We start from the raw sequence: 57,671 nt of genomic DNA on the forward strand, positions 1-57,671 counted from the left end.
AGAAAGCGCCGAAGGTGAAGGAGCTGCGCTTAACCCCGCATATTGAGGATCATGACCTGGATACGAAGTGTCAGCAAGCGAGACGCATCCTGCAAGCCGGCGATGCCGTCATGCTGGTCGTGAAAATTAGCGGCAAAGAAGGGTCTCAAGCGAAGGCGCTGCTGGAGCAGATCATCCGGGAAATGGCACCGTTTGGCACCAAGCGGACAGGCATTCAGCTTAGCGGCAAGCAGGCAGCAGTCCAATTGGACCCTTTGTAGCTGACTCTTAGCAAGCTTTGGTTAATTGGCAACCGTAATCGCTTGTGAGCCCATAGCTTCCCAGACAGTTTTGAAGCTCCAAAGATTATAGGCTTCCTGCCCGCCAGTCATCGGATCATTCAAATATGCGTTGTCATCGTCCCAACCGGTCAGCAGCAGGGCGTGCTCCGGATCGTACCAGTCGACTAGGTTGCCAACTGGATCGACCCATTCATCCTTTAACTCGGGGGGATCCATATGCTCCGTAGCCCAGACCAGGACGGGCCTGCCTGACTTCACTGTATCCAACAGCTTGTCCAGCGGCGAGCCTGTCAGGTCTATAATTCGTCCGGGCAAATAACGCTCTAAGAGCTCTGCGACCGGCTTATGATAAATCCCGTATCCCACATCGAATGGATCTCCGACGAAAACATCCTGTGGATTCGCCCCTTCCCAGGATCCGTCTTCTTGTATGCTGGGTAGAGGGCCCTTGGGAAGCCCATTGGCGATTTCTTCCTTGGATACGTCGACACCGGCCCAGTTCAGCAGCATAGTCGCCGCAACCGCTTCACAGCCGTTGGGCAGCTCCGGCAGCTGTGACAGAGCGATCGTATGAGAGACTTGATAGTAGTGTTTCTCTTCATCAGGAGAGTCGGATAGTGGCAGGGATAGCGCTTGTGCCGGTACAGCTGATGTGCAGATAACGGTTAGGAATAGAGCTATTGTATATTTTATGTTCAAGATCCGTACCTCCTCACAATCTTATTATATCAGTTGACGTTTTTTTATTAAGCGTGATATAAATGGTTTGGGTAAGAAGGCCTATATATAGCTGAATTTGGAAGCAGGTTTTACAATCATTTCATACAACCTCGAGGTGCAGCATTATGCTTACATTCGTAGCGTCCCTGCTTCTTTACATCATTCCGGTATTTTTGTTATTTCACATGGCCTTTGAAGTGTATCACCGGAATCGCGGCTATGCGTTAAACCGTATTGCGTTCATTCTCTTGCTGTTATTAGGGTTCCTCTTTGCGGGAAACTATCTAGTGCGAGTAACACCGGAAGCGTATACAAGTGTCGTTACCCGCTTATTTTACTATTTCCCGGCAATCGTGACATTGAGCGTGTCTCTTCATTTCTACTTGCGGATGACAGGGAGATTTCAGTCCATTGCCAAATGGAAGCTGCTCGCTGTATGTTACGGACAGTTGCTGCCGGCGCTCGCGCTCTTTTTGCCTATGTCATGGTTCGAGATCGGCGTTGTCGACGGAGGCTTGTGGAATGTTGACATTCCAGGCCTCGGAATTAAATTGCTCCTGCTAGGTTGCAACTGCTATTCATTTCTCGTCAGTCTTATTCTGGTTGTGGCCGGCTTAAGCTATGTGAAAAAGTATGATCTAAACTTAAAAATAAAGCAATTTCGCACTATACTTCTAGGGCTTATCGTTGGAGGAACATGGGGGATTGTTTTTTTACTGCACAAACGCCTTCCGGTTATTCCACATAGCTTGAATTGCCCGGACTTAGGCTTATTTTCGATATTATGGTTTGCGCTCTTTTTGAGAACGGCTATGCTCAAATTTGACTTTTTGCCGGCGATCGACCGCAATTATCAGAAATTGTACGACTTGGCACCACTCGCCATTCTTGTGGTGAATGCACGTGGTATTATTCGCGATTTAAACCCGCAGGCGGCTCAGCTGCTGGAGCGCGCTCCCGAGGACTTGCTCTACCAGCATGTCGATCAGATTCTGCTCTCAGCAGCTAATCGAATCAAGGGAGCAGCCGTAGATTTCTGCGTCGTCACACGCAACGGTGTGGCCAAAACTGTCCAAGTTGATAGTTACGATATGGAGTCGCAGGGTGAGCTTCTGCGTTATATTGCCTTGGCTGACGTGGAGCAGCGCAGAAGCGCAGAGGAGCAGATCGATTATTTGGCTTATCATGATCCCGTAACGGGATTAGCGAACCGCACACAGTTCCAGCGCCAAATGGATATGCATCTCGGGAGTCAGCCGTCGAGGCCTATAGGGGTTCTGCTTATCAGGCTGGCTGGCGAGTCCGATCAAGTTTTTGCGGCCGATCTGCTGAGGCAAATTGTGCCGGAACGCGCGCTGATTGCCAGATTGGATCATGAGCAATTTGCCCTATTGATTACGGATGACTTGGAGCTGGATCAACTCCTTGCCTTAGGGAACCATGTAGTGACAGAGGGGCAGGCGCACGATTTAAACGCAAATGTCGGGATTGGCTTGTATCCTGACCATGGTCTGACGTTTGACGAACTTATGCAAGCGGCCGAGTCAGCGGTTCACCAAGCTAACAAGATGGGCTTGCAAGCAGCCATTCATGGAATTGTGCAGCGGAACTTAAAGGCTCAGGATCAGCAGATAGGCGCACAGAGAGCGTTTGACGCAGGCGAATTTATTTATTATTACCAACCGCTGCTCGATGTTCGTTCGGGCCGGATCATCGGGACAGAAGCGCTGCTTCGCTGGGTACGCCCAGGCGTCGGTCTTGTACCTTTTCAAGATTTCTTAATGTCTGTTGACAAAGAAGATCTCAGGGATGAAATCAGTTACTGGGTGCTGGAGAACATTTGCCATCAGCAGCGGCAATGGACGGAGCAGGGATTGCCGCAGGTGCAGATGTCTGTGAACTGCACACCGCAGTTTCTGCTGCATCCACAATTTCCGACACGGTTAATAGAGACGCTGAGCCGATCGGGGATCCAACCGGAGATGCTCAGTCTGGTTGTGAAGGAAGACAGCATGACAGATAGCGTTGAAGCTTTGCTAAAAAGAGGGAACGAACTTCTGGAACTTGGTATTAAGCTTACACTTGATGTATGCGGAATCGGTTCCGGTTCGCTCCATGTCATTAAGCAGTTAGATGTGCACGCGATTATGGTGGATTGCTCCCGCCAGGTTAATCTGCAGGCGGAGCCCGATCAAGTCCGCTTGCATACGCTGATCGCGATGTCCTACAGCTCAGGCAAGCGAGTCATCGCTAAAGGCGTAGAGACCTTTGAGCAATGGGAGCTTCTCTCTGCCTTAGGGTGTGACCAGATGCAGGGTCAATTTGTCAGCAAGCCGTTAGAAGCGCATGATTTTGTCCGATATATGCATCAAAAAAAGCTCGGGGCATGACCTTATGCCGTCAACGTTCATATAATAGGATACAATAAGTGTATAAACCTGTTTGTGGATTTGAGGGTGAGCGGATGAACCGACACGAGATGGAGAAAAAAGCGCTGGAGCAAACGGCGATCGATCTTTTCCTGGAAGTATATAACCGCAATCATGAATCCTCGCTGAGCCTAGTCAGGCAGCAAGAAAAGCCTGATTCCGTACTTGAAGACCAGATGCATCACCAGGTTGGATTAGAGGTTACGCATCTTTTTTATGACTCGGAAGAGGCGCGCCTGATGATGGCCCGCTCAGAGTTTCTAAAGCCTGGGGCGGAAGAACTGGAGTCATTTATTAAGGTCATTAATGATCGGGTGCGCAGCAAGGAAGATAAGCTCAAAGATTACTCGCATGAGTACCCGTGCATGCTATTAATCCGCAATCTGTCCCTGTTATTCGGCATGTCCGATGTGCTTGGCAGAAAAGATGTTCTCCAGCTCCCCGGGGGGCAATTCACCCACGTATGGCTGCTTTCCAGAGATTTTACGCCGGATTGGCTGCTGATTGATTTATATGACATCGTGCGCCTTGCATAGCGAGATATTTATGGATATATTTACCTTGTTAAGCATATAAAAAACTTAGGCTTGGCTTTGCAATGCAATGGATGAGACAAGCTTAGGAGGCGCAGGATGAAGCGATTGTATATTTTGCTAGTTGTCATATTTGGCGTGTATGCCGTGCTGATGAGTGTGTATTTACTGCATGGCAATCTATTCGCAATCCCCAAAGAATTGATAGGGACGGATGTCGATCCTCACTTATTTATGACCGTGGATGAGATTACGAAAGCTGAAGCGTTGTCACGTATCCATTCGCTAGCCTTTTTCCTTACCTCTCCTCTGCAAATAGGATTGATTCTCCTTCTACTTGGTGTCAGTGTTAAGTTTCGCTTGCTTGCGGAGCGGTTGTTGAAGCGGCCGTTTTGGCAAATGATCGTTTTTGTGCTGTTGTTCAGCATGCTGCTCGATATTTTATTTCTCCCCGTGGATTACTATTTGTTTCGGGTGGACCGGAGCTATGGGATATCGAATGAAACGATCGGCATGTTTTGGAGCGACCAAGCGAAAGACTTCGCTGTCAACAGCATCGGCACGATTGTGCTCGTCTGGATGTTCAGATGGCTGTTGAAGCTTAGCCCTGGCCGTTGGTGGCTGTGGTTCTGGCTTGCTTCGATCCCGCTGATTTTGTTCATTACCTTTATTCAGCCTGTGGTGCTGGATCCGCTGTACAACGACTTTTATCCGCTGCAAAATCAAGAACTGAAGAAGCAAATCTTATCGCTGGCAGCGCAGTCGCACATTCCGGCGGACCAGGTGTATGAAGTGAATATGTCCGAACGTACGAATGCCATTAACGCTTACGTGAACGGTATTGGCGGGAACGCACGGATTGTTCTATGGGATACGATCCTGCAAAAACTGCAGTCCAAAGAGATTTTGACCGTGATGGCTCACGAGATGGGACACTATGTGGAAGGGCATATTTATTGGGGGATCCTGTACGGGGTTGTGCTTAGCTTTTTCGGGTTTTGGCTCGCTTTTCACGCCTATCGCACATTTGTTCGGCGCTGGGGTCCGCTTTGGGGCATCCGCGGGGAAACCGATCTGGCAGCCCTTCCGGCGCTGCTCCTGATCGTGACCGTGATGAATTTTGCATCGGCTCCGGCCCAAAATGCATTCTCGCGCGTCATCGAGCATCGAGCTGACGTTTATTCCATGAAGCTGACAGGCGATGGGAACTCGGCGATACACGCCTTCCAGAAGATTGCCAAGGAAAATCTGAGCCCCGTTACCCAGCCGAAACTCGTGCAATGGTTCCGCGGCTCGCACCCGACGATTCTGGAGCGGATTGAGTACTTCAAGCAATTTAGCCAGTAAAATAAAAAGAACGCTGCCGCCAACTCCAATGAGAGGTGGTGCAGCGTTCTTTTATATTGTTAATCGTTTCTACGCGTCATTTGCTGCCAGACGGAGCCTTCTGCGGCATGACCGCCTTCGATGCGCTCCAGCGCAATCTTGACCTGCATGCGGACTTCAAATTCGGCGTCGTCGACAGCGTCGCGCAAGGAGTCTACGACGGATTTGTCGCCGACCTCATACAGGAAGCGAGCCGCGCGCCAACGCACGAGCTTATTGCGGTCCCGCAGCGCCTTGGCCATGGCCGGCATCGCTGCGGGATCGCCAATGTCGGACAGCGTGTCACCGGCTGTCCGGCGAACGACAGGTGAATCGTCCTCGAGGGCACGATACAGATAGGGCAGTACCTCGGGCTCCTTGATATCGCCGAGGTAAACCGTTGCCAGTCGTCGAACCGACGTGTTCTCGTCCTGCAGGGCTAGGACGAGAAGCGGGAGCGTCTCTAGCGACGGCTGGATCTTCTGAAGCGCGGCGTAGCGCAGCTTCCAGTCGGATTGGCGCAGCTGCTCCGCCACTGCGCCGGAGTCGATCTCGCCTGAAGGGCCGTCTTCGGCCTCAGGCGTACCCGGTGTCTCCTGCATCGCAAGGGAGACCAAATGTTCGATGCGGGCGTCATCATAGGAAGCGTCCAGTTCCTGGACGACCTCGCCCGCAATGTCTTTGAGCTCGCCGTAGCGCACGCCGAGCTCTTCGAGCTTCCGCTCCTTGATCAGGTTCGGCGATGCCGTACCTGCGCGGACCGCGGCCTGCGTGAAGCGCTCCGGCATGGCGGCGCGAACTTCCTCGCTGCCGGCGCGCACGCGCACCTGAAGCGGAATGCCGCGGAACGTCTGCAGCAGCACCTGCGCCTCGCCGAACGCCACCTCAGGGGCGGCTTGCTCGGTCAACAGTTCGCTGCCTGCAGTCGGCTGTGCTTCGCCAAAAATCTCACGGGCTTTGGCCAGAATGAACTGCCAGTCACCCTTAGGGTTGCGGTCCACAGCTATAAAATCGGCGGTATGGAACAAGCTGGTGACGCCTTGGACAGCCAGCAGTTCGCGAATAGCTTCCGGGGCACCGGTGCTGTTCGCTTTGGTATAAGTCATCCGCACGCCGGCAGGGAGGGATTCGTCCATATTTAGTTTCATCGAGTTGGGACTTGGTGTCGGTTCGATTGAAATGATTTTCATGGGGCTTAGGCATCTCCTTCAACTAACAAAATGAAAGGCCTGGACGCCACTGTCTCTGTCGTCCAGGCCTGATATAGGCAGTAGCTGCCGCTTAATCGAGATCCAATAAGTTACGATTCAAGTATTGATCTAACGTTTTGCTCAGATCAAACACGGTATGCGCCAAGTCCACATTCTCAAAAACGTGGTCGCATTGATCGCGATACGCTATTTCTTCCTCATAATGCGAAAGATAGCTGGCAATCACTTCCGGGGAGTCGCCGCTTTCGCGCATCCGCTCAGCGAGGGTTTCTTTGTCGGCGTAGATGAGTACCTGCACGACATGCTCGTTGTACAGCTGCTTGAGCGTCTGTGCTCCGGAACGGTTCAAAATCAAGTAGATGCTGCCGCTCGATTTGAACATTTGCTCGATATCCGAGCTCTTGATCCCGTACAGGTGATCGTTGACTGTACTAACCTCGATGAATTCGTTCGCCGCTTGCGCAGCCACGAATTGCGCCGGGGAGATGAAGTGATAATCTTGACCATCGACTTCAGTCGCTTTCGGAGGTCTTGTCGTATAAGAGATCACTTGTTTCATGCCCAAGGTCGAGCCGGACATTTCCGCAACAGTTTTGCGGCCAGCTCCATGCGGACCCGTAAATACAAAAATCATTTCTCTTTCCTTTAATGCGTACATGGAACATACCTCCTTTATTTTGTGAATAGGTGTGGTAAATCCTACGTGCGTGCTCCGGTTTGAAACGATTTTTGTTGGGGTAAGTCATCCTGCGAAGCTACCCCCGGAAAATAGGGAATATCTATATTTTACATCTTTCGCTGCGAGTGGTAAAGCTCTGATGCAAACGCTTTTAGCGTAGGTTCGCGCGTTATGCCGTGTTAGACGGCTGTTAGCGCCGTCCGCGGCCACGGCCATCGGTGTTGCCGCGCCTTGCGTCCTGGCCACCACGCGGCGCACCGCTTCTGGCGCCGCCTTGCGAGCCTCGGCCCTGAGATGAGGTACGCGCTCTGTCGGCGCCCGCACCGCGCCCGCCGCCGAAGGTGCGCTCCGCACCGCCACGCTCGCGCCCGCCGCCGAAGGTGCGCTCCGCGCCACCACGCTCACGCCCGCCGCCGAAGCTGCGCTCCGCGCCACCACGCTCGCGCCCGCCGCCGAAGGTGCGCTCCGCACCGCCACGCTCGCGCCCGCCGCCGAAGGTGCGCTCCGCACCGCCACGCTCGCGCCCGCCGCCGAAGGTGCGCTCCGCGCCACCACGCTCGCGCCCGCCGCCGAGGCTGCGCTCCGTACCGCCACGCTCACGCCCGCCGCCGAAGGTGCGCTCCGCGCCACCACGCTCACGCCCGCCGGCTCCGCTCCGCTCCGTACCGCCACGCTCACGCCCGCCGCCGAGGCTCCGCTCCGTACCGCCACGCTCACGCCCGCCGCCGAGGCTGCGCTCCGTACCGCCACGCTCACGCCCGCCGCCGAAGCTGCGCTCTGCGCCACCGCGCTCGCGCCCGCCGCCGAAGGTGCGCTCCGGGCCACCACGCTCACGCCCGCCGCCGAGGCTGCGCTCCGTACCGCCACGCTCACGCCCGCCGCCGAAGCTACGCTCCGCGCCACCGCGCTCACGCCCGCCGCCGAAGCTACGCTCTTCACTACCACGCCCAGCGCCCGCACCGCGTCCGCGCGCGCCTTGCCCACGCGTCCTGCTGGCGTCACCTCGGTCGCTGCCGCGTCCGCCGCCTTTGCGTGCAGACCCGCGGCCTTCGCTTACATAATCTTCCTCGACCGCTGCACGTACGCGACGAGGCTGATCTTTCTGGCGCAGCGACATCTTTATACCTTTTTCGATCAACTCAATGTTGTACATATCACGCTGTGAAGCAAAGGTGACGGCTACGCCAGTCTGCCCAGCCCGGCCTGTTCGGCCGATGCGATGGATATAGCTTTCGGCATCGAGCGGCACGTCATAATTGAATACATGCGTGACACCCTCAACATCCAGGCCCCGCGCAGCGATGTCCGTAGCGACCAGCAGCTCGATTTTACCGTCCCGAAATTTCTTCATCACTTGTTCGCGCTTGGCTTGAGATAGATCGCCATGAAGCTCATCGGACATCAAGCCCATATCCTGCAGGGCTTCATTTAAAGCCGAAGCTCTGCGCTTGGTCCGGCAAAAGATCATAGCCAAATAAGGCTTATACTGTTTGATGGCTTCCACCAGCGCGTCCTGCTTGCCGCGATCCGTCGTCTGCACAAGCACTTGTTCAATCTCCGACAACGTAATTTGCTTGCTGGCGATTTGAATCTCTGCAGCCTCACGCATATAGGCTTTAGCCAAATTACGAACTTGTTGCGGCATCGTAGCTGAGAACAGAAGCGTTTGTCGGTGAGAAGAAGTCTGGACGATGATATCCTGGACTTCATTCAAAAAGCCCATGTGCAGCATTTGATCCGCTTCATCCAAAACCAGCATCTTCAGCTTGTAGAAGTTAAGCGATTCCCGGCGCAGGTGATCCAGCAGTCTGCCGGGGGTTCCTACTACTATATGTATGTTGCCTTGGAGCTTTCTAAGCTGTCTTTCCACGTCTTGCCCGCCGTAAGCGGCCAAAACTTTTGCTCCCGTAATAGGCGCGAGCTTTTGCAGCTCGCTCGTAATTTGAATGGCGAGTTCACGGGTAGGAGTTAGGATTAGCCCCTGAATTTCCGGTTTCTCGACATTGATAGTTTCCAGCATCGGCAGTACGAAGGCAAGCGTTTTGCCTGTGCCCGTCTGGGCTTGGGCAATAACATCTACGCCGGACAGCAGCGCTGGAATGGCTTCCCGTTGAACCGGTGTCGGCTCGACGACGCCTTCTGATTTTAAAGCTTGAACAAGACTTTCTCTAACCCCTAAAGAGGCAAATCCACTTGACATGGTTAATTAGCAGCTCCCTTTTTCCTACATATTAAATTATGTTTAAAAAGTCTTTCTTTTAAACGAAAATTTTGCTTGACGATCACCTCATTCTACAGGAATGCTTGACAAATGAAAACAGGAGCAGACGGTTAACTTGAAAATAGCTTGAAAATAAGAAGAAACCACCTGGGGACGATAGCCTCCAAATGGTTTCTGTTGTTCGTTAATCTCCAGCCGGCACCTGAGCCGTGCCAAAGACACGTTCGACAGTCTGGTTAAAGTCGGTGAGACGGGGCATGAGGGAGTTGCCTTTCCAGCTCTCCTGCGCATAAGCGTTCATTTTATTGAGGAAGTCCCGGTTAGCAGATATATAGACATCCATGACATTCGGCTGCAGTTTGCGGACTTTTTCCGCTATTGTCTGTTTAAAACTGTGCGACAGCATGCTGTGGTGGGCGGCAGTTTCATAGCTGTTTACTCCGCTGTTCAATACATTGGAAGGCTGAACGTCGTTGAAAGGCTCGGTGTCATTGTAAAAGCCTTTGGCTGTACCCTGGTTGTTGGTCTCCTTGGTGGATCCCTTGGTGCCCACTGCCGTGCTGTCTATCATGAGGGCAACATAAGCGTTCTGATCCGTCGTCATGACGATCGCAGTGTTCACTCCGTTGATCGCATTCACTTGATTCGAGAGAAACTGATTATATTCCAGCTTCTTATTATTATGAGAGACAGGGCCATAAAGCTGCTGGGTTTGATAGGCCCGCAACCCATCTGTCGAATTTTGCTGCGGGGATCCGTAGTTGTAGTTGTCCGGACTTTTGCCGTACAATCTTCCTTTTTCAGCACAGCCGGATACGATTAAGACCAGGAATAGCCATCCATAAATCGGTAAACCTATCTTCCTGAGCATGTGTAAGAGACCTCCCAATTTTACGTTTTAATATCTATAGAATGGGATGTTTCCGCGCTTTTATTCGCCTGTCTGGACATGCGCATTTTTGCATATTAAGGCTGTTGTATGGAAATAACGATGGCGGGAAAATATATGGCTGGAGAGCGGTTTAAGAACATTTTGTGAACTCCTCTCCATAGATTGACAAAAACTTTTCACGAATTTATATTTATTAAAGTGTGATTTTGGTAAATTGACATGTGCATGACCTTTGTGGTAAAAATATTGGTTTGAAAAGTGGGGTTGATACAATGAGTCGATGGAAAAAGATGTGGCGTCTAATACCCCTTTTTGCGGTAATGACGTACTTGCTAACGGGTTGCGGAGACCCAACCCTGTCTGCTTTGAAGCCTAAAGGCCCAGTAGCAGAAGAGCAGCTTTTCTTGATGAAATTAAGTCTCTTTATCATGATTTTTGTCGTAATTGTCGTATTTGCCATTTATTTGTATGTGTTGGTCCGCTACCGTAAGCGTAAAGGCGACAACAGCATACCTAAGCAAGTGGAAGGCAACCACGTGCTTGAGATCATTTGGACTGTTATTCCGATTCTCCTGCTCCTGGTTCTTGCGGTACCGACTGTTTCTTACACCTTTAAGCACTCTACTAACTACACAAAGGACAAGGATGCCGTTCACGTGAAAGTGACAGCGCATCAATTCTGGTGGCAGTTTGAATATCCTGAACTTGGGATTGCGACTGCACAAGAACTTGTTATTCCTAAAGATAAGAAGATCGCCTTCGAACTTGTGTCGGCAGACGTCAGCCACGCGTTCTGGGTACCGTCTCTCGGTGGTAAGATCGACACGAACCCTGGTATCTCGAACACATTGTACTTGCAAGCTGATGAAATTGCGACTTTCCAAGGCAGATGTACGGAGCTGTGCGGAGCTTCCCACGCTTTGATGAACTTCACGGTTGTTTCCAAGAGTCAAGCTGACTTCGATGCTTGGGTGACAAAAATGAAAACGCCTGCTTCAGTGCCTGCTACAGCACAAAAAGGCGAAGAGCTCTTCAAAGAAAACTGCATGACTTGTCACGCAGTGAATGCTAACGGTCCTGGTGTTGCGCCGAACCTCAAAGGTTTCGCAGATCGCGATACGCTTGCGGGAATTCTGGAGCACACTCCTGAGAAAATGGAATTGTGGATTCATAATCCGCAAGAGCAAAAACCGGGCAACAAAATGCCTGCTTTCGGTAAAGAAGCTGGCGGCAAGCTCGATGATGCCCAAATTAAAGAAATCGTTAATTACTTACAGACTTTGAAATAATTAACTTCTCGGGATAAAGGAGGTAAATACGTTGGCTCACTCTCACACAGCTAAAAGATACAGCGGACTGATGGATTGGCTCACAACTGTCGACCATAAGAAAATCGGTATCCTGTATTTAATAGCGGGCGGCTTCTTCTTCCTCGTCGGAGGTTTGGAAGCGATTCTAATTCGGATTCAGCTCGCGTATCCCGATCAGCACATTTTCATCGGGGATACATTCAACCAGTTAACAACGATGCACGGCACAACGATGATCTTCTTCGCAGCGATGCCGGTCATCTTCGCTTTCATGAATGCAGTTGTACCTTTGCAAATCGGTGCGCGGGACGTTGCGTTCCCATTCGTTAACGCACTTGGTTTCTGGTTGTTCTTCCTAGGCGGCGTACTTATGAACACAAGCTGGTTCTTGGGTGGCGCGCCAGATGCGGGTTGGACAGGATATGCACCATTATCCACCATCACGGATGCCAGTTCGGCAACAACACTTCAACATAACATAATGGGTACAGATTTCTATGTACTTGGTTTGCAGATTGCAGGTATTGGTACACTTATCGGGGGTATTAACTTCCTGGTAACGATCATCAACATGCGTGCACCTGGTCTTACATATATGCGTTTGCCGATGTTTACATGGACGGCTTTCATTACATCGGGTCTGATTGTTCTTGCATTCCCGGCAATCACAGTTGCCCTGGTTGAACTCATGTTCGACCGTATCTTTGGCGGAGCATTCTTCGATGCAGCCAGAGGCGGTAACAACGTACTATGGGAGCATTTGTTCTGGATTTTCGGGCATCCTGAAGTTTACATTCTGATTCTTCCAGCGTTTGGTATTATCTCTGAGATTGTTTCTACATTCTCGAAAAAGCGTCTGTTCGGTTACAGCTCAATGGTTTTCGCGACTGTACTGATCGGTTTCTTGGGCTTCATGGTTTGGGTTCACCACATGTTTACAACAGGCTTAGGACCTGTAGCGAACTCGATCTTCGCTATTGCAACAATGGCGATTGCGGTTCCAACAGGGGTTAAGATCTTTAACTGGTTGTTCACGCTTTGGGGCGGACAAATCCGTTTCACAACGGCTAACGTATTCGCAACCGCGTTCATCCCGACATTCGTTATGGGGGGTACGACGGGGGTTATGCTAGCGATTCCAGATGCGGACTTCCAATATCACGATACTTACTTCGTCGTAGCTCACTTCCACTACGTAATCGTCGGTGGTCTGGTGCTTGGTTTGTTCGCTGGTTTGTACTACTGGTGGCCAAAAATGTTCGGCCGTATGCTGAACGAAACTTTGGGTAAAATTCATTTCTGGTTCTTCTTTATCGGTTTCCACCTGACCTTCTTCCCGCAGCACTTCTTGGGATTGATGGGGATGCCGCGTCGTGTATTTACTTACCAACCAGGGCATGACCTTGAAATGGGTAACTTAATTAGTACTGTCGGCGCCTTCTTGATGGGTATTGGTACATTAGTGTTCTTGATCAACATCATTGCAACTTCGGCTAAAGCGAAGAATGCTCCTGCAGATCCATGGGATGGACGTTCCTTGGAGTGGGCGATTCCTTCTCCTGCACCTGAGTACAACTTCAAACAAACTCCGCTCGTTCGTGGTTTGGATGCTCTTTGGAAAGAAAAAATGGCAGGTAATAAAGAGATGATTCCGGCGGAGCCAATCGGTTCCATCCATATGCCATCTCCTTCGATCTTGCCTTTGACAATGTCGCTCGGATTGTTTATCGCTGGTTTCGGTTTCATGTATGAACATTACATTGTGGTTGGCATTGGTATGGCAGTTACACTGATCAGCATGTTCTTGCGTTCCGTGTACGACGACCACGGCTGGCACATTGAACCAGAAGAGCTTGAAGACAAGGGGGGAAGAGCGTGAGTACTCATCATACAGGCGTACTGCCTGCGCATCCGGAAACGGCAACCCTTGAAGGGAAAAATAAAGTACTTGGTTTCTGGCTATTCCTTGGTGCCGAGGTAGTATTGTTCGGTTGCTTATTCGCAACATACATTGCACTTCGCAACTCCGTTCCAGACGGTCCTACGGCTGATGAGCTGTTCAAGCTCAACACCGTTGCCTGGTCTACGTTTGTTCTCTTGACAAGTAGTTTAACTAGCGTATTCGCCATTATGGCGATGCACAAGCAGAAGCTTGGCCAATTGCTGTTCTGGTTGTTGATTACCGTATTGTTCGGCTTGACGTTCTTGGGCATGGAGATCTATGAGTTTAACGAATATGTACATGAAGGTCACAAGTTCGTGACAAGTGCGTTCTCGACTTCCTTCTATACACTGGTTGGATTCCATGGAGCCCACGTTGCATTCGGTATTTGCTGGATCACCCTGTTGATTCTGCAAGGGTTGAAAAAAGGTTTGACAGTCGTAACAGCGCCTAAGTTTTATGTAGCTGCTCTGTACTGGCACTTTATCGACTTGGTTTGGGTATTTATCTTCACAGTTGTATATCTGATGGGGAAGGTGGGGCATTAAGATGAGCAACAATTCTCATGAAGCAACCACACCTAGCAAGCGCCACAAACCGGAATCACCGACGAATCACTACCTGTCTTACATTATCTCGATTGTTCTGACGATGCTGGCATTTGCCGTCGTGCTTTACGGTGATCTGGATCGCTCGTTCATCTTCATTTTCATCGTGACTTTAGCTTTAGTTCAAGCGGTTATCCAACTGTTCTTCTGGATGCATGCCAAAGAAAGAGGACATCTGTTCCCTCTGATTTTCTTGGCAGGAGGCGCGTTTGTCGCACTAACTGGAGTCATTACGGCCGTATATTGGGTTTGGTGGTAAGAAGCAAGAAGAGGCAACTTTGTCTAGGCAAAGTGCCTCCTCTTTTTTTAGTTTTAAAATAGGAAGTATTTAACAAAGGAGATAGACAAAGCTATGAACCAAATTGGCGGTTTTTTTGAGCTGTGGAATCCTGTTTTGCTGCTAGTGGTCATCGTCGTTGGGTATGTATATAGTCGCTTAGTCGCAAAAGGGAATGGAAATTCCACAGATGAGTCGGTTTCGGGGACGCAACAACTATCTTTTTATTTCGGATTAGCTTTATTTTATATTGGGCAAGGCAGTCCGATTAATTTTTTAGGACATCACTATCTGTTCAGCATGCACATGCTGCAGCAGACGCTGCTTTATTTGACAGTTCCGATTTTTATCTGGATTGGCCTGCCTGCCTGGATGGTTCGGGCCTTACTTCTTAAAAATAGCATCATTCGCGGCTTGTTTTCTTTCTTAACACGCCCGCTCATCGCTTTGTTCTTATTTAACATGCTCTTTTCGATCTATCATATGCCGTTTATTATGGATGGTTTAATGCGTCATGAATGGCTTCAATTAGGGTATCATACGGTTCTTTTGATCTCTGCATTTGTGATGTGGTTCCCTGTCTTTTGTCCAATTCCCGAAATGAATCGACTTAGCGAATTGAAGAAACTGGCCTACATTTTCGGCAATGGTGTACTGCTGACACCGGCCTGTGCACTTATTATTTTCGCAGATACAGTCATTTATGATATGTACACGAATGTAACGATTCCCTTTGCGCACCTGTCGACCCTCGACGATCAACAACTCGGAGGTGTCATCATGAAAGTGCTGCAAGAGGTTATTTATGGCGGGACACTTGCTTACATTTTCTTCAGATGGTATCGTAGAGAGCGCAACGAAGAAGAAGATCTGGACGCTATCCACACCCACGACAATATGAATCCGCAAGGTGGCAACTGGAATCGCGCTTAAAGAAAGGAATAAGGAATATGCATATTTTGCCTACGATTTCTACGACATTTATCGTTATTAGCGCCATATTGGTGGGCTTCGGTTGGTATCATATCGTTCAAGGAAATAGAGAAACGCATCAAAAGCTTATGGTTTTCGGTGCGATCTTTGCGCTAGGTTTCTTCATTATTTACATGTCTCGGACTTTGTTCGAGGGGAATACGTCGTTTGGCGGACCGGAAAGCTTGAAGCTGCCGTACCATTTATTTTTGTTCTTCCATATTACCTTAGCGACGGTTGGCGCGGTTCTTGGCTTAATCACGCTATGGTTTGCCTATAAACAAAAGTTTTTGAAACATAAAAGAATTGGCCGTGTGGCAGCAATCGTCTGGCTGTTAACCGCTCCAACAGGCGTCGTTGTTTACGTCATGCTTTACATTCTATACCCTGGCGGGACGACAAAGCCGGTATTGGATGCCATTTTCGGTTTATAAAAGAGAAGCTGAATGCGTGTGATCACTCACAATCATTCAGCTTTTTTGTTGCCGTTAAGGGTGCTCAAGGAGCTTGCCCAAAGGTTTATAAACGGTTTCCACCCACATTGTCGGACCCGGGATATCCGGGAAAAAGATGAGCAGGCCCGCCAGCAGGCAGGCAATAACGGAAAAGACGATGAAAGCTACTTTTTCCTTATGCATGTTGCTGCTGATTTTGGGCCATTCATAGACAAAAATGAGCGCAACGATGGCGATGATTCCGCATAGCAACCCCCATTTCACTAGTGTTTCACCTCGTTCTCCGGTACTCCCGCCGGTCCTGTCGATATGCCAGGCCTACGGACGTAAGCCTTGAGATCAAAGTTGACTTCGACCTCTGGGAAGACCTCATCCCAACGATCCTTCACCTGCTGCCATTCTTTCGGATATTTACGGTGAAAAGCGCCAGCGAAATCGAAGACATCGGCATTCATCTTTTTTTGTACTTGCTCCAGACAAGCCCTGACCCGGGCTTCAATATTTTGCTTCAGTTGTAATTCCAGAGAACCGAGATGTTTGGGATTCATGAGATCCAGATTCGTCGCGTTCTGAATAATATCGTCCTCAGTAACACCTCTCAATGTAACACTCCATTTGCCATTGTCGATATGGGGGATGAGTTCCGAACGGGCTTCGATCAATTTCATCGACACAAAGCCATTGGCTTCTTTGGGCGTATGGGTGACCACAGCCGATTCAACTTCGTCTCTTAGCCACAAGGCGCCTCTAGTTAAGGTGTCATCGATATGGCCGACCATTTTGTCTTTTTTAAAGATCGCTGTCCCTGTAATATAAGGGACCGTGTTATTTTTATTTTTGCCTTCTTCGGCAGGTAGTTCGGTTATCCATGGCAGCGCGGAAGCTCCCGTGTCCCCAATCATACTGGCGCTGAGATCTTTTAAAGTAACCTTCAGCATTGCTTTGGATTTAGCCAGCTCCCTCAGCACCTCCGACGAGCTGCGCTCCAAAGGCGGCATGAGCTCCAAGGCGCGTTTTGCTTCTTTGTCGCTGATAAACACGTAAGCGCCGATCCGGACTTGCGGATGACGGACCATGAAATCGAGGTGGTTGCGGATACCTTGTTCGGCTAAAGTCCGGCTGATGATGAATACCTCGGTATGCCCCCAAAATACGCGGCGCGGCAGTTTTTCCTGCAATTTGGTCATCGCGTCAACAATCGTCAAACCTTCTGCGGAGCGAACAAAGGTTAGACCTCCCGTACTTCCGCTCCCGCCGCCATACATCCCTTGTTGTGAACTCCCACCCGCACCTCTAGGAATAAACACTTGTACGGACAGCTCGATTTTTTTGGAGCTCTTCTGATCAATACCGGCTGCGGTAATGAGCGCCAAGTCATTGACTTCGACCCGATCCCAGCACCCGGTTAGCAAGCAGGAAAGTCCGATAAGAACACAGATTAGCTTCCACATGAAACGTACGTTTTCCATGTTAGGTCCCCCGGGTTTGACGGCTTCTGCTTTTGACCATTAGCAAGAATAGCAGCAGCGCGGGAATGACCGTCTGGAAGGAAAGAAAATAGAAGGGGGAGATCAAACTGAGAAAATGGACGAGCTCCTGCAGACTAGGGGCGGTCCAGATGCTGAGCATCAGTAAAATGACCCCGATTGGCAGCGTAAGCGGGCGAAAATCGGAAAGTTTGAGCCACTGAGCTGTGCCGGCGACGATGGCATAATAAAACATGGAGATTTTGACAAATGTGCCGCCAACCCAGATCGCCATGACGAAAGCTTCCAGATGCTCGAAAAAGTCAGCTATGCTGATGTAGCGTGCAGCGACCATTACCGGATAGACCAGGGTCGATGTCAAACCGCCAAATAGGAAATAAGAGGCCATATTGGTAATGACAATCGTGAGCATAACGGTAAGCACGGCAAGCATTCCCCACTTCATGCTCTTATTCCGGTCCGTCAGGCAGGGGAGCAAGAAGGAAATGAGAATAAATTCACTGAACCAGCCTGTAGGGACTAAGGAGCCCATGAGGGATGGTTTCAGTCCGAATTCCATAATCGGCAGCATATTTTTCGGATGCAAGTCCGGAATCAGCAAAACGACAATGCAGATAAATAGAAAAAGGACGATAGGAACAAACATTTGTGCAGTTCTCCCGACGACTTCCACGCCACCTCGAACATTAAAGGCGCATACCAGAACCATCGATGCCATGACCACACTTATAGGTGTATTTCTTAAGAAAGAGCCTACAATGAACTCTCCATATTCCCTGACAATGATGGCCGTAATGTGGAGAAAGAATAGCAAGTAGACGAAGCCAAGCAGTTTGCCAATCCACCGACCGACAATCAGCTCGCTGAATTCAATAATTGACATGTCAGGGTAGTATTTGTTCAGTCGAATGGCGATAAACACGGTAATAAAACCGGTGATGGAAGCCCAAATTGGGGACAACCATAGATCGCGACCGGCCGTTTTGGCCGTAATAGCTGGCACTAACAAAATGGCTGTAGCCAGAATAGTCGGGTACATGATATAGGCCATCTGGATGGCGGAAATTTTCCCTTTATCGATCATGACATCACCTCTAATCGTCCCCCCGGTTTGCATCTGGCTTCTGGTCAGGGGCTTGTCGGTATTTGTTGCCGTCCCCTGTGAGATGTGGACGGGTATTTAACATCCAGAGCGGAGCGCGTATGAGCACGTCTTTCATATCGCGTCCTTTCATCGGTCCCATCGGTGACATGTAGGGTACGCCAAAAGAACGGATTGTGCATAAATGCACAACTGTAAAAATAACGGATAGCATGATGCCGAGCAACCCTAACACGCCCGCCAGCAAAATGATAGGGAAGCGCAGCAGACGTATGGAGATTCCCGCGGAATAGCGTGGAATCATGAAAGAAGAAATACCAGTAATGGCGACAACCATGACCATAGGTGCGGACACAATGCCTGCGGACACGGCAGCTTGGCCGATGACAAGAGCCCCGACAATGCTGACAGCGGCGCCGATCTGCTTGGGCAGTCGGACCCCGGCTTCACGCAGCGCTTCGAACGTGATCTCCATAATGAGCGCTTCAATGACGACAGGGAAAGGAATTTCTTCCCGAGATTTCGCGATGCTGAAAAAGAGCGACGTAGGGATCATTTCCTGGTGATACGTAAGCGTAGCCACATAAAGCGAAGGCAGCAGCAGGGAAATGACTAACGCAGCATACCGCAGCCACCGGATGGCCGTGCTGAACGAGTAGCGCTGGTAGTAATCTTCGGCGGACTGAAGCAGCGAGTAAAACGTCACAGGAGCAATCAAGACGGACGGAGTGCCGTCCACCAAGATGACGACACGTCCTTCGAGCAGATTGGCGGCAGCGACATCGGGCCTTTCCGTATTCATAATTTGCGGAAATAAAGAATGCGGGGCGTCCTCAATCAACTCCTCGATATATGCGCTATCCATCACGCCGTCGATATCGATGCGTTTGAGCCGTTTAAGCACCTCTTCAATGAGCCCTTGTTCGGCAATTTCGTCAATGAAGGCGACGACCAACTCCGTCTGGGTGTACCGTCCGACTCGCAGCTGCAACATCTTCAATTGAGGCGTGCGCAGTCTTCTCCGCAATAAGGACGTATTCACGCCTAGCGATTCTGTAAAGCCTTCGCGTGGACCACGTACGACCGCTTCAGCCGTAGGCTCTTCAACCCCGCGTTTCTCCCACTTGGCCAAATTAAACGACAAACCGACGGCGTTATTCTCCATCAGCAGCACCGGGCATCCAGAGGAAAGCTGTTCCACACAGTCAGCAATGGTATGTAACTCATTAATTTTGGGGACGGTCACTTGTTGTTCAATGACCGTATGGATCCCTTCTGCAGGCAGGGTCCCAATCTGCGCGAGCGGCGCAATGACGGACTTGTCGATGGCCTCATTGTTGGAAAGGCCTTCAATATAAATCAGCGTCGCTTGAACCGAACCATCGATGTACAGAGGGCGAAAAACAACATCAGGACAATTGTTATAGATGGCGTGCATCCGTTGTAAGTTGTCCGCCAACACGGCTGTCAGCGAAACTTGCTGCACCTGGAGGCTTTCGGGGGCTTCATCTGAAGCCGACGGATGGCGGAAGCCAGACTGCAGCAGGCGCTTCATGAATGCTTGGATAAGACACGCCCCCTTTGGAAAAAGCAAGTATGCCTAGAGTATTTCCAGAAACAAGGAAATTACTCGAAAAAAAGATAGCCGGCAAACACGTTTCAGTGCTTGCCGGCTATCTTTTTTATGGTTGCATATGCGGTTGTTGACCATCCAGCCCACGGCTGAGATAGACGACTAACGCATTCAAGAGCAGGATGGCCATCGTGACGAAGAAGACGGATTGGAATCCGTATTCAGCGGCGAGATGGCTGCCCATCAGGGGACCGATCAAATTGCCGAGGAACAAGGACGAGGTGTTGAAGCCGAAGGCGGTCCCTTGGATTTGCACCGGTGCGAGCTTCTTCACGAGCACGTTCAAGGACGGAATCATGCCGCCGATGAAGAGTCCGAGCAGGAATCTTCCTACCAGCAGCATGATGATGGTTGTGGCGAAGGCCTGCGGGATGAACGCCACCGCAGCCATGACCAGCGCCAGGATCAGCGTCCGGCGCTGCCCGATCCGGTCACCGAGCCGTCCCAGCGTCGGGGCCCCGAACAAGTTCGCGATACCTGTGATCGCGACGAGAAGCCCAGCCATCAGCTCGAGGTGGCTGCCGGAGTAAAGCGTCTTCGCGTACACGGTGACGATCGGCTCAATGCTCATCATGCCGATCTGGGTAATCAGCGAAGCCGCAAACACCGGCAGCAGCGGCCGGAACAGGCTCCACTGCGCCCGCTGCTTGCCTTTCTTCGAGGCCACAGGCTTGTGCTCCTCGTGGATAAAGATCAGAACCACGAGGCTGGCACAGAGCATCAGCCCGCCTGTGAAGAAAAAGACGTGGCTGTAGCCCAGGAATTCAGCCAGCAAGCCGCCGATAAGCGGGCCGATGAGCGAGCCGGCAATCGAGCCGGTTTGGAGCGTCCCCAGCGCTTTACCGGAGTGCTCCGTCGGCGTAATCGATGCCTGCAGCGATACGGCCATCGAGATAAAGCCGGAGAAGAACCCGTTCAGCAGCCTGAGTGCCAGCAGCTGCCAAGGGGCGGTGACGATGCCCATCAGCGCCGTGACAACGGCCATGCCGAAGCCGGCGCGGAGGAGCATGATTTTGCGTCCGCGTTTATCGGCAATTGCGCCCCAGAGCGGCTGGGTCAAGAAGGAAGTGACAAACTGCCCGGCGACAATCCAGCCTGTCCAGCGTTCAAGATCGGGCAGTTGATGCACGCCAAGCTGTTCAATATATAAGGGAAGAAAGGGCAGTACAAGATTCATACCGCACATGATGGCGAAATTGGCTACCCATAGAATCCATAGCGATTGTTTCCAATGCAGGGGTGTAGGCATGATAAGCGAAAGCTCCTTCTAGGTTGATCGTTACAGTATACCACAAATTTCCTTTCACAATGAGCGCAAACGCTGTCCGTATTTGCACCTCAAATCACCGCTATCTGCGGTATGTGCGAAATAAAATGTCATGGTTGTAATTGCCGAACCCTTCGCCATAGATGGTCAGCCCCCCGACATGTTCCGCATGCTCGGGGACCTCGATGCGCAGTATCCACTCATTGCGGGACATAGGAATGTCTTTGACGGTGATTCCAGATAGGCGCTGACCGTCGAGGAACGTTCCCTCCTGCGTGATCCGGATCACCTTGAGCCAGCCGTATTGGTTGATAGAGTCCGGCCACCAGGCTGGCGTAAGCAAACCGCGTCCTTGCCCGGAATCGCCGGGACTCGTCCAGAAGCCAAGCAATGTCTCATTGACATGGAAATAAATGTCAGATAGCCAATGCTCCTGCACGCCTGGCGCCTCGGAGCCGATCTCGAAGGAGATCTCGATCTCCTCCAGAATCTGACCGGCGAGCATATAATTCGGGATGCGGTATTCGACGAAGCCCCGCCCGAACCACAGGATGCGCGCATGCATGCGCTCCGGTTCAAAAAAGTATCGCGGATCGTCATATTGCCCGATCGTATGATCGGCTGTCGCCAAGCCGCAAGTCGGGTGTACGTCGAATCGGGTGTAGTGGCCGACAGGAATCGATACTTCATCGAACGAGCGGAGCTGTTCAGGCTGCGCAGGGAGCTTGATCTCGATGTGCTCCGCAGCGATCGAGCATATTTTGTGCGTGCCGCCTTGCTTGCGTACTAATTCGGTGGAGATAAGCCCGCCTTTTTCTAATTTCTTCACGTGCATGGTTACAATGGCGCTGCTCAATTCGAGTGTCGCCGCCAGATCTTTGACATTCATCGGATGCTTCGCCAGCAGCTCCAGAATCGTAAGACGGACATCGCTGGCCAGCGCTTCGTAAAGCGGGAGCCATTTGCGATCGGTTGAAGCATGGATCATCACAAATTTCCTCATTTCTTTGCCTCTAATTAATGAAAATATTAATTCAAAAAGTCGGAAAAGAAAAGCTTGAAAGCTGGGCAATGGTGTTGTTTAATAGGGTTATAGGTTAAATGAAAATATTAACTGCTTCATAATTATATTAATCAATTAAAGAGGTGAACGCAATGTCTAAGCAAGCAAAAATGATCGTTGATAAGGATTTTCAGGTTGGTGAAGTGGATCCGCGCATTTATGGTTCGTTCATTGAACATTTAGGTCGCGCCGTGTACGGCGGCATCTATGAACCGGATCATCCGCAGGCGGACGAACAAGGTTTTCGCACGGATGTTTTGGAGCTGGTGAAAGGGTTGGATGTGCCGATTGTCCGCTACCCAGGCGGGAATTTTGTTTCCGGTTACAACTGGGAAGACGGCGTCGGGCCGATCGCTGAGCGCAAGAAACGGCTTGAGCTGGCGTGGCGCACGGTGGAACCGAACCTTTTTGGACTGAATGAGTTTATGGATTGGTGCCGCAAAGCGAATACCCAGGCGATGATGGCGGTTAATTTGGGGACGCGCGGACCGGATCAGGCCCGTGAGCTTGTGGAATATGCCAACCATCCGTCCGGAAGCTATTGGAGCGACCTGCGGATTGCCCATGGCTATAAGGAAGCGCATGGCATTAAGACATGGTGCCTCGGCAACGAGATGGACGGTCCTTGGCAAATCGGCAGTAAAACAGCCGCGGAATATGGGCGAATTGCCTGTGAAACCGCCAAAGTCATGAAATGGGTTGATCCGACCATCGAACTCGTCGCCTGCGGCAGCTCCGGGCTAAATATGACAACTTTCCCGGAATGGGAAGCAACTGTGCTGGAGCATACGTATGATCATGTGGAGTACATCTCGCTGCATACGTACTATGGCAATAAGACTAACGATGCTGGCAACTTCCTCGCTCAATCGATGGGCATGGATAAGTTCATCCATACGGTCATTTCAACCGCTGACTATATTCAAGCGAAAAAGCGGGGCAAAAAGAAAATTCATCTCTCCTTCGATGAATGGAATGTATGGTATCACTCGCACGAAGCTGACCGTAAGATGGAGCCGTGGCTTGTGGCGCCGCCGCAGTTGGAGGACGTGTATAACCACGAGGACGCGCTGGTCGTCGGCTGCATGCTGATCGCGCTGCTCAAACGGGCTGACCGGGTGAAAATGGCCTGCATGGCGCAGCTCGTGAATGTGATCGCTCCGATCATGACGGCGAACGGCAGCGCAGCCTGGAAACAGACGATCTACTATCCGTACATGCATGCCAGTATTTTTGGCCGCGGCACCGTACTTGTGCCGCTGATTAAGTCGCCCAAATACGATGCCAAGGATTATACGGATGTTCCTTATCTGGAGGCGGTTGCCGTACATAACGAAGCCCTGTCCGAGGTGACTGTTTTCGCCGTGAACCGCCATTTGACAGCGGCGCTGCCGCTTGAGCTCGATCTGCGCAGTTTTGGCGCTTGCCGCGTGATCGAACACATCGTCCTGGAGCACGATGATTTGAAAGCGGCGAACACGATGAGCGACCCTGATCAGGTGAAGCCTCACACCGGCGGCAATGCCGAAGTCACGGACAGCGGACAGGTTCAAGCAGCACTAGCTAAAGCGTCTTGGAATGTGATCCGCTTGAAATTGGTGTAAATTGCATAAGGCATGGTGCAGGAGAGTCCATCTCCGCCCATGCCTTTCTTTATTTTACCTTCAATGCTTTGGTATCATGGAGGAAATAATAACTATGGAGGATAAGCAGATGAACTACAAGCTGCTCAGTATAATTTTGCTGGCTTTAAGCTTGTCCGCTTGCGGGAACAAAGAGCAACATGCCGAGCCCGCAGCGGTTAAAGCGGATGCCGCTACTGTTTATAAAAATTTTTGCATCAGTTGTCATGGAGCGAATTTGCAGGGGGGAGAGGGCCCGAATATTCAAAAAGTGGGTGAACGGTTAAGCGAAGAAGAAATTATTTTGCGCATTCAAAAGGGTGGAGGTGGTATGCCGCCATTCCAGGTAGCCCTGAAAGATGAAGAGCTGAAAGCATTGGCCACATGGCTAGCCGGATTGAAATAAATGGAACTTAGTTTATTTTAAGGTTAGCTACATAATTTCTTCACAATTGCACTTTATAATGAGGGGCTTAGAGGAGAGTGATGAACATGCACTTGAATTTAGAGCCTCGGAGCCATCGGATTTCGAATTCAAAAAAATCGAAGAAGATGAGACTTACAAATCCGGGAGCGATTATTGCCAGTCTGTTTTTTTTAGCTTGCTTACCGATTGTATCCGTTATTGGAATCGAATATCTGGAACGCGGATCTTTACATGACACGATTCATTGGCTAATGTCCTATAAGAGATTGTTTTTGCTTAATGTAGGGCTATCCTTCTGTCTATTACTATTTATACAAGCGATTGTGGGTTCTCTCGCGATCTCCGGAGCCATTTCGACGCTATTATTAGGATTAATGGCATTAATTAGTTACATGAAAGTGAAAATGATCGGTGAACCGTTCTTTCCATGGGACATTTTACTAAATAAAGAAAGTATGGACATTGCTTCGCTCGTGACCGGTAAAGCGGCGATGATTCGGATTGTTTCGATCATTGTGGTCATTGCCGTCGTATTCCTGCTCAGATGGGTGCTGCCCCGCTGGAAAATGCCGATTGTCATGCGTGTCGCCATGGGACTGTTCGCGCTTTATGCGCTCTATGCTTTTAGCGTAAAAACACCGATGGCGGGCAAGGTTCTGGACCGTGCCGGGGTTAACGAGATCGTATGGGACCAACAGCAAAACTATACGAACAACGGTCTTGCACTAGCTTTTACACTTAATGTGAAAAATTCGATCGTACAGAAGCCTGATACTTATAGCGATCATGCGATTGCAACGGTTGCTGCCAACCTTCAGCAGTCCAATCAGCAGGAAGCGAAATTAGCCAGCAATGGACTCATCAACGGCAAAAAGCCGAACGTGATTTTCATTATGAGTGAAGCTTTCTGGGACCCGACCCTGCTGACGAATGTGAAATTCAGCGAAGATCCCCTGCCAACGATTCACCAATTGCAGAAAGAGTCAACGTCAGGTTACTTGCTGTCCCCGCAATTTGGGGGCGGTACGAGCAATGTTGAGTTCGAGGTGTTGACAGGCGATTCCATGAGCTTCTTGCCTGGCGGTTCCATTCCTTACCAGCAGTACGTGAACAAGCCAGTTCCAAGCTTGGCTAGCTACTTTGCCGATCAAGGTTACAAGAGCATGGGCATTCACTCCTACGAGGGCTGGTTCTGGGATCGCAACACCGTTTACAAACAGTTAGGGTTTGAAAGCTTTAAAAGCAGTGAGTACTTCGAAAACCCGGAGGTAAAAGGGTACTTTATCTCCGATGCCGAGGTTTCCAGAAATATTATCAAAGAAGTCGATAACACGGATAATCCGATGTTTATTTATACGGTTACGATGCAAAACCACGGTCCTTATGACGACCCTCGTTATGGCAAAAATAATTTTGAAGCGACAGGCCCGCTGAGCGCGCAGGCCAAATCGATTTTGGAGACGTACACGCAAGGCGCTCATGATGCCGATCAAAGCTTGAAAATGCTGATTGATCACTATCAGAACTCCGATGAGCCGACGATGATCGTCTTTTATGGGGATCACCTGCCTATGCTTGGACTTGATTATCAAGTGTATAAGGAAGCAGGGTTTATTCAATCGAGCAATCCGAACGAGTGGACACTGGATGAAGTGAAAAAAATGCACAGCATTCCGCTCGTCACTTGGTCGAACTTCGATATGCCGAAGCAGCAGATCCCGCTGCTCAGCGACTCTTTCTTGGGTGCGCATGTCCTTGATATGCTGCACATGGAGAAGCCGGCCAATTTTGCGCTGGATGCGCAATTGGCTAATCAAGTGCCGGGCCTGCTCAGCAATCTGGTTGTCGACAGCAACCAGGAGCTGCATGCAAAGGTGCCCGATGCGTCCAAAGCGCTCGTTGACGATTACCGCAACGTGCAGTATGACATGCTCTTCGGCAAGCAGTACATGGCGGAGTATCTCGACCATGACTACTTGACGAAGACCGCGCAAGCCAGCTACAACGCCGAGTTCGGCGGTGACGGCACCGAAGCGAAGCGCGCGGGAGAGAGTGAAAGCACGCCGGAAGCGAAGCCGGTTAGTGCGCAGTAAATCACAGGGGTTAACGGAATGGCCAGTTCCGTTAGCCCCTTTTTGTGCATGAAAAAAAATGATTGCCAGCATCATGCGTACTTTGGTAATATATATTTCTCTCTCTATGCGGCGGCTGTATGGAAAAAAGTGGTTGATAACGATATCTGGGAGGTGTGACATGCTTTTTGCAGTTTTGGCACGCAAAGCGTACGCCAGGAACCTGCAGTATCGCGGCTCGCATTTGCTGCACAATGTAGTGAGCGCAGCCTTCGGTTTTATTTATGCCAGCATCTGGTCAGGATTAGGAAGCGGGGATACCGCACTAGGCGACTATGGTCACCAAGGGATGCTGGGCTACATCGCTTTTAACCAGGCTATCCTCTGGGTCACCTTATTCACCACCAATGGCCTTGGGCTGGAACAATCGGTTCGCTCCGGACAAATCGCAGTCGATCTGATGAGGCCCGTACACTTGTTCTACCAGGCGATGAGCCGGGAATGGGGGCAAGTGCTCTACCAACTGATTTATAAGTTTTTTCCGATTTATATCCTCTATTTCTTCATTTTCTCCTTAAAGCTTCCTACACAATTAGCAGTTTATGGCTGGACGGCATTAGCGCTCGTCATGGCGGCCTACATATCCATCTGTATCAATTACTTAATTGGCGTCGCGGCGCTCTGGACAACTGAATCACGTTGGTTTTACTGGGTGAATTATGCGCTAAGCATGCTATTATCCGGTTTTTTTATCCCTCTGGAATGGTTGCCAAGATGGCTGCGAACAGTTAGCTATTGCTCTCCTTACCCCTATTTGCTGTATTATCCGACGCGAATTTATATGCAGTTTGAACATGGATCGGTTGTGCTCGGAGCCCTTTGCTGGTGCATCGGGTTTACTTGTGTCTGTTTGGTGGCAACTAGCGCCGTGCGCAAGAAGCTGGAGGTGCAGGGAGGATGACGACAGTCAAGCTGTATGTACTGCTATTGAAAGCGAGCTTGCGAAGCCGGATGCAGTATAAATTTAATTTTGTCTTCTCGATCATGATGGCGGGTATGGTACAAGTGGCAGAATTCCTGATGGTCGCGTTGGTGATGATGAAATTCGGTAATATCAAAGGCTGGAGCCTATATGAAGTGTGTTATTTGTACGGAGTTATCATGATATCCAAAGCGATTTACCGCACGTTTGCTTCGGATGTGCATCATCTGGAGAAATATTTGGTGAGCGGTGATCTCGATCCGCTGCTGATTCGTCCACTGCCAGTGCTGCTAGCGTTAATGACGCAAAATGTGCGAATCTTATTTGCTGAGGTCGCGCAGGGGATTATTTTGCTGGTCGTTGCCATGAATGCGCTAATGGTTAGCGGTCTATTGGGCTGGACGGCCATTCCCATAACGCTGCTCATGATTTTGAGCGGAACGGTCATTCTCTTTGCGATTGGACTTGCGACTGCTGCGGCAGGGTTTTGGCTGACGCGGATTGAATCGCTGCAAAACATGACGGAAGACGCTTCGCAAACGGCGGCCCGTTATCCGCTGTCGCTCTACCCCAAATGGCTGCAGGGGATATTGTTGGTGCTCATCCCAGTCGGGTTCGTGAACTATATGCCCGCTTTGTATGTACTGCGGGGACAAGGCGGCGCGATCATGCTATGGGGCACAGCCGGCGTAGCGGTGGCGGCACTGCTGCTGGCCATGAGTTTTTGGAAGCTTGGCTTATCGCGTTATCAAAGCACAGGAAGCTAAAATTGAGAGGAGTGTGGACTGTGATCTCGGTCCGTCAATTGCGTAAGACGTTTCAAACCCCCGTCGTGAAGGAGGGGAAACTCGCCGGTATCCGAACGCTGCTATCACGAAGCTATAAGGAAAAAGAAGCGGTGCGGGACGTTAGTTTTAACATTGAATCCGGGGAATTTGTCGGGTATATTGGTCCTAATGGCGCAGGCAAATCGACAACGATCAAAATGCTGACCGGCATACTCCATCCGACGTCAGGCGAAGTGCTCATCCATGGGCTCAGTCCGCAAAAACACCGCAGGCGCGTAGTCGCGCACCTCGGTGTGGTGTTCGGGCAGCGCACCCAGCTGTGGTGGGACTTGCCTGTCAAAGACTCGTACGAGATTCTGGCCGCGATGTACCGCGTTGAAGAAGCGACGGCCCGGCGCAGGCTCGGGGAGCTGGAACAACTGCTGGAGCTTCGCGAGTTTCTGGATACGCCTGTCCGCAAGCTATCGCTGGGACAGCGGATGCGCGCCGACTTAGCGGCGGCGATGCTGCATGATCCGGACATCCTGTTCCTGGATGAACCGACGATTGGTCTGGATGTGGTCGCGAAGCGGAGCATCCGGGGCTTCCTGAAGGCGTTGAACGAGGAATTCGGCAAAACGATTTTGCTGACGACCCATGATATGGATGATATCGAACAGCTGTGTGAGCGTGTTATCGTCATTAACCATGGGCAGATCGGCTACGATGGCTCGATTCATCAGCTTCGCGAGCGGATCGGCCTACCGACGATGCTGAAGATCACGTTCCGCGGGCCCTATGCAGTGCCAGCCGACTGGGAGCTGCCATTCCGCATTGTCGGGCAGGAGGCGGGTTTACTGACGCTGGCTTGCAACCGCAAAGAACTGAAAGCGATGGATGTGCTGCGGATCGTAAGCAGTTAGGGCGAGATGGACGATGTCCATATGGAGGAACCGGAATTTGAAGAAGTGATCCATGGGGTGTATAAATAGAAGTATTGGTGTAACGCGATGAAGGGTTTTTAATACCCGAGTTTGTATATAGGAAGGGTTGAATAAAGATGGCGATATCAAAAGATGAACGTGAGCGGGAAGCTGTGCGCGTATCTTCGGTGCGAAAGAGCATTAAGGAGCGTATCGGCGAGCTCCGGCACATTGCGGATGAACGGCGTGCTGAGGTGACGGCGATTGGCCGCGCTTTTTGGGACGACATATCGGTCAATGCTGACAATGCTGACGATATTATCGAAACAGCGGCGAGTATGGCCCAGCAGGAGCACGTCCTGATGGGGCAGGAGCGAAGTCTGCGCGTCGCCCAGGATGGACTGCGCAAGCTGCAGCGCGTCGTCGATTCGCCTTATTTTGCACGTATCGACTTCATCGAGCAGGGCCAGCTAGAGCGTGAGGCGATCTACATCGGCCTCACCTCCTTCATCGATCCGCATAGCGATGAAATTTTGATTTATGACTGGCGGGCGCCGATTGCCAGCTTGTTCTATGACTATCCGCCGGGACCGGCCACCTACACGACGCCAGAGATGGACGTCAGCGGCGAGCTGCTGCTGAAGCGGCAGTATATTATCAAGAGCGGCAAGCTGCAGGATGTGTTCGATACGGGCATCAGCATCGGAGACGAAATGCTGCAGCAGATTCTGAGCCGCAGCGCCGACGAGAAGATGCACAGCATCGTGACCACGATTCAGCGCGAGCAGAATCAGATTATCCGCGATGACCGGCACAAAGTGCTGGTCGTCCAAGGCGCTGCCGGCAGCGGCAAAACTTCAGTGGCGCTGCAGCGGATCGCCTACTTGCTGTACAAATACCGGACGACCTTATCCGCCGATAATATGATCCTCTTCTCGCCGAACTCGCTGTTCAGCGATTACGTGTCCAACGTGCTGCCGGAGCTGGGCGAAGCGAATATGCAGCAGACGACGTTTCAAGATTATTTGGCGCATAAGCTGAGCGAGACTGGGCTTGCCATCGAGGACCCTTACGACCAACTGGAGTTTATCCTGACCGGTGACGAGGAAGATGCTGCTTATGAAGCGAGGATGCAAGGCATTCGCTACAAAACGTCGGCAGCCTTCCTGCAGGTGATCGAGGCCTATGGCGAGCAGTTAAAAACCGGCGGCATCCGCTTCCGCGATTTCGCTGTCGGCAAAAAAGTGCTGATTTCGGCGGAGCAACTTAGCGAGCGTTTTTATGCCAAAGCGTCGTCGCAGTCGATCGGCGATCGGATGGAGCGGCTCACCGAGTGGATTCTCAGCCAGATGGACGATATTCAAGCGGACGTACAGAAGCGATTTTATCGCAAAATGGTCCGCGAGCCGAAATATATCGGCACTGAGCAGGAAATGAAGCGCATGAGCAAAAGCAAAGCGCACAAAGCGGTGGCCCCGCTCAGGGAGCAGGCGGCCAGCCTGGCTTACATCGATGCGCTGGGCATGTACCGTGACTTGTACGCGCAAACCGGGCTGCACCAGGCGCTGGCAGAGCAAGCCGGGCAAAGTCTCCCGCCGGCGTGGGAGACGATTCGTTCTTTCACGATCGAAGCGCTGGATCAAGGGACGATGCTGTATGAGGATGCGACGCCGCTTGTTTACTTGAAAGGCCTGGTGGAAGGTCAGCTGCGCGTCGGCAAAATCCGTTACTGCGTGGTGGACGAGGCGCAGGATTATTCGCCGTTCCATTACGCGTACTTGAAGAAGCTGTTCCCCCGCGCCCGGTTCACCCTGCTGGGCGACTGGAATCAGGGCATCTTCACACATGCGAATGCGAATACCGGCGAGTACGCATCGATTAGCGAGCTGATGAAAGAAGACGAGACGGAGACGATCCGCCTCGTCAAGAGTTATCGCTCGACTCGCGAGATTATGGAATTCGCGGGTCAGGTGCTGCCGGAGGGCGAGCCTGTCGAGCCCTTCAGCCGCAGCGGCGAGGCGCCGCGTCTTCTGCGCGCGGCTGACGAGACCGAGCTGAGCCGCCTTGTGGCGGAGGCGGCTCGGAAGCGGCGCGACGGCGGCGCAAGCTCCGTCGCGATTCTGTGCAAGACCGAGCGCGAGACGGAGCGTGCGCACGGTCTGCTGCTGCCGCTGCTGCCGGAGCTGCAGCGGATTCACAAGCTGACGCAGCACTACGAGGCTGGCGTCATGATTTTGCCCGCGTATCTCGCCAAAGGGCTCGAGTTCGACGCGGTCATTCTCTACGACGCGGGTCGCTCCGTCTACGCCCAAGCCAGGGAGCGCAAGCTGTTTTACACGGCTTGCACCCGCGCGCAGCATCACCTTGATGTGTGCTACCAGGGTGAATTGACACTTTTTCTAACCGGCAAATAGACAGAAGTCCAAACCCATCCGCTCCTATCCTCATAGGATATGGTAGGCAACAAGGAAGATCAGCCGCTAGGAGCGGAGGGGAGGCATAACCATGTCGAACGTCGGATACTCAAGTACAGCTATTGTTCTGGTGCTTTACATTTTATTGGTGATTATTCTTGCCACATTTTAATTGCTGACTACACTTGCATGTTCATGTGATAAACGAATTAGGGCTGTCCCGTGCGTCATGACAATGACCTGGGCACAGCCCTTTTTCATTGTGATCTTCAGAGGTGGATGCATGATCGGCTTGAAATTTGGATACCGTAACCAAAAAGGCTGCTTTTCAGTCTGCTTTAGGAGAACCCCGTATGCAGGTAACCAAAAAGATTTCCGCGTTGCAGCTCTACTTCATTTTTCTTTTATCGATTGGTATCACGAACCATGTCTTGTTAATTCCGGTTTTGCTTCAAGCGTCCAAACGTGACTCCTGGATCGGGACTGTGGCCGCGCTCGTCCCCATTCTTTTACTAGCCTGTCTCCTATATGCCGTTATTCGCAAGACGGCTCCGCATTCTATCATCCATTGGCTTAATCAGCGTTACGGAAGGCTCGTTACGATGCCCGTCGTTGTGATCGTCGCTGGTATTAGTTTATTGAATGCCATCATCACCCTAAAGGATGTCATCATTTGGACAAACGTTTCTTATTTGCCTCGAACACCGCAGGCTATCATCAATCTCTTGTTCGTGATCTTCTGTTTCTTTTCCGTTCGTGCCGGACTTCGTGCCATCGCCATATCCTCCGGTATTTTACTGCCAGCTGTTGTTCTCCTTGGGTATTTCGTTATGGGAGCCAATTTTCAATTTAAGGACTACAGCTTGCTTACGCCGCTTTTTACACACGGATATGGACCTACGCTCCATGCTTTGCTGCTCACCTGTGGCGCCTCCAGTGAATTGGTTTACCTGCTTTTTTTTCAACATCATCTTTCCACGCCGATGCGTCTTTCTTCCTTGCTGATTATTGCAGTCTGCTTAGTAGGCTTGTCGCTTGGCCCCTTGATGGGCGCCATCGCTATATTCGGGCCGTTTGAAGCGGCGAACTTAAGATATCCTGCCTTTGAACAGTGGCGTATGGTCAGCTTGGGGAAATATATTTCCCATCTGGATTTTCTATCCATTTACCAATGGATCTCTGGCGCATTTATCCGCATCTCCATCCTGCTGTACCTCTTCCTGGATATGATTGGCGCAGCAAAGCCCCGTTCCCGGACGGTGGTATTGGCGATGGTCTGCGTTCTGCTCATTGGTCTGGGCTTTTACCCGATTGAAGATGCGTGGCTCTTAGAGCAGATCCAGACGTGGTACTATCCGCTGCTTCTAGCGATTAGTGTGTTTTTGCTGGTTGTCCTGCTTGGTTTGTCCTACCTGCCCAAAAAACCAAAGGAGGGAACATAAAGTGCTTGAACAACAGCTTCGCTCCTTTTTTGCGAAATCGGATGATGTCATTTTGAAATCAAGTGCTTTGGGTGGCGATGACGCTCAGAACCAAGTGCTGCTTATTTATTGCGAAGGCATGAGCAACCTGGGGCACATGGAGCAATTGGTGATGCCGCAGCTTCATGCGCTGTTTGCTAATCAGCTGGAGTTTAAAGGCTCTCAGCTGGACGTGAATACGATGCTGCAGCTGAACGAGATGATGGGTATAGACGAGCCTGGATTCCTGCAGAGACTATCTGTTCTCGTGTATAGGGGCGAGCTCGCGTTGTTTTTTGAGCAGTCCCAACGATTGTATACGCTTGATATTGCTTCGCCGCCGAACCGTTCTCCTGAGGAGTCCGCAACGGAAACGGCGATTATGGGCGCCCGCGACGGATTCATTGAGGATATTCGGATTAATATCGCTCTAATCCGCAAACGCTTGCTCACGAATTCGCTATGCTGCGAGAAATTCGACATTGGCCGGAGGAGTCACACGACTGTGGCCTTGCTGTATCTCGATGATGTGATCAATAAGGCTGTATTGGCCGATGTCAAAAGCAAGCTGCAGCGAATTGATGTCGATGGACTTGTCAGCAGCGCGCAATTGGAGGAAAGCTTATCAGAACGAAAATTTACGTTTTTTCCTCTGCTCGACTACGCTGGCCGGCCAGATTACATTGTCGAAGCTTTGCTCAAAGGGCGATTTGTGATTCTAGTGGATGGAAATCCGCTTGCACTCGTAGCACCGGCCAATCTGCTGATGATATTAAAATCTCCGGAGGATTTGCATTTTCCGTTTTACTATGTCGCCTTCGAACGCGTTTTACGGATCGCGGGACTCATTATCGCGACACTGCTCCCCGGATTTTGGATTGCTCTGTCCGCGTATAATATTGAGCAACTGCCGTTCCCGCTTGTCGCGACCATCTCCTCCTCCAGATTGGGGCTGCCGATGTCCGGTCCAATCGATTTCATTCTGATGATCATTTTGTTTGAACTGTTCCGGGAAGCGGGAATGCGGCTGCCCAAAGCGGTGGGACAGACGGTTACGGTCGTCGGCGGCTTAATTGTCGGCGATGCGGCCATTCGTGCCGGTGTGACGAGCCCGACCACCCTGATGGTCACTTCCGTTTCGACCATCGCGATGTTCACGCTGGTGAATCAATCGTTAAGCGGAACGATTACGGTGCTGCGGATCATCATCCTTTTGCTCTCCACCTTGTTTGGCATATTTGGTTTTATGCTGGGACTCATTGGTGTTGTTCTGTACTTATCGACGCTGGAATCGTTCGGTACTCCTTACTTAGCTCCCGTGTCCCCGCCCACTTTCAAAGATATGGTTGCCGCACTGTTCCAGAAGCCGTGGAAGTTTATGAAGCAAAGACCAGGCATGCTCCATACGGAGGATAACACAAGCCAAGGGGATGATCAGACATGATGAGAAGCGCATATATACTTGTCATCAGTCTGGGTTTGCTGTTTCTTCAGACTGGATGCTGGGACGTAAAGACGATTCAGGACACCAACTATGTGACAGCGCTCGGTTTCGATTATGACAAGGGGCGGTTCATCATCTACGCGCAAATGCTTGATTTCGCTAATGTGGCCAAACAAGAGGGGGGCAAGGCGGCAATGTCCGGATCGATCTGGGTCGGCAAGGAGGAAGGAGTGACAATTGGGGACGCCTTCAGCAACCTGTACAAAACGTCGCAGCAGCGCGTTTTTTGGGGCCATGTCGTGGCATTTGTTTTTACTCAAAGGGCGCTGGAAAAAGGGCTGCAGGAATTTACGGACAGTATTACCCGATATAACGAAACGCGATTTACCCAATGGGTGTACGGCACATCGGAACCGCTTGAACGTGTATTTACGGTGATTCCGTTCTTTAATCTATCTCCCATGGCCTCCATTCTGGCGCATCCTAAGGAAAGTTATAGGCAACGGTCATACATAGCACCAACCCGTATGTATCGTGTCGTCGCGATGATGCGGGAGCCCGGCAACAACCTGGTACTGCCTTCCCTGGATATTCAGAAGAATACCTGGGATAAGAACGGGAAGCCCGAACCTAAGCTGGAGATCGGCGGTATGCATGCTGTAAATAATGAGAGTCATGTCCTGTATTTCCCTGAGCATGAACTGGAGGGCATGCGTTGGTTAACTAAGTTCACCTCTCGTACGCCAGTGACGCTTACCGCCGAAGGCAAGCCGGTCTTCTCCGCCTATGTCGATAACCCAAAGAATGAGGTTAAGGCGACGGTTGAGGGGAACCTAGTCAGTTTTGATATTCACATCAGTTGCAAGGCGATCATACGCGAAATATTTAACACGCTTGACGATACGACCATGAAAGAGAAGATTTCAGAGCTGATTGAAAAGGAAGTTCGACAAACTTTCGATATTGGGAAAAAGCAAGATGTGGATTTGCTGCGGCTGGAGCATGTATTGTACCGCAATAATTTTGGGCAGTGGGCGCGCCTTACGGACAATGGGCAAAAGCGTCTGCAAGATTACCAGATCCATGAGGTCAAAGTTGATGTCAATATTATGCATGCAGGTATGTACAAAATGAAGAAAAACCAGGAAAAAAGGGGACAGCCCAAGCAGTATTGATCTTGATCAGTGCTGTTAGGCTGTTTGATGGCGCCGCGTAAGCGGCGTTTTTTTGTTGGTTCTGACGACTCAAACTAGCCTCAGATTATCCACCACTGCCACCGCGGGCACCGATCAGGCACGATTAGCCGATTTTACCGGCTTAAATCGGGCGCTCAACGGCAAATTACAGCTGCAGTTTGATTTTGCCGAACTGGAGCGCGGTTTACCGCGGCCAAAGGTGAAATTTGCTCCTGTAAGTGGGTAAACTCGGATTGCAGGCTCCTCTGGGGGACGATTGGCGAGAATAAGTGGGAAAAATCGGACTGCAGCCAGCAGCCAGCTACAACTAGCACACATACGACAGCTCGCAACTTGCGCCAGCTAGGCAGCAGAAGGAAGCAGGAAGCAAGCCAGATGGTAGTTTAACCAGCCACCACGCTCCAGGAGTCAGGCCGTTTCACAGACCAATTAATATTTTTTTAAGAATTGTTTTAGGTGGGGTTAAGAACTGTTTTATAGGCAATTAAGGTGCGGAGGATAAGATGAATACAAGGGAGCGAGAGCAGCTTCCCAAATGAGAGAAGCGATAAGCTTACGGAGGCAGAGATATGAATAAAAAGTTAGCGATGATGGGATTAGGCGTAGCGGTTGGCAGTATGATGCTGGTGACATCGGTGTATGCCGGTGTGGGCGATGCGCCTGGGTATGAGGCGTTCAAGTCCGCCTTCAAGCAGACCGCCGCGGTGGACAACGTCACCCGTCAGGTGAACGTCACGTTGCAGGACAACGGCAAACCGTTGCTGAATGTGAAAACGACGATTAAAAGCGACCGCAGCGATCAAGCCGGCAGTGCGCAGGTTGTCGTTGACAACGGCACAGAGGTGCAAACGGTCAACCTTTACAATCAGGACGGCAAACAGATTGTGAAAACCGATACATCTGACGTTTACAAAGTCATCAACCATGACGATTCGAGCCGGACGTTCCGTGAACTGGAAGGCTCGAACCATGCGCCGGACCCGCAGGCCGTCCAAGAGGTCGAGAACGTGGTTGACGCGCTCGTCGGTAACTTAAAGAACTATGTCACCATGGACGAAGCGCCTGGGGACGTGAAAGAGATTCATTTTAAGCTGGACGGCAGCCAAATTCCCCCTGTAGTGAACACCATCGGCTCCTTGGTCCTGGAGCATGGAACGGCTGAGAGCATGAAGCATCCGGCGCCGGCGAAGGCAGATACGCTTGGTATCGATGTGGGCACATTGCGAAACAGCCTGCCGCAGTTGGCTAACGATATCAAAATGGATGCTGTAGCGGTGAATGCGACGATCGATGCGGACAATCATATTACGAACCAGACGGCAGAGATTCATATCTCCGGAACTGACGCTCAGGGAGCTGCGCACGAAGTAGTACTGAATATGGACATGACATTGTCCAGTGTGAACAGTACGGTGCCTGACAAAGTAGATTTGAGCGGCAAACAGATCGAGACCGTACAGGCAAATGATTTGCATCACAAGCGCTGGGGCGCAGCGCAATAAAAGATAGATGGAGGAGGAATGTTGTCCATTTCTCCTCCTTATTTTGTGCAGGGAAAGGTGGACGGATACGATGAAACCGGTTGTCGAGATCAGACAGCTTACGAAAGTGTACAACAATTCGCGCGGCGTGCATGAAGTGAATATGACCGTCCAGCAGGGTGATATCTATGGCTTCTTCGGCCCGAATGGCGCAGGCAAAACGACGGTTATGAAAATCATAACCGGTCTAAGCAAAGCGCAGCACGGTGAAGTCAAGCTGTTCGGTTATGACATTAGCACCCAATATGAACAGGCGATGGCTAAGGTCGGGGTGCTGATCGAAACGGCGGAGGCGTACACGTATATGAGCGGCAGGCGGAATCTGGAGCTGGCGGTTCGCTTTTATCCCGGGATAGGCGGGGAACGCATCGACGAAGTGTTGGAACTCGTGGGGCTGACGCCATATCAGCATGAAAAAGCCGCGGGCTACTCCCTCGGCATGAAGCAGCGGCTCGGGCTCGCGATGGCGCTGCTTTCGAAGCCGGAGCTGCTCATCCTTGACGAGCCGACGAACGGCCTCGACATCGAGGGCATGGTGCAGATGCGCGAGATTATCATGCGGCTGGCGCGCGAGGAGCGCATCACGTTCCTGATCTCCAGCCATCTCATTCACGAGATGGAATTGATGTGCAACCGGATCGGCATTCTCCATCAAGGGCGGCTCGTCCGCGAGACTCTTGTCGCTGAGCTTGTTCAAAGCGGCGTCACGCTGGAGCAGGCTTATTTGCGAGAAATTGATAGCGTAAGGAACGTAAGGAAGGAGGAGGCGCCCCATGCATAGCTTTACGGCAAGCGTCTGGAACGAAAGCATCAAAATTGCCTCGAAAAAGAAGACGATCTTCATCCTCGCCGTCACACTCCTCCTGCCTGTTCTGGCGGGTGTACTGCTGTCACGCTTTCAAAGCGGAATCGGCATCGGCGCCGTAGCATCGCAGGACTTTCCGATCGTCATGCTTGGTGTATTTAGCAGCCTCTTTTTACCGTTATTCGTGTTCATGGGGGCAGCCGATGTATTCTCCGGCGAGATGGGCGACCGCACGATGAAACTCACGCTGACCAGACCGCTCTCACGGTTCAAAGTGTTCGCTTCCAAGCAGCTTGCGCTGGCGTTGTACATCGCGCTTTATTTGCTCGCCGCGCTGCTGGCGTCCGTGCTGTCCGCTTTATTCTTCTCGCATTTTGGCGGCATCGCCACCGTGCTTGAATGGCTGCTTGCCTATGGCTCGGCCTTCGTTCCGCTGCTCGTCATGAGCATCGCGGCGGTATGTCTGGCGCAGTTCTTCTCGAGCAGCAGCTCGGCGCTAACCGTGAGCATCTTGCTGTACGCAGGCTTAAAAGTCACGGCATTCTTCATTCCGCAACTGGCGGCGTACTCGCCGACGGCTTACACGGACTGGCATATGCTGTGGATCGGCAGCACGCTAGCCGGCGGGAAGATCGCAAACATCTTTATGTTTTTAATGGCGTGTAGTATATTGTTTTTTACAGCAGGTTACTATTTGTTTGATAAAAAGGAGATTTGATCCAGATGTCGATTCGCTTGCGGCTGGTGCTTTCCTATATAGCCATGCTTCTTGTACCTCTTGTGCTGTCAGGGCTAGCCGTAATCTTGATTAGCATCGCCACGCTCGGCAGCATGAAATCATTGTTCCAGGTGGATTACACCCATGGCAACCCGATCAAGCGTGTGATCGATCAGGAAGCGGAGATCAATGCGTATATCAAGGCCGAATCTGATGTGGAGCCGGATCAATTCATGAGCGAGCCGTTCTTGAACGAGTTGAATGAGCGGCTGCATAAAATCAACATGGGCTTGATCGTCCGAAAGGAGAATGCCCTGTTGTTTGTGTCCCCCTACTTGAAGCAGGGCCAAGAGGTTGATGCGGCGAAGCTGCCCACCTTTGGCGGAGGCTCGTCTTCCAGCCATTTTGATCACAACCAGAGCTCGCTTTGGATCACGCGCCAGCAGGACTTCCTTTTTGGCGATAAAAGCAAAGGATCGGTATTCATCTTTCTGGACGGCACGACGTTTCAGAAATATTTGCACCGGTTTTCCAAATCGGTCATTTTTGCGTTTATTACCATTCTTGTGCTGACGAACGGCGTGCTGACTTATCTGGTCTCGCGGAGTATTATCCGGCCGCTTAAAGCACTGAAGCAGGCTGCCGAACAAATTAAGGACGGCAATCTTGATTTTCAGGTGAAGACCGCTTCGTGTGATGAGATCGGGGAGTTGAGCAAAGCGTTTGAAGAGATGAGGCGCCAATTAAAGCGGTCCGTCGAGATGCAGCTGCAGTACGAGGAAAACCGCAAAGAGCTGATCTCCAACATCTCTCACGACCTGAAGACGCCGGTTACGGCGATTAAAGGTTATGTCGAGGGGATCATGGATGGGGTGACGAATTCGCCGGATAAGCTGGACCGGTATGTGCGCACGATTTACCATAAAGCGGTCGATATGGACCGGCTTATCGATGAGCTGTTTTTGTTCTCTAAGCTGGACTTGGGCAAAGTGCCGTTTCAGTTCGAAACGGTGGATATTCGCGGCTATGTGCAGGATTGTGTGCAGGAATTGCAGTTCGATATGGAGAAAAAAGGTGTTCGTCTGGTGCTGAGCGATTTGCCGGAAGCGCCGCTGCTGATTACGGCCGACAGGGAGAAGCTGAAGCGTGTGTTCCTGAACGTCATTGAGAACGCCGTGAAATACAGAAGTATGGCGGACTGTTTCATCCGCTTGCAAGTGCAGGACATCGACGGCAGCGCCGTCATTCAAATCGAAGATAACGGTCAGGGCATCTCGGAGGAGGCACTGCCTTATATATTTGATCGGTTTTACCGCGCAGACCCGTCCCGGAACACCTCGACGGGAGGGAGCGGGCTAGGGCTGGCTATCGCCAAACAGATCATGGAGGAGCATGGCGGCGCCATCTGGGCTTCCAGCCGGCTGGGCGAAGGCACAATCGTGTTCATGGCATTGCCGCTTACGAAGCAGGAGCAGGGGGGACAAGGGGAATGAGCCGAATTTTAATCATTGAAGATGAGCTCAGCATCGCGGAGTTGGAAAGGGATTATTTGGAAATAAGCGGGTATGAGGTTGATATCGAGAACAGCGGTGATACCGGCCTGCAGCGCGCGATGAACAACGACTATGACTTGATCATACTTGACTTGATGCTGCCCAAAGTGGACGGGTTTGAAATTTGCCGCCGCATCCGCGGCGAGAAAGACATTCCCATTCTGATGGTCTCCGCCAAAAAAGAAGACATCGACAAAATCCGCGGGCTCGGCCTCGGCGCCGATGATTACATCATCAAGCCGTTCAGCCCGGGGGAGCTGGTGGCGCGCGTTAAGGCGCATCTGGCCCGTTACGAACGGTTGATGGGCAAGCGTGAGACCCGTAACGATGAGATCCGTATCCGAGGTCTCCTGATCGATAAGACGGCCCGCCGGGTGTTCGTGAATGAACAGGAGGTCGTCTTTACGACCAAGGAGTTCGACCTGCTGGCATTCCTAGCGGTGAACCCGAACCGCGTCTTCAGCAAGGAACAGCTGTTTGATCATCTGTGGGGCATGGACGCCTTGGGGGAAATTGCAACCGTCACCGTACATATCCGCAAACTGCGGGAGAAAATTGAACAGGACCCGTCCAATCCCCAATATATCGAAACAATCTGGGGAGCGGGGTATAGGTTCCGGATTTAAAGTGAAGCCTGAGACGAGCATAGGTCGTTGAGGGCTTTTTTATGTATAAATGCTTATTTACAACCCTTGTATTGTTAAGATATTGTAAATACTAATTTACAATTGTTAGGGGGAAGCGCACATGATGCTTAGCATTGATGTACATTTATTGCTCAAACTTGGGATTTCCGCCATATTTGGGCTCATTATCGGTCTGGAACGTGAAGTGCGCAACAAACCGCTCGGTTTGAAAACATCCCTGGTCATTTGCCTAAGCAGCTGTTTGCTGACCATTGTCTCCATTGAGTCCGCCAACAAATACGCGGTGCCTGGCTTGCATGTCATGGACCCGATGCGGCTTGCGGCGCAAGTCGTCAGCGGAATCGGTTTTCTCGGCGCGGGTGTTATTTTGCGCAAGCACAATGATGTCATTATCGGGCTGACGACGGCCGCTATGATCTGGGGAGCGGCGGGCCTCGGGATTGCCATTGGCGCCGGATTTTTTGTAGAAGCCTTCTTCGGACTCGTCCTCATCATGGTCAGTGTCATTGTGCTGCCTTACTTTATCAAAAAGGTCGGACCTAGACCGCTCATCATGAAAGATCTGCGTGTTCGATTGATCCTTTCCCATGAAGCCAACTTAACGCTAATTATTAAAACGATCATTAAAAAAGGGTACAGAATAAGCAGCGTTCACATCAAGGAGCTGAACTCGGAGCATCAGGAGCTGAATTTCATCGTATATATCGACCGGAAATATGCATCGGAGGTTTACGATGAGCTGAAGAGTATGGAATATGTGGAAACTGCTGAAGTGGAAACGCTGTAAAATAAGCAAGACCGCTGACCTCGTTTGAGGTTGGCGGTCTTTTCGTTTGCTCACGTTGCCAGCGCTGCAGCGAATTTTTTTCCATATTCGCGGCACATTCGCTTCTCGTCCTTGGAAGGGTACTGACAGCACATGTGCAATAACAAAAGGAGCTAAGCCCATTTTAAGCGCTTAGCTCCTCTCTTTGTTCCGCCAACTGATGCTACGAATTCACCTTTTGCAGCTTTGCCGGATTGTTGATCTTGTAAGGCACCGGATGCTTGGTCAGCTTCTTGGCCACGATTTTGCCTTCGAACGTCAAGACGTCGCCGATCGCCAGCTCCAGCTTTTTCAGCGTAGCGCTGTGGCTTGACCATGCTGTGCCGAGCTCGATGGCAGGGTCTTCAATGGACACCGCCTCATAAATAATCACTTCATCATCCGCATCGGAAAAATGATTCGGTACCGTCGTAAACTCCTGGACCGTAGCGGTCATTTTTACTTTCTCCTCAGGCAGCTCGACCTTCGGCGCTTTTTCTTTTGCGGCCTTCTTTTTCGGTGCGGCTTCCACTTTGGTTTCTTCCGCTTTAGGCTCATCGGCTTTGCTAGCAACAGCAGGCGCAGCCTCCTGTGATCGTTCAACCGCCGCTGCAGCGGTATCGGCTTCAGCTTCATCAGGCTCGTCCGAGGCTATGGTCTGCTTTTGACCATAATTCGCAGCTTGCATCTCCTTGAGATAAGAAGGGTGGATGCTATGCTTCTGCTTGTTCTCGAATTCAATGACCGCGGTCATCTTATCGACATAACCGACCAAACTACAGACGTGCGCAGCCCCGTTTCGCTTGTAGAAAAACGTTTTTGTTTTCACAGCCTTTTCGGACAAGAGGCCCCATTCCTTGCATTTGTCGATCTGTTCGGCCTCGCTCTCGAAGGCGTTATAGGTTGTGGGCTCGATAATAAAAGCATGTACCATTCGCTTCTCCGCCTTTCTTTTCATACAGCCTATTTTATCATTACTTAGGTTCATTTTAAATAAACTCAAAGTTTCCCTTGTTCTGGCAAGGAGAGCGTTTTATGTTGAAGGATAGAGACGGTGAGGAGGGAGAGAAACAACATGATACTAAATACAAATGTCCAAGACTTATTGCTGGAGCTCCGGGGGCTAGGCATATTAGGGGCCGATTGTGAGGCGGTTCCCAACACGAACGGCACAACGGATGGACGAATCTATATTTTATCCGAAAATAATGTAAAACGACATGTGCTCAAGCTGGATCACCCCCAGGAAATTGCGCTGGCCGAGCAGTTCCTGCACCGCTACAGGGAGGTCTCACTGCTGCCTGATCTTCTATACACGGATCCAGATAAGACATATATGGTCTATACCTTTATTCCCGGTACCACACACTATAATAGGGGGGCCAAAATCAACTGGCTGACTCGATTGGTCACGGGCATGCTGAATCATTACACGGCTGTTGAAGAAGGGAGCTCATGGGGGCGGATCGACATTCCTCATCCTTCGTGGCTTCAATTTAATGAGCAGAGTATCCGTGAGGCCAAAATGAATGTAGGCAGCCTTTTGACTGAAGCGGATTATGAGCTTGTAAGGTCTTTGGTCCACCGGCTGTGGTCGGACGATAGCGGCATGAAGCGGTACTTGCTGCACGGCGATACAGGCGTACACAACTTCGTTTTTGATAAGGGTGAACTCCAGGCGATCATTGATCCTTCTCCTATAGCGGGACCTGTTTCGTATGACTTTTTATACGCGTTTTGCTCGTCGCCGGACGATTTGAACATAGAGACACTGCGGGCTGGATATGTTTTACTTAAAAATGAAGCTACGGATGTATGGAGCCTGACCCAAGAGGTCATGGTGCAGCTCTATTGCCGGATCGGCATTTGCCTCAGACATCATCCGCATGATTTAGCGGGTTATTTGCAGGCTTGGCGCTATTGGAAGGAGCAGCTCAAGGAACAGACTCTATAAAACGTGCCTCCGCAAGCACACAACATGCATAGATCATGGTACAATTAACCATGTTGAAAGTTAACCGGATGAAGGAAAGCGGGGCGTTCACATGGGGGAAATTTTGCAGCATTTGAGAATACTAGGATTCACGGAGCTGGAGGCCAAATGTTTGCATATGCTCGCGGAGTCCGGCACACACACGGGCTATGAAATCGCCAAGCGGCTTGGCGTCTCGCGCTCGAATGTCTATGCAGCGCTGCAGAAGCTGGCGGAAAAAGGAGTTGTCCTGACCAGCCATGGAGAGCCGACGCATTACCAGAGCTTATCGATCGAGGATATCAGCCGCAAAATCGAGACCGACTTGCAAGCCTCCATCCGCTATGTGAAGGCTCATATGCCGAAGCAGGATGCGCATCGCACAGGATATTTCAGCTTGGACGGCGATGCCAAAGTGACTGACCGTCTGCGTGATGAGCTGAAAAACGCGAGGGAAGAAGTGCTCGGCGATCTTGCACGGAACGAAGTCGATCTGCTCAAAGCGGATTTGGAGTCCGCAGCTGGGGAAGGGGTGCGGATCCTGCTTGCTACAGCCGATGAAGCGGATGTAGAGCCTTCCATTCGCCAGTTCCAGCATTTGCGTGAGAGGACGGAGCAGCCTCAGAGCGGCCGCAAGTTCACGCTGTTGATCGACCGCAAGCTGGCCATTGTCGGTACACTCGGCTGCGAGTCTGCCAAAGTGATGCTGACGGAGCATCCAGCGATGGTCGAGCTGTTGCAGGAACATTTTCAGCATGCGGTTGTGCTTTCAGAGCTGCATCGGGATATGGGCGCGAAGCTTGAAGACAAATATGGGAAAAATTACAAAAAAATCATACAGAAATATATCGACGGCAAGCCGGCAGAGGGGAATGGCAAGCTGGTTGAAGGGAAGAGGAGAAAGAAGAAATGAAGGAGATCGGGCAGGAGATGGATCAAGGTCAGGGGCAAAAGCGTATTCTACAAGCGGCGGAGGCACTTGTGAAGGAGAAGCTCGAGCGCGACAGCAGCGGCCACGATTGGTGGCATATTTATCGCGTCGTGCAGACGACGAAGCGGATCGCCGCTATGGAGGGCGCCGACAGCTTCGTCTGCGAGCTCGCGGCTCTGCTTCACGACGTCGCCGACGAGAAGCTGAACCCGGATCCCGCAGCTGCGCAGCGGGAGCTTGAGCATTGGCTCGCCGCGAGCGGCACGCCGGCGGCGCAAGTGCAGCACGTGCTGGAGATTATCAGCACGATGTCGTTCAAGGGCGGCGCGCGTCCGCCGATGCGCACGCTGGAAGGCCAGGTCGTGCAGGATGCCGACCGGCTGGATGCGATAGGCGCGGTAGGCATCTCGCGCGTATTCGCCTATTCGGGCTGGAAAGGCCGCCCGATCCATGATCCCAGCGTCACGGTGCGCGAGCATATGACGGAGGCGGAGTATCGCAGCGGCAACGACACGGCGATCAATCATTTTTATGAGAAGCTCCTGAAATTGAAGGAGCTGATGAATACCGCCTACGCGCGCAAAATGGCGGAGGAGCGCCACAACTTCATGGAACAGTATCTCACACAATTCTATGCGGAATGGGAAGGCGAAAAATAGGTGAAACGGAGCCTTTCGAGGCTCTTTTTTTATGCAGCAGCAGGTTGCTCATCCGACCGGCCCTCCCTCTTGGCCCGCTACCACCCCAGCACCCCTCACCTCGCCTACCACCACCCACATCTTCCAACGCCCTTGAGTCGAATTATGTGATAAACTACAATGAAGAGAGCAACGACTCAACTTCCCACGTAGAAAGAGATGTTAATGAAGATGAAAAAAGAAGCAAAATATATCGCAACATTATCGCTGGGCGTAATGGGTGCCGGATTCTTGGCCACGCTTCCAGTGGCGGCTACGACTTGGGGCGCCTTTTTGCAAGGCGGCTTTGAAGCAGGCGTCGTCGGCGGCTTGGCCGACTGGTTTGCGGTTAGCGCGTTGTTTCGCCACCCGCTAGGCATCCCGATTCCGCACACGGCGCTTCTGCCCAGAAATCGAGCCAAGATTACGAAAGCGCTCGTCTCCACCGTCGAAAATGAGCTGCTATCCAAGGAAACGATCCGCGCGCGCCTGCAGCAAATCCGGTTTTTGGAGCGCGGTCTCGGGTTGGCGGAAAGCCATCTGGACAACGGGGCGCTGCACAGGGGACTGGCTGACTTAGCTTTGCAGGCGCTGCAAGCTATTGACATGGAGAAGCTTACGCCGCTAGTGGCCGAGGAGCTGAATAAAGCTCTGCAGGATGTAGACACGAGCCGGTTCGTTCAAACACTTGTAAGTACGGTGCTGGACGGCGGATACGAGGGTAAGACATTTGATTTTGTGCTCGAAAAAGTGGAGGCATGGGCGCTGAAAAGTGAGACCCGCGATCAGCTTGGCGCCATGGCGCTGAAAGCTTTTGAAGGGCTGCAGTCCAACGGCTTTATGGCGTTCGCGGTGAATGCGTTCATCGGGATGGTGAGCGAGGAGAAGATCGGCGGCATTATCCAGAACTTCCTTTTGTCTTACCTGGAGGAAATGAGGTCCAGCCATCATCCGCGCAGAGAAGCGGTACTGAGTTTTATTCGTAAAGAGCTGAACAAGCTGGATACGAACCCGCAACTATTGCAAGAGCTGGATAAGCTGAAAATGAAGCTTCCTGATCTGTTCTCCCTCGAAGAGAAGCTAGGGGCTCTGATGGAGAGGGTGAAGGCGAAAGCCGTGGCTTTTGTGGAGCAGCCGGAATTTGTCCGGGGCTATGTGGTTCCCATTCTGCGCAAGCTGCTGATGTCAGTTCGTGAAGACGAAGAGAGAATGGCTCGCGGGGAAAGCTGGATCCAGCAGCAGATCGTCAACTATTTGGAGCAAAATCACAGCAAAATCGGACAGCTTGTACAAGAAAATTTGGATAAACTGGAGAATGAGAAGCTGATTGAAATGATGGAAGATAAAGTCGGCAAAGACTTGCAGTGGATCCGTGTGAACGGGGCGATTTGCGGGTTTATTATCGGTCTGGCGCTGACTGGCTTGAAGCTGCTTTTCTAATAACCGTCGGATAAGCCCGGTTCATCCCTGAGCGGATGAAGACGGGCTTGTTTGGTTTGGTGAGGCTGCGAGTGTACGAAGGTGCTTGTCATTGTCTGATTCCGCGCATTCGAAACACAAGAGAGAGTGGTCATCTTGAACGAGCGCCTCAATAAATCCGTCATTGCAGTAAATATCCTTCCGGCAATTCTGACACTTTCCAACCCATTCCTTCATAAAATCTTCCTCCTCTGAAGTAAAAACCACGACAAACCGTCTCCGGCCTATCGTGGCTGTTCTTCTTTAATTCGCGCTGCAGACCGCTAATTCCCGCCAGAAGCAGCTTGCTGCTCACTCTTTTGCTGCTTGTGGGCTTTGGCGTCAATGACCTTGCCGCCGCCGCTTCGCTCGCTGGACGACGACAGGCTCATGGTGCTGCTGCCCTGGAAGATGCCGCCTTCCTGGATGATGAAGGAGCGCACGTCAATGTTGCCGATCAGAACACCTGTGCTGGTGACGATCAGCTTGCCTTTGGTGACGACATTGCCTTTGACTTTACCGGCAATGATCACATCGCGAGCGTGAATGTTGGACTGCACAATCGCATTCTCGCCGATGGTGATGTCTCCTGCGCATTCGACGTCGCCGTTGAGTTGGCCTTCAATCCGCAGGCTGGCTTCGGACATGACTTTACCTTCGCAGATCGTGCTCTCGCCGATCAGCGTATCGGTTGTTTTGGTATTAATAGGCTTTGTTTTGCTGCTGCCGAGCATTAGTGGTCATCCTTTCTATCATTAATGAGATAAGGGGAGGGGTCGATCTGAACGCCATTCTTGTGAACCTCGTAATGCAGGTGGGTACCTGTGCTTCGTCCTGTCGTTCCCATGAGGCCGATCTGTTGCCCTTTCGTAACTGATTCTCCACGTTTTACCAGCATTTTATTCAAATGCATGTACTCGGTTTGCAGCCCGCGCGTATGATCGACGATAATGTGATTCCCATGCTCGTCATCGTAACCGGCTTCAATAACCTTGCCTGCGGCTGTCACGTAGACGGCATCGTTCAGCTCACCATCAAGATCAATGCCGGCGTGCATCGAGGGCTTCAGCGTGAAGGGATCTTTGCGCAGGCCGAACCCGGATGTGATGCTGTGCGTGACGGTAGGCCATAGTGTCGGTGTGATGGTGCGGAGCTGCTCGGCCTCTTTCAGCTTCACTTCAGACGCGTTAAGGTTGACGAGCACCGTGTTAATCTCGCCGACTAACGAAGTCAGATCTTGCTTGGTGCTGGAGACGAGCGTCGTCACCTCTTGCGAAGTGACTGGCACCTCGGCGCCGCCGACATCGGGATTCGGGCGGGAAGCCATCCCGCTCGGCAATGCGCCTGACTTTTTGCTTGTCCCATCTGTTTCGCTCATCAGTTGAATGACATGTTCCAGCTTTTTGATTTCTTCGAGCTTCACCTTGAATTCATCAGCTTGCTGTGACAGGTCAATCAAATTGTTTTGAAGCTGTTCAAGTTCGTTATTTTTAAGTGTAATTTGATCAACCAGTTGACGCTCTTGTCCATCAAATGACTGCTGCATCGTGCTAGTCGTCTGATGAAAGGTAGTGTTCATGAGGTAAATGGTGACGCAAAATCCAGTCAATACAAGGATGATAACGCTAGGCACTACATAGAGACTGCTGTGTGGAAGCTTAATTCTTACGGTTTGGCGGTTAGCTCCAGGAATGATCATTAAGGTGAATTCCTTCTTCCCCCAGATGAACTTCAACCGTTCCCCTTCCTTTCCGTAACAAAGTCCCCCTCCTTGATTCGATTGTATTCGTCAATAGGGCGAGTCATGCCAACTTTATTTGGACAGATTCGCACGGAAGAAGGGGAAATTCACTCCAAAAATCCCGCTACCATACTTGATATGGGAAATTATACATGGATAACAACGATGAGGGACATACTAACCGAACGTACACCCTGTAATCGTGAGGTGGCTTCCGCATGTCTTTTTGGCAATGGATGAAATATCGGCCGACACCATCAAGCCAGCCAATGAAGGAAAAGCGTCCGCAGCCGATCATCCCTGACCGCTATATGGATCAGCATAGCGAGGATCTACTGACCGGAAGCTTGGATGATACCCTTCGTTTTATTCAGACTGTGCTTGGCGACAGTGACGACCTCATTACCCGCGAGTTTGTTATTTTTGGCCAGTTTAAGGCGGTTCTTATCTACTTCATCAACATGATCGACCAAGAGGTAACCAATAACGATATTTTGAAGCCGCTGATGATAGCTCCGCAGCATTATGTGGCTGGCACGATTGAGATGCAGCAGCTTAAGCATGTGCTTTTGCACGAGACGCTGTATCACAGCATGAGCAAAATGGAGAATAAACTGGCCGCGATTGTTGACGTTATTTTGCGCGGGCAGCCGGTCATTGTGGTGGATGGCCTGGATGAAGCGATTATCGTCGGCGCAGCCAAGATTGATAAACGGGCCATTAATCAACCGCAGACCGAACAAGTCATTCGCGGTCCCCGCGAAGGGTTCATCGAACAGTTAGGGACGAATGTTTCACTGCTACGTTACCGGCTGCCGACGAGCGATTTTACGGTCAGGACCAAGCAGGTAGGCCGATTGACCAAGTCGCGTGTGGCCATTTGTTACCTGAAAGGGATAGCCAATGACGCGCTCGTTCAAGAAGTGGAAAGCCGTATCTCCTCAATTGACATAGACGGGGTTCTGGATGTCGGTTACCTGGAGCAATTTATTGAGGATAACCATTTATCGCCATTCCCGCAGATTCAAAATACAGAACGGCCGGACAAAGCGGTGGCCAACCTCATGGAGGGCAGAGTCATTATTCTCGTCGACGGTTCGCCGTTTGCGTTGATTGCTCCTTCGGTATTCACCCAGTTCTATCAGACGACGGAGGACTATTCGGAACGCTTCCTGATGGTCAGCTTCATTCGTCTGGCACGCTTGCTAGCACTTGTCTTCTCCTTGGTCACACCATCGCTGTATGTGGCGGTCATCTCGTTCAATCCCGAGCTCATTCCGACCAAATTTGCCGTGGCGGTGGCGGGGGGGCGAGCGGGTGTCCCGTTCCCCTCGGTGGTGGAGGTGCTGCTTATGGAGATGTCGATGGAAGTGCTGCGTGAGGCGACGCTGCGGCTGCCGCAGCAGGTCGGCGGAGCGCTCTCTATTGTCGGGGTGCTCGTGATCGGCCAGGCGGCGGTTGCCGCAGGCTTCGTTAGCCCGATCACCGTAGTGGTAATCGCGCTGACGACGATCGGCTCCTTCGCAACGCCGGCCTATAACGCTGCGCTGGCTCTTCGGTTGCTGCGCTTTCCCCTTGTATTTTTCGCGGGGATGTTCGGCCTGTTCGGCGTAATGGTGGGCTTGATTCTAATCATCAATCATGTGCTTTCCCTGAAATCGTTCGGCGTTCCTTATATGAGTCCGGTCGTGCCGGGCAATTATGAAGGGATGAAGGATACGGTAATCCGCGGTCCTCTGTGGTGGATGAGAAGGCGTCCTGCGATGTTTCATACGCCGAATCGGGAGCGTGTCAACGAGAGCGTCGTCAACACACTTAAACAAACTCCGCACAATACGTTAGACCCGTTGAAAGTGGGCAATACGAGATGGGAGCAGCCAGATGGAATATCCAAAACAAGTGACAACGATTCAAGCGGCAGCAATTCTCATTAGTACGGTGATCGGCGTAGGCGTGCTTCCGCTTCCGCTGTTCGCGGTTCGCTCCGCAAATACAGGTGCGCCGTTGATCACGCTGCTCGCGGTGCTGCTATCTTCGGCAGGGTTATGGGTCGTCACAAAACTGGGCATGCGATTTCCGCGTCAGGCTTTTACCCAATATAGCGAGGTCATATTAGGCAAATGGCCGGGGAGACTCGGCAGCGCCATCGTAGTCCTGTTCTTCGCAATATTGTCCTCGCTGGCATCCAGAGAATTCGGTGAAGTCGTCATTACCTCTGTCTTGAAGAAGACTCCGCTCGAGGTGACGGTGATTCTTATGCTGCTGCTGGCGACATTGGCGGCACGCAATGACATGACGACCTTCACCTATATTAATCATCTCTACCTGCCAATCATCCTAGGGCCAGCATTTCTGATTGTGGCTTTATCCCTGAAAAATGCGAGTGCCGACTTCCTGCTGCCCGTCTGGGGAAATGAGCCGCGAGATATGCTGAATGGCGTCCTTGTCATCGCCGCATTGCTGCAAGGATCATTTATTCAAACCATTGTCATTCCCGCAATGCGCAACCCGCAGAAAGCGATGAAGGCTTGTTTCTGGGGCATGTTTATCGTCGGCTTCTTGTACATCACGATTGTCATTGCCGCAGTCGGCGTGTTTGGTCCCGAGGAAACCAAGCAATTGTTATGGCCCACCTTGGAATTGGCTAAAACGACAACATTGCCGGGAAATATTTTGGAGCGGCTCGATGCCGCCTTCCTGGCGATTTGGGTAACAGCTGTTTTCACGACCATTTTCTCCAGTTATTACCTGACCATTCATTTAGCAAGCAAATTATTCGGATTGCATGACCACCGGATGCTCTCTTTATTTGTCGTACCGTTTTTGTTCGCCATGGCGATGACGCCGCAAAGCATTTTGCAGATGTATCAGGTGATTGAGATTGTCGGCAAATTCGGCTTGCTGATCACGATCGTATATCCGCTGTTGCTTCTACTGGTTGCGAACATCCGGAAGAAGAGAGGGACACAGGATGGCGGGTAGGGTTTGGCTGCGTGTTGTCTTCAAAGGCATGGCGCTCCTTCTCATCTGCTTGTCTCTCTCAGGCTGCTGGGACCGTCAAGAGATTGAGGAACGTGCCGTTATTCTCGGCATCGGCATTGATCAAGCAGAGCCGGACGCAGAGAAAAAGGAACTGCCGCTTTCCCACAAGCCCGGTCAACTGCATATCCCCAGCAAAAAAATGATTCGGCTGACCGTGCAAGTTGCGGTCCCCGGGCGGATTCCGCTAGGCCCAGGGATGGGAGGCGGTGAAAGCAGCAGTGGGGGGAATAGGACGGTATGGGTCGTCTCCGGTGTCGGGCATACGATTGATGATGCCATTAACGGTTTGCAGCAGCGGATTGCACCCCCACTCTTTTTTGGACATTTGCGGGTGATTGTTGTCTCGGAGCGCGTAGCCAAGAACGGGCTGGTCAATTTGAACGATTTTTTTCGTCGTAACCCTGAGATTCGCCGCATGAGCTGGATGTTTATTTCCAGAGGAGAAGCTATGGACATTATGAAGGCCTCCCCGCAGCTGGAGCGGGTCCCTTCGATTTATTTGATGACGACGATGGATCAATCGGTCAAAATGGGGCGGTTTCCTAATGATATTCTCGGTTTGTTCTGGAGCGCATCCTCGGCCAAAGGGAAGGAAGGATATTTGCCCTATTGTGAGCTCGACGGTGAGAACAATATTAAAATTAGAGGCCTCGCGTACTTTCGTGGCGATAAATTAGCAGGAACGACGGACGGTATGGACATTACGCTCTTCATGGGCATTATGGGCATGAATCCATCAGGCGGTCAGGCCTATGTGCAGGTTCCGGGCAAATCCGAATATTTGGAATACAGCGGCAGGAGCCGTAAAGCGCTGACGAAGGTCGATATACAAGACGGCAAGCCGCACGTGAGAGTGAAAATCATGATCGAGGGCAATATCCGGGAAAAGTCGAATGAATCGGTGAAGTTGAGCCATGATGTCATTCAATTGATGGAGAGACAGCTCGAACAGGATGCGGTCAAGATGTATCAGGACTTTATTCACCGCACGCAGGAGAAAGGGGCGGATATTTTCGGCTTTGGCGAGCATATCCGTTCGAGGCAGTGGCGGTATTGGGATGAGCAAATTAAAACGAAAGAACAATGGGAGAAGATGTACCCTGATCTGAAAGTGGATATTCAAGTGAAAGTGCAAATCCGGCGTGTCGGCATGAAAGCTGTATGAGGATGAACTGTGGTCAGCAGCAAGAATGGAGGAACTGGGATGGCTTCAGGATTATCAATTGGATACATTCAGTTCATGGTTCTTTTGCTTTGGATTACGGGTGCCCTTATGCTGCGATTTGATTTAAAGTACTACCAACTGAAGAAAGAAATGAAGGAAGCCAAAGTGACAAGCATGCTGGGGTGGATGAACATAGTGCTTGGCTGTATCGCATTTATCGGCAATTGGATCTACCAAAAAATGTGGTAATAAATAGTCAAATGCCCCCAAACTTTTTTGGTGCTGCTCCGTCTATTGAGTATAGAAAGGATTGGTGAGATCACCATGATGAAAAAATCAATGTTAACGATAGCTTTGTCCCTGTTTGTGCTTTCCGGCTGCCAGCAATCGTCAGGAACCGCAAGCGGTACAGCGACGCCGACCGATTCGCCGCAGACGACCCCGGCTGCTTCCGTGCAGCCCACACCTTCGCCAGAGGCGTCAGCGGCGCCGACAGCATCAGCCAGCCCTTCGCAGGGGACGTCCGGTGAGCCTGCAGCTGGGGCGTCCATGAAGACCGTTACGGCCGTCAGGCTCGCCGATGCCAAGAGCGGCTGGCTCGGCGGCAAGGGCTGGATCGCCAGAACCGACGATGGAGGCGTCACCTGGAAACCGCAAATGACGGTAACCGGCGATGTGCAGCAGCTCTTTGCCCTGAACGGCCAAGAAGCGTGGGCGGAAGTGGGCGATGAGCGGAAGCTGCTCAGCACGACCGACGGCGGCAAGCATTGGACGGACGCGGGCAAAGTGCCGAACGGCGCGTTCTTCCACTTTGTGGCGAAGCAGGAAGCTTACAGCGGCAATGCGAAGACAGTGGACGGCGGCAAGACGTGGACGACGCTGCCTGTACCGGAGGGCATCACTGGCGATGCCTATTTCCATGATAAAGCGAATGGCTGGGCGGTGCGGCAGGTCAAGGACAAGATCGAGGTGCAGCGGACCCAAGATGGCGGGAAAAGCTGGCAGACCGTCATGTCGCGCACAACCGTCGCCCCGCTGACGGGCACGGTCATCCGCTCTGCGGGTACGAACGATGCGTGGGTGGAGCTGATCGGCGATTCAGGCATGACACAAACGTCCTACTCGCTGTTCCACACGACGGACGGGGGGAAAACTTGGCAGGCTGTGCTGAACAACAGCACGGCGGGCGGGGGACCGGCGCCTGGCTATGCGGAGAATGACACCAAAGGCGCCAAAAACACGGGCGCCAAGCCAGGGCCGCTTGACGTCGTCAGCCCGCAGATCGCCTTCATGGGCGGCCAATGCCCAAGCTGCGATAAATCGAACTCCGTCGGTTCCACGAAGGATGGCGGCAAAACGTGGGTGAACGGCAAAGAGTCGTTCACTGGTTATGGCACCATGCTGCTGGCTATGGCAGATGGCAATCAAGGATGGCTGATTACGAATGACAATTCGCAGCCATCGGTGATGTACACCACCAGTGACGGTGGTGCCAACTGGAAAAAGGTGCACACATTCAGCGCACCGAAATGATTACAAAGCCTTACTGGACGCGGCTGCTGCTGCGACAGTAAGGCTTTATTAGTTAATAGCATTAAATTCCAAGTCAGCTACCCCCTAAATCCCCAGGGGTGACAAAGAATGGTATAGGTATACCCTATGCCATCTAGAGGAGGACATTCATGTTCGCCAGGAAATACGCTTTTGTCACCTTTACCGTCGCCGTGTTGGTCATGATTGGCTTTGCCGTGAAAAATCCCGGAAATATGGAGCTTTCGGCTGCCATCTCGGGTTCGGCTTCCCCCGAACAGACACAAGTTTCCGCAAGCCCTGAACCATCCATTGCGCCTGCGGAATCTCCCCGAGCTTCAACGCCGAAGCCAAAGCCGACTGTGAAACCTTCGGGTGCTGCTGCGCATTCGTCAGCTGTGAACGGTCAGACGGTCTCATCCGGGTCGCCAACGCCGACAACTTCACCGGCGCAAGAGGATTCTGCGCAGCCAAGCGCACAACCAACGGTTCAACCGACCGTGCAGCCAAACGTACAACCGGCGGTTCGGCCAAGCCAGGAGCCTGACCCGACACCGAAGCCAGCCTCGTCCGGCAGTACGCCTAAACCGGAGGTGACGCCGCAGCCAGCGTCTGAACCGTCAGCGGGCTCCAAAGGTGTAGACGATCCTGTGCCTGATGAGAAGAAAGTGACCCTCTCGGACTCCGAAATCGAGAATGTGGTCAAGCAATACGATGCCATCCTAGAGGCCGATCAAGCCGACCAGGCTTTGCCCGATTGGAAGAAGAAGGCGGACTTGCTCATCGCCAAGGGGTTGGATTATCTCGGCACGCCTTACGTATTCGGCGCCAAGGCTGGGGATACCGATTCATTTGACTGCTCTTCCTTTTTAAAATATATTTTTGCCGGTCAAGAGGTTACACTGCCCCGCGATTCGCGCCAGCAGAGCCAACGGGGCTCCGAGGTGGCGATCAACCAGCTGCGTGAAGGGGATCTCGTCTTTTTCACAACGCCCAAAAGAAAAAACAATAAAGGCATCGAGCGAATCGGTCATGTAGCGGTCTACATAGGTGACGGGCTCATCCTGCATACGTTCCGCCCAGGCATCGGCGTGACGGTCTCGGAGCTGAAGGGTCCTTGGAAAGATCGTTTTATTGAAGCTAAACGAGTACTTTAGTTTATATCCAATGCAAAGAAGCTCCCTCTTCTGCTTGACGGCAGAGCGGGAGCTTTGTTCTATTATTGTCACTTTGGCGGCTTGCTGGCGTCGGTACCCGTACCCGAGTTCGTTCCTCCACCGCTACTCCCGTTACCACCGCCATTGCCGCCGTTTCCATTACCGCTCGCGTTACTGCCGTTGAAGAACGTATCCGTCAGCGCGCGGATTTTCTCCATAAACTTCCCGTACCCGTAGCCGGTGAGAAAAGCGACACTGATGCGCGCCGCCATCGAATCACCGACCTGCAGCAGCAGAATGCCGCTTTCAAACAAGACGATCGTGATGATCGCACAGCCAAAACAAAGCACAGGCCGCATAACGTACCAATAAATCCACTGTGATGTCAGATCATGGTAATGCTCATGAAACATGCGCAGACCGTACAGCGCGCCACCTAGCGCGCCTGCGAAGCCGAACGAGGCGTAGCTGCGGAATTGATTGATGTCGATGCCCAGCAGCTTGTCGGTCCCCCAGCCGCTGCCCAGAATCGCCATCATCCACAAACTGCCGATAAACCATAGGAGCAAATACGCAAAAATGAACTGTTTGCCGAACTTTTGCAATGGCTCCATAAAAAACACCGCCTCATAAATGGTTACTACCATTGTATGAGCGGTGTTGTTGTTGATGACTTGATATATGTGCGTTTGTCCAGCTGCATTAAGTATTGAATAATGGCAGCGGAACAGCTTACCGTGCGGTATTTCTGGTGGCTGCGGATATCCGACCGGCGCTTCGTGAGCTCAGGGCGCTGTTCAATCAACAGCTTGAACCAGTGGTCGATCATTTCCGGGGAGGTGATCATTTGGCCGTAACCCTGCTCCTGAAAGTACTCGCAGTTCTTTTCTTCCTGACCGGGAATCGGGCTGTAGAACAGCATCGGAATCCCTTTGGCCATGGCCTCGGTGCACGTCATGCCGCCGGGCTTGGTGATCAAAAGATCCGCGATGTCCATCAGTTTATCAATCTCGCGGGTAAACCCGATCAGATGCACGTTGGGATGGCGGAACGCTTCTTCCTCCAGCAGTTGTCTGCGCGCCTTTTCGTTCGTGCCTAGACAGATCAGGAGCTGGATGCGCTCGCTCCAGTTGGCGATGTAAGCAAGGAGCTGATCTTTCTCCTCCTTCTTGAACACCCCCCAGCCGCCGCCCATGACCATCACGGTGGGCATTGCCTTAAGACCGAACTCCCTGCGGATCTGTTCTTTGCTGTGCTCCTGCCGGAAATTAGGGTGCACCGGAATGCCGGTGACTTCCACACGCGCTTCCGGTACGCCCCGGTCCGTCAGATGCTGGCGCACCTCCGGTGTCGAGACCAAATACTTGTCGACCGAGGGATCGATCCACGTGCCGTGCACATCATAGTCGGTAATGACCGTGAACAGCGGGATCGACAAGCCCGCGCGCTTCAAGCGGGAGACGATAATGCTGGGAAAAGGGTGCGTGCACACGATGACATCCGGTTTGAGCTGCTCAATGACCGCCTTCGTCTGCGAATAGAAGAGGCGATGCAGCGCCAGACCGGCAACGCGGTTCAGCTTTTTATGATAATGATTGCGGTATAGCATACCGTAAAGTTTGGGCTGTGAAGTCACCGTGCGGCGGTATGCCGAAAAGATCCAAGGGGCAATCGTGGGATGCAGAAATGCGCCCAGCTCGATCACGCGTGTGATAATCTCAGAGGATGATTGTCTGAGCTCTACCGACAATGCGTGAGCAGCTTGCGTATGACCTTTTCCGAAGCCCTCGGATAAGAGCAAAATCCGTTTTTTTCGCAAGGAACTCACCTTTCTTTATAGAACCAAATAGTCTTTTTCACTTAGCGGTGAGGGATGCTTTTTTCTTCGAAGCATAGCATTTGCGGCAGACAGGTACATAGCTCTCATTGCCGCCCATTTGAATCTGTTCCCCGTGGAATACAGGTTCTCCATCTTTGCAGCGCATATTCATAATGGCTTTTTTGTCACAGTACCAGCAGACGGTCTTGATTTCTTCAATCGTGTCGGCTGCGGCCAGCAGCGCAGTGCTGCCTTCAAATAATTCTCCCATGAAATCGGCTCTAAGGCCGTAAGCGATGACAGGAATGTTCAATTCATCGACGATCTCAATCAGCTGCGTGACTTGAGCTGTGTTC

Annotated in this window: 52 protein-coding genes and 1 pseudogene (2 of these 53 cut by a window edge); 36 read left to right on the forward strand and 17 right to left on the reverse strand. The window is 51.6% G+C overall.

What is annotated here, in order from left to right:
* Positions 1 to 260: the 3' portion of a translation initiation factor IF-3 gene (gene infC, locus O9139_RS15405; protein WP_270880356.1), read on the forward strand. 226 nt of this gene lie to the left of the window's left edge; only the last 260 of its 486 coding nucleotides appear in the window; the start codon falls outside the window, past its left edge; the stop codon is at positions 258 to 260.
* A gap of 21 nt (positions 261 to 281) precedes the next feature.
* Here the strand turns inward: infC and O9139_RS15410 are convergent, their stop codons facing one another.
* Positions 282 to 980 carry a C39 family peptidase gene (locus O9139_RS15410; RefSeq protein WP_270880357.1) on the reverse strand — a complete coding sequence of 233 codons (699 nt, stop codon included), beginning with the start codon at positions 978 to 980 and terminating at the stop codon, positions 282 to 284.
* A 146-nt stretch (positions 981 to 1,126) separates the two neighbouring features.
* Here O9139_RS15410 and O9139_RS15415 point away from each other — a divergent pair, with 146 nt between their 5' ends.
* The 3 genes from O9139_RS15415 to O9139_RS15425 all read left to right on the forward strand — a co-directional run bounded on the left by O9139_RS15415 (position 1,127) and on the right by O9139_RS15425 (position 5,310).
* Positions 1,127 to 3,391 carry an EAL domain-containing protein gene (locus O9139_RS15415; protein ID WP_270880358.1) on the forward strand — a complete coding sequence of 755 codons (2,265 nt, stop codon included), beginning with the start codon at positions 1,127 to 1,129 and terminating at the stop codon, positions 3,389 to 3,391.
* 74 nt (positions 3,392 to 3,465) lie between these two features.
* Entirely contained in the window at positions 3,466 to 3,966 is a 501-nt protein-coding gene (locus O9139_RS15420) for a hypothetical protein (RefSeq protein ID WP_270880359.1), read from the forward strand.
* Between the two features lie 96 nt (positions 3,967 to 4,062).
* Complete coding sequence (locus O9139_RS15425; RefSeq protein WP_270880360.1) at positions 4,063 to 5,310, forward strand: M48 family metallopeptidase; 1,248 nt, start codon at positions 4,063 to 4,065, stop codon at positions 5,308 to 5,310.
* Positions 5,311 to 5,369: 59 nt separating this feature from the next.
* Here the strand turns inward: O9139_RS15425 and O9139_RS15430 are convergent, their stop codons facing one another.
* The 4 genes from O9139_RS15430 to O9139_RS15445 all read right to left on the reverse strand — a co-directional run bounded on the left by O9139_RS15430 (position 5,370) and on the right by O9139_RS15445 (position 10,310).
* On the reverse strand, positions 5,370 to 6,518 hold the full coding sequence (locus O9139_RS15430; protein WP_270880361.1) for a virulence factor: 1,149 nt from the start codon (positions 6,516 to 6,518) through the stop codon (positions 5,370 to 5,372).
* Between the two features lie 91 nt (positions 6,519 to 6,609).
* Entirely contained in the window at positions 6,610 to 7,197 is a 588-nt protein-coding gene (locus O9139_RS15435; RefSeq protein ID WP_270880362.1) for a guanylate kinase, read from the reverse strand.
* A gap of 211 nt (positions 7,198 to 7,408) precedes the next feature.
* On the reverse strand, positions 7,409 to 9,418 hold the full coding sequence (locus tag O9139_RS15440; RefSeq protein ID WP_333742663.1) for a DEAD/DEAH box helicase: 2,010 nt from the start codon (positions 9,416 to 9,418) through the stop codon (positions 7,409 to 7,411).
* A 205-nt stretch (positions 9,419 to 9,623) separates the two neighbouring features.
* Positions 9,624 to 10,310: a YhcN/YlaJ family sporulation lipoprotein gene (locus O9139_RS15445; RefSeq protein WP_270880363.1), complete on the reverse strand. Its 687-nt coding sequence runs from the start codon at positions 10,308 to 10,310 to the stop codon at positions 9,624 to 9,626.
* Between the two features lie 293 nt (positions 10,311 to 10,603).
* On the opposite strand from O9139_RS15445, the gene coxB reads away from it, so the two are divergent.
* From coxB to O9139_RS15475, 6 genes are all read left to right on the forward strand, one after another.
* Entirely contained in the window at positions 10,604 to 11,620 is a 1,017-nt protein-coding gene (coxB, locus tag O9139_RS15450) for a cytochrome c oxidase subunit II (RefSeq protein WP_270880364.1), read from the forward strand.
* 70 nt (positions 11,621 to 11,690) lie between these two features.
* Complete coding sequence (gene ctaD, locus O9139_RS15455; RefSeq protein WP_270880592.1) at positions 11,691 to 13,520, forward strand: cytochrome c oxidase subunit I; 1,830 nt, start codon at positions 11,691 to 11,693, stop codon at positions 13,518 to 13,520.
* Positions 13,517 to 14,131 carry a cytochrome (ubi)quinol oxidase subunit III gene (locus O9139_RS15460; protein WP_270880365.1) on the forward strand — a complete coding sequence of 205 codons (615 nt, stop codon included), beginning with the start codon at positions 13,517 to 13,519 and terminating at the stop codon, positions 14,129 to 14,131. The genes ctaD and O9139_RS15460 overlap by 4 nt, the downstream gene beginning before the upstream one ends.
* A 1-nt stretch (position 14,132) precedes the next feature.
* A complete protein-coding gene (locus O9139_RS15465; protein WP_270880366.1) occupies positions 14,133 to 14,450 on the forward strand; it encodes a cytochrome C oxidase subunit IV family protein in 318 nt (105 codons plus the stop codon).
* Positions 14,451 to 14,543: 93 nt separating this feature from the next.
* Positions 14,544 to 15,401: a cytochrome c oxidase assembly protein gene (locus O9139_RS15470; protein WP_270880367.1), complete on the forward strand. Its 858-nt coding sequence runs from the start codon at positions 14,544 to 14,546 to the stop codon at positions 15,399 to 15,401.
* Positions 15,402 to 15,418: 17 nt separating this feature from the next.
* On the forward strand, positions 15,419 to 15,874 hold the full coding sequence (locus O9139_RS15475) for a DUF420 domain-containing protein (RefSeq protein ID WP_270880368.1): 456 nt from the start codon (positions 15,419 to 15,421) through the stop codon (positions 15,872 to 15,874).
* A 54-nt stretch (positions 15,875 to 15,928) separates the two neighbouring features.
* Here O9139_RS15475 and O9139_RS15480 read toward each other — a convergent pair whose 3' ends face one another.
* The 6 genes from O9139_RS15480 to O9139_RS15505 all read right to left on the reverse strand — a co-directional run bounded on the left by O9139_RS15480 (position 15,929) and on the right by O9139_RS15505 (position 22,387).
* On the reverse strand, positions 15,929 to 16,159 hold the full coding sequence (locus tag O9139_RS15480) for a hypothetical protein (RefSeq protein WP_270880369.1): 231 nt from the start codon (positions 16,157 to 16,159) through the stop codon (positions 15,929 to 15,931).
* The gene (locus tag O9139_RS15485; RefSeq protein ID WP_270880370.1) at positions 16,159 to 17,364 is read right to left on the reverse strand and encodes a Ger(x)C family spore germination protein; all 1,206 of its coding nucleotides are present in this window, start codon (positions 17,362 to 17,364) and stop codon (positions 16,159 to 16,161) included. The genes O9139_RS15480 and O9139_RS15485 overlap by 1 nt, the downstream gene beginning before the upstream one ends.
* A 1-nt stretch (position 17,365) precedes the next feature.
* Complete coding sequence (locus tag O9139_RS15490; protein WP_270880371.1) at positions 17,366 to 18,466, reverse strand: GerAB/ArcD/ProY family transporter; 1,101 nt, start codon at positions 18,464 to 18,466, stop codon at positions 17,366 to 17,368.
* A 10-nt stretch (positions 18,467 to 18,476) separates the two neighbouring features.
* Entirely contained in the window at positions 18,477 to 20,039 is a 1,563-nt protein-coding gene (locus tag O9139_RS15495; protein ID WP_270880372.1) for a spore germination protein, read from the reverse strand.
* A 127-nt stretch (positions 20,040 to 20,166) separates the two neighbouring features.
* A complete protein-coding gene (locus O9139_RS15500) occupies positions 20,167 to 21,366 on the reverse strand; it encodes an MFS transporter (protein ID WP_270880373.1) in 1,200 nt (399 codons plus the stop codon).
* A gap of 100 nt (positions 21,367 to 21,466) precedes the next feature.
* Positions 21,467 to 22,387 (reverse strand): ArsR/SmtB family transcription factor, encoded by a 921-nt coding sequence (locus O9139_RS15505; RefSeq protein ID WP_270880374.1) that lies wholly within the window; start codon positions 22,385 to 22,387, stop codon positions 21,467 to 21,469.
* A 152-nt stretch (positions 22,388 to 22,539) separates the two neighbouring features.
* Here O9139_RS15505 and arfA point away from each other — a divergent pair, with 152 nt between their 5' ends.
* From arfA to O9139_RS15585, 16 genes and pseudogenes are all read left to right on the forward strand, one after another.
* Positions 22,540 to 24,051: an arabinosylfuranosidase ArfA gene (arfA, locus tag O9139_RS15510; RefSeq protein ID WP_270880375.1), complete on the forward strand. Its 1,512-nt coding sequence runs from the start codon at positions 22,540 to 22,542 to the stop codon at positions 24,049 to 24,051.
* Positions 24,052 to 24,145: 94 nt separating this feature from the next.
* Positions 24,146 to 24,475 carry a c-type cytochrome gene (locus O9139_RS15515; RefSeq protein WP_270880376.1) on the forward strand — a complete coding sequence of 110 codons (330 nt, stop codon included), beginning with the start codon at positions 24,146 to 24,148 and terminating at the stop codon, positions 24,473 to 24,475.
* 86 nt (positions 24,476 to 24,561) lie between these two features.
* Positions 24,562 to 26,589, forward strand: coding sequence for an LTA synthase family protein (locus tag O9139_RS15520; RefSeq protein ID WP_270880377.1), 2,028 nt, complete (start codon positions 24,562 to 24,564; stop codon positions 26,587 to 26,589).
* 160 nt (positions 26,590 to 26,749) lie between these two features.
* Complete coding sequence (locus O9139_RS15525; protein ID WP_270880378.1) at positions 26,750 to 27,529, forward strand: ABC transporter permease; 780 nt, start codon at positions 26,750 to 26,752, stop codon at positions 27,527 to 27,529.
* A complete protein-coding gene (locus O9139_RS15530) occupies positions 27,526 to 28,317 on the forward strand; it encodes an ABC transporter permease (RefSeq protein ID WP_270880379.1) in 792 nt (263 codons plus the stop codon). The genes O9139_RS15525 and O9139_RS15530 overlap by 4 nt, the downstream gene beginning before the upstream one ends.
* Positions 28,318 to 28,337: 20 nt before the next feature.
* A pseudogene (locus O9139_RS15535) lies at positions 28,338 to 29,309 on the forward strand (ABC transporter ATP-binding protein).
* A 68-nt stretch (positions 29,310 to 29,377) separates the two neighbouring features.
* A complete protein-coding gene (helD, locus tag O9139_RS15540) occupies positions 29,378 to 31,654 on the forward strand; it encodes an RNA polymerase recycling motor HelD (RefSeq protein ID WP_270880380.1) in 2,277 nt (758 codons plus the stop codon).
* A gap of 353 nt (positions 31,655 to 32,007) precedes the next feature.
* The gene (locus O9139_RS15545) at positions 32,008 to 33,096 is read left to right on the forward strand and encodes a GerAB/ArcD/ProY family transporter (protein WP_270880381.1); all 1,089 of its coding nucleotides are present in this window, start codon (positions 32,008 to 32,010) and stop codon (positions 33,094 to 33,096) included.
* Position 33,097: 1 nt separating this feature from the next.
* Positions 33,098 to 34,558 (forward strand): spore germination protein, encoded by a 1,461-nt coding sequence (locus tag O9139_RS15550; protein ID WP_270880382.1) that lies wholly within the window; start codon positions 33,098 to 33,100, stop codon positions 34,556 to 34,558.
* Complete coding sequence (locus O9139_RS15555) at positions 34,555 to 35,733, forward strand: Ger(x)C family spore germination protein (RefSeq protein ID WP_270880383.1); 1,179 nt, start codon at positions 34,555 to 34,557, stop codon at positions 35,731 to 35,733. Before O9139_RS15550 ends, O9139_RS15555 begins: the two co-directional genes overlap by 4 nt.
* A 590-nt stretch (positions 35,734 to 36,323) precedes the next feature.
* On the forward strand, positions 36,324 to 37,256 hold the full coding sequence (locus O9139_RS15560) for a hypothetical protein (RefSeq protein ID WP_270880384.1): 933 nt from the start codon (positions 36,324 to 36,326) through the stop codon (positions 37,254 to 37,256).
* 70 nt (positions 37,257 to 37,326) lie between these two features.
* On the forward strand, positions 37,327 to 38,076 hold the full coding sequence (locus O9139_RS15565) for an ABC transporter ATP-binding protein (RefSeq protein WP_270880385.1): 750 nt from the start codon (positions 37,327 to 37,329) through the stop codon (positions 38,074 to 38,076).
* Positions 38,069 to 38,818 carry an ABC transporter permease subunit gene (locus O9139_RS15570; protein WP_270880386.1) on the forward strand — a complete coding sequence of 250 codons (750 nt, stop codon included), beginning with the start codon at positions 38,069 to 38,071 and terminating at the stop codon, positions 38,816 to 38,818. The genes O9139_RS15565 and O9139_RS15570 overlap by 8 nt, the downstream gene beginning before the upstream one ends.
* A 5-nt stretch (positions 38,819 to 38,823) precedes the next feature.
* A complete protein-coding gene (locus tag O9139_RS15575; RefSeq protein WP_270880387.1) occupies positions 38,824 to 40,311 on the forward strand; it encodes a sensor histidine kinase in 1,488 nt (495 codons plus the stop codon).
* Positions 40,308 to 40,997 (forward strand): response regulator transcription factor, encoded by a 690-nt coding sequence (locus O9139_RS15580; protein WP_270880388.1) that lies wholly within the window; start codon positions 40,308 to 40,310, stop codon positions 40,995 to 40,997. The genes O9139_RS15575 and O9139_RS15580 overlap by 4 nt, the downstream gene beginning before the upstream one ends.
* 124 nt (positions 40,998 to 41,121) lie before the next feature.
* Positions 41,122 to 41,805: an MgtC/SapB family protein gene (locus O9139_RS15585; protein WP_408638365.1), complete on the forward strand. Its 684-nt coding sequence runs from the start codon at positions 41,122 to 41,124 to the stop codon at positions 41,803 to 41,805.
* A 202-nt stretch (positions 41,806 to 42,007) separates the two neighbouring features.
* On the opposite strand, the gene O9139_RS15590 is transcribed toward O9139_RS15585, so the two are convergent.
* Entirely contained in the window at positions 42,008 to 42,757 is a 750-nt protein-coding gene (locus tag O9139_RS15590; RefSeq protein ID WP_270880390.1) for a hypothetical protein, read from the reverse strand.
* Between the two features lie 141 nt (positions 42,758 to 42,898).
* Between O9139_RS15590 and O9139_RS15595 the strand changes: the two genes are divergently transcribed.
* The 4 genes from O9139_RS15595 (at position 42,899) to O9139_RS15610 (ending at position 46,843) form a co-directional block, all read left to right on the forward strand.
* Entirely contained in the window at positions 42,899 to 43,777 is an 879-nt protein-coding gene (locus O9139_RS15595; RefSeq protein ID WP_270880391.1) for a phosphotransferase, read from the forward strand.
* A 91-nt stretch (positions 43,778 to 43,868) separates the two neighbouring features.
* Positions 43,869 to 44,708 (forward strand): TrmB family transcriptional regulator, encoded by an 840-nt coding sequence (locus tag O9139_RS15600; RefSeq protein WP_270880392.1) that lies wholly within the window; start codon positions 43,869 to 43,871, stop codon positions 44,706 to 44,708.
* Positions 44,705 to 45,385, forward strand: a complete 681-nt coding sequence (locus O9139_RS15605; RefSeq protein ID WP_270880393.1) for an HD domain-containing protein — start codon at positions 44,705 to 44,707, stop codon at positions 45,383 to 45,385. Before O9139_RS15600 ends, O9139_RS15605 begins: the two co-directional genes overlap by 4 nt.
* Positions 45,386 to 45,595: 210 nt before the next feature.
* Positions 45,596 to 46,843, forward strand: a complete 1,248-nt coding sequence (locus O9139_RS15610) for a DUF445 domain-containing protein (RefSeq protein WP_270880394.1) — start codon at positions 45,596 to 45,598, stop codon at positions 46,841 to 46,843.
* Between the two features lie 302 nt (positions 46,844 to 47,145).
* Here the strand turns inward: O9139_RS15610 and O9139_RS15615 are convergent, their stop codons facing one another.
* Together O9139_RS15615 and O9139_RS15620 are read right to left on the reverse strand one after the other, a co-directional pair.
* Positions 47,146 to 47,595, reverse strand: a complete 450-nt coding sequence (locus tag O9139_RS15615; RefSeq protein ID WP_270880395.1) for a bactofilin family protein — start codon at positions 47,593 to 47,595, stop codon at positions 47,146 to 47,148.
* Positions 47,595 to 48,596, reverse strand: coding sequence for a M23 family metallopeptidase (locus O9139_RS15620; RefSeq protein WP_270880396.1), 1,002 nt, complete (start codon positions 48,594 to 48,596; stop codon positions 47,595 to 47,597). Before O9139_RS15620 ends, O9139_RS15615 begins: the two co-directional genes overlap by 1 nt.
* Before the next feature lie 224 nt (positions 48,597 to 48,820).
* Between O9139_RS15620 and O9139_RS15625 the strand changes: the two genes are divergently transcribed.
* The 6 genes from O9139_RS15625 to O9139_RS15650 all read left to right on the forward strand — a co-directional run bounded on the left by O9139_RS15625 (position 48,821) and on the right by O9139_RS15650 (position 55,496).
* Complete coding sequence (locus O9139_RS15625; protein ID WP_377523393.1) at positions 48,821 to 50,536, forward strand: spore germination protein; 1,716 nt, start codon at positions 48,821 to 48,823, stop codon at positions 50,534 to 50,536.
* A complete protein-coding gene (locus O9139_RS15630) occupies positions 50,484 to 51,584 on the forward strand; it encodes a GerAB/ArcD/ProY family transporter (protein ID WP_270880397.1) in 1,101 nt (366 codons plus the stop codon). Before O9139_RS15625 ends, O9139_RS15630 begins: the two co-directional genes overlap by 53 nt.
* On the forward strand, positions 51,574 to 52,809 hold the full coding sequence (locus tag O9139_RS15635) for a Ger(x)C family spore germination protein (protein ID WP_270880398.1): 1,236 nt from the start codon (positions 51,574 to 51,576) through the stop codon (positions 52,807 to 52,809). The genes O9139_RS15630 and O9139_RS15635 overlap by 11 nt, the downstream gene beginning before the upstream one ends.
* A 39-nt stretch (positions 52,810 to 52,848) precedes the next feature.
* Positions 52,849 to 53,058 (forward strand): CLC_0170 family protein, encoded by a 210-nt coding sequence (locus O9139_RS15640; RefSeq protein ID WP_270880399.1) that lies wholly within the window; start codon positions 52,849 to 52,851, stop codon positions 53,056 to 53,058.
* 75 nt (positions 53,059 to 53,133) lie between these two features.
* Positions 53,134 to 54,342, forward strand: coding sequence for a YCF48-related protein (locus tag O9139_RS15645; RefSeq protein ID WP_270880400.1), 1,209 nt, complete (start codon positions 53,134 to 53,136; stop codon positions 54,340 to 54,342).
* A 149-nt stretch (positions 54,343 to 54,491) separates the two neighbouring features.
* Positions 54,492 to 55,496 (forward strand): C40 family peptidase, encoded by a 1,005-nt coding sequence (locus O9139_RS15650; RefSeq protein ID WP_270880401.1) that lies wholly within the window; start codon positions 54,492 to 54,494, stop codon positions 55,494 to 55,496.
* A 68-nt stretch (positions 55,497 to 55,564) separates the two neighbouring features.
* Here O9139_RS15650 and O9139_RS15655 read toward each other — a convergent pair whose 3' ends face one another.
* The 3 genes in view from O9139_RS15655 to O9139_RS15665 are tightly spaced (at most 37 nt apart) and all read right to left on the reverse strand, a layout consistent with a single transcriptional unit that may run on beyond the window.
* Complete coding sequence (locus tag O9139_RS15655; RefSeq protein ID WP_270880402.1) at positions 55,565 to 56,110, reverse strand: hypothetical protein; 546 nt, start codon at positions 56,108 to 56,110, stop codon at positions 55,565 to 55,567.
* A 26-nt stretch (positions 56,111 to 56,136) separates the two neighbouring features.
* The gene (locus O9139_RS15660) at positions 56,137 to 57,315 is read right to left on the reverse strand and encodes an MGDG synthase family glycosyltransferase (RefSeq protein ID WP_270880403.1); all 1,179 of its coding nucleotides are present in this window, start codon (positions 57,313 to 57,315) and stop codon (positions 56,137 to 56,139) included.
* 37 nt (positions 57,316 to 57,352) lie between these two features.
* Positions 57,353 to 57,671: the 3' portion of a thymidine kinase gene (locus tag O9139_RS15665; RefSeq protein ID WP_270880404.1), read on the reverse strand. It continues 263 nt past the right edge of the window; only the last 319 of its 582 coding nucleotides appear in the window; its start codon lies beyond the right edge, outside the window — the gene reads right to left on this strand; its stop codon occupies positions 57,353 to 57,355.

It is taken from the genome of Paenibacillus aestuarii (assembly GCF_027789125.1).
Lineage (GTDB): Bacteria > Bacillota > Bacilli > Paenibacillales > NBRC-103111 > Paenibacillus_E > Paenibacillus_E aestuarii.

What these genes read in the sequence shown, in the direction of transcription:
- O9139_RS15415 (WP_270880358.1), top strand. Translation starts at nt 1,127, where the DNA reads ATGCTTACATTCGTAGCGTCCCTGCTTCTTTACATCATTCCGGTATTT.
- O9139_RS15420 (WP_270880359.1), top strand. Translation starts at nt 3,466, where the DNA reads ATGAACCGACACGAGATGGAGAAAAAAGCGCTGGAGCAAACGGCGATC.
- O9139_RS15425 (WP_270880360.1), top strand. Translation starts at nt 4,063, where the DNA reads ATGAAGCGATTGTATATTTTGCTAGTTGTCATATTTGGCGTGTATGCC.
- O9139_RS15430 (WP_270880361.1), bottom strand. Translation starts at nt 6,518, where the DNA reads ATGAAAATCATTTCAATCGAACCGACACCAAGTCCCAACTCGATGAAA.
- O9139_RS15435 (WP_270880362.1), bottom strand. Translation starts at nt 7,197, where the DNA reads ATGTACGCATTAAAGGAAAGAGAAATGATTTTTGTATTTACGGGTCCG.
- O9139_RS15440 (WP_333742663.1), bottom strand. Translation starts at nt 9,418, where the DNA reads ATGTCAAGTGGATTTGCCTCTTTAGGGGTTAGAGAAAGTCTTGTTCAA.
- O9139_RS15445 (WP_270880363.1), bottom strand. Translation starts at nt 10,310, where the DNA reads ATGCTCAGGAAGATAGGTTTACCGATTTATGGATGGCTATTCCTGGTC.
- coxB (WP_270880364.1), top strand. Translation starts at nt 10,604, where the DNA reads ATGAGTCGATGGAAAAAGATGTGGCGTCTAATACCCCTTTTTGCGGTA.
- ctaD (WP_270880592.1), top strand. Translation starts at nt 11,691, where the DNA reads ATGGATTGGCTCACAACTGTCGACCATAAGAAAATCGGTATCCTGTAT.
- O9139_RS15465 (WP_270880366.1), top strand. Translation starts at nt 14,133, where the DNA reads ATGAGCAACAATTCTCATGAAGCAACCACACCTAGCAAGCGCCACAAA.
- O9139_RS15470 (WP_270880367.1), top strand. Translation starts at nt 14,544, where the DNA reads ATGAACCAAATTGGCGGTTTTTTTGAGCTGTGGAATCCTGTTTTGCTG.
- O9139_RS15475 (WP_270880368.1), top strand. Translation starts at nt 15,419, where the DNA reads ATGCATATTTTGCCTACGATTTCTACGACATTTATCGTTATTAGCGCC.
- O9139_RS15485 (WP_270880370.1), bottom strand. Translation starts at nt 17,364, where the DNA reads ATGGAAAACGTACGTTTCATGTGGAAGCTAATCTGTGTTCTTATCGGA.
- O9139_RS15490 (WP_270880371.1), bottom strand. Translation starts at nt 18,466, where the DNA reads ATGATCGATAAAGGGAAAATTTCCGCCATCCAGATGGCCTATATCATG.
- O9139_RS15495 (WP_270880372.1), bottom strand. Translation starts at nt 20,039, where the DNA reads ATGAAGCGCCTGCTGCAGTCTGGCTTCCGCCATCCGTCGGCTTCAGAT.
- O9139_RS15500 (WP_270880373.1), bottom strand. Translation starts at nt 21,366, where the DNA reads ATGCCTACACCCCTGCATTGGAAACAATCGCTATGGATTCTATGGGTA.
- O9139_RS15505 (WP_270880374.1), bottom strand. Translation starts at nt 22,387, where the DNA reads ATGAGGAAATTTGTGATGATCCATGCTTCAACCGATCGCAAATGGCTC.
- arfA (WP_270880375.1), top strand. Translation starts at nt 22,540, where the DNA reads ATGTCTAAGCAAGCAAAAATGATCGTTGATAAGGATTTTCAGGTTGGT.
- O9139_RS15515 (WP_270880376.1), top strand. Translation starts at nt 24,146, where the DNA reads ATGGAGGATAAGCAGATGAACTACAAGCTGCTCAGTATAATTTTGCTG.
- O9139_RS15520 (WP_270880377.1), top strand. Translation starts at nt 24,562, where the DNA reads ATGCACTTGAATTTAGAGCCTCGGAGCCATCGGATTTCGAATTCAAAA.
- O9139_RS15525 (WP_270880378.1), top strand. Translation starts at nt 26,750, where the DNA reads ATGCTTTTTGCAGTTTTGGCACGCAAAGCGTACGCCAGGAACCTGCAG.
- O9139_RS15530 (WP_270880379.1), top strand. Translation starts at nt 27,526, where the DNA reads ATGACGACAGTCAAGCTGTATGTACTGCTATTGAAAGCGAGCTTGCGA.
- helD (WP_270880380.1), top strand. Translation starts at nt 29,378, where the DNA reads ATGGCGATATCAAAAGATGAACGTGAGCGGGAAGCTGTGCGCGTATCT.
- O9139_RS15545 (WP_270880381.1), top strand. Translation starts at nt 32,008, where the DNA reads ATGCAGGTAACCAAAAAGATTTCCGCGTTGCAGCTCTACTTCATTTTT.
- O9139_RS15555 (WP_270880383.1), top strand. Translation starts at nt 34,555, where the DNA reads ATGATGAGAAGCGCATATATACTTGTCATCAGTCTGGGTTTGCTGTTT.
- O9139_RS15560 (WP_270880384.1), top strand. Translation starts at nt 36,324, where the DNA reads ATGAATAAAAAGTTAGCGATGATGGGATTAGGCGTAGCGGTTGGCAGT.
- O9139_RS15565 (WP_270880385.1), top strand. Translation starts at nt 37,327, where the DNA reads ATGAAACCGGTTGTCGAGATCAGACAGCTTACGAAAGTGTACAACAAT.
- O9139_RS15570 (WP_270880386.1), top strand. Translation starts at nt 38,069, where the DNA reads ATGCATAGCTTTACGGCAAGCGTCTGGAACGAAAGCATCAAAATTGCC.
- O9139_RS15575 (WP_270880387.1), top strand. Translation starts at nt 38,824, where the DNA reads ATGTCGATTCGCTTGCGGCTGGTGCTTTCCTATATAGCCATGCTTCTT.
- O9139_RS15580 (WP_270880388.1), top strand. Translation starts at nt 40,308, where the DNA reads ATGAGCCGAATTTTAATCATTGAAGATGAGCTCAGCATCGCGGAGTTG.
- O9139_RS15585 (WP_408638365.1), top strand. Translation starts at nt 41,122, where the DNA reads ATGCTTAGCATTGATGTACATTTATTGCTCAAACTTGGGATTTCCGCC.
- O9139_RS15590 (WP_270880390.1), bottom strand. Translation starts at nt 42,757, where the DNA reads ATGGTACATGCTTTTATTATCGAGCCCACAACCTATAACGCCTTCGAG.
- O9139_RS15595 (WP_270880391.1), top strand. Translation starts at nt 42,899, where the DNA reads ATGATACTAAATACAAATGTCCAAGACTTATTGCTGGAGCTCCGGGGG.
- O9139_RS15600 (WP_270880392.1), top strand. Translation starts at nt 43,869, where the DNA reads ATGGGGGAAATTTTGCAGCATTTGAGAATACTAGGATTCACGGAGCTG.
- O9139_RS15605 (WP_270880393.1), top strand. Translation starts at nt 44,705, where the DNA reads ATGAAGGAGATCGGGCAGGAGATGGATCAAGGTCAGGGGCAAAAGCGT.
- O9139_RS15610 (WP_270880394.1), top strand. Translation starts at nt 45,596, where the DNA reads ATGAAAAAAGAAGCAAAATATATCGCAACATTATCGCTGGGCGTAATG.
- O9139_RS15615 (WP_270880395.1), bottom strand. Translation starts at nt 47,595, where the DNA reads ATGCTCGGCAGCAGCAAAACAAAGCCTATTAATACCAAAACAACCGAT.
- O9139_RS15625 (WP_377523393.1), top strand. Translation starts at nt 48,821, where the DNA reads ATGTCTTTTTGGCAATGGATGAAATATCGGCCGACACCATCAAGCCAG.
- O9139_RS15630 (WP_270880397.1), top strand. Translation starts at nt 50,484, where the DNA reads ATGGAATATCCAAAACAAGTGACAACGATTCAAGCGGCAGCAATTCTC.
- O9139_RS15635 (WP_270880398.1), top strand. Translation starts at nt 51,574, where the DNA reads ATGGCGGGTAGGGTTTGGCTGCGTGTTGTCTTCAAAGGCATGGCGCTC.
- O9139_RS15640 (WP_270880399.1), top strand. Translation starts at nt 52,849, where the DNA reads ATGGCTTCAGGATTATCAATTGGATACATTCAGTTCATGGTTCTTTTG.
- O9139_RS15645 (WP_270880400.1), top strand. Translation starts at nt 53,134, where the DNA reads ATGATGAAAAAATCAATGTTAACGATAGCTTTGTCCCTGTTTGTGCTT.
- O9139_RS15650 (WP_270880401.1), top strand. Translation starts at nt 54,492, where the DNA reads ATGTTCGCCAGGAAATACGCTTTTGTCACCTTTACCGTCGCCGTGTTG.
- O9139_RS15655 (WP_270880402.1), bottom strand. Translation starts at nt 56,110, where the DNA reads ATGGAGCCATTGCAAAAGTTCGGCAAACAGTTCATTTTTGCGTATTTG.